The sequence below is a fragment of the Nitrosospira sp. Nsp18 genome (assembly GCF_900103145.1).
Lineage (GTDB): Bacteria > Pseudomonadota > Gammaproteobacteria > Burkholderiales > Nitrosomonadaceae > Nitrosospira.
Genome location: NZ_FMWY01000008.1, coordinates 1 through 56121 on the forward strand (window position 1 = coordinate 1; position 56121 = coordinate 56121).

The following is a 56121-nucleotide window of genomic DNA, read 5'->3' on the forward strand; positions in this document are numbered from 1 at the left end:
CGGGCTGGTCAAACACTGAAATGCTGATGCAGCAGGTCGCGCAGCTTAATCGGGAAAAGGAGATATTGCCGCCGCCAGGGGATCATGTGCATTGAGTTGAGTAATGGCTCACAAAAGGGAGGGAGCAGACCGAGAAACATAGAGCCCTGTATGAGGCTTTCCACCAAAGTTTTTTTAATAATCGTTCAAGGAGATAAAATATGATTAAATCGATGGCCACGGTCTTGATGAGTGCTGCGCTGGTCGTGTCAGTGCCCGCGTCGGCGCATACCGAAGAGCATTTCGACGCCATTGATACGCCGCACGGGGGACAGATGCGTATGGCAGGTCCCTATCATCTGGAGCTTGTTACACAAGAGAAAGACATCGTCCTCTACGTAACGGACCATGGGGATAATAAAGTCAGCACCGATGGTGGAACGGGTAAAGCAAGTTTTCAGGTAGGCAAGGCCAAGCCCAAAGACTCGATAAAACTCGAACCAGCTGGGGATAACATCCTCAAAGGCACCGGGGATTTCAAGCTCACGCCCGAAACCACAATCGTCGTGTTCGTCAAATTACCGGATCAGGAGCCACAATCTACCCGTTTTACTCCGCTCAAGCCTAAGGCGTCCCAAAAACCCCAGGAAAAAAAGCCTGCGGGATCCGCTAGTGGACATGAGCATCATCACATGCACCATTGAGCGCCACGAGAAAAATAGCCCGTAAACGATAGAAAGCGGGATATCATAAAATCGCGGGGCGGCAGCAACTGGATAGCGCCAACCGAAACACCACGACGTCTTGCCATTTTTTAAGCAATTCACAGCGGTTTTTACGTTTGCAGCGCAGTTTGCCGCCCCCTCTTGATATCAATGTTTAGCAGTATCAGTAATCCAATAACAAAATAAACGCCGGTAATCAGCATGGCAAGCCGATGATCTCCTCGAGAAATCCAGCTTACCAATCCATAGGTCACCGGACCCAGTATGGACGACAGCTTGACTGCTAGTCCCCACAGCCCGAAAAATTCGGCACGCCTGGCGTCAGGGCTGAAATATCCTACCAACGCCCGACCTGCTGACTGAGAAGCCCCTAGGCACAGGCCGGCGACATTGGCAGCCAGCCAGAACATCGCCCGGCTTTCGGCCATCCAGGCCAGCAATATCATAACAATCCAGCCAACAAGCGTCAGAGCGATCGTGGGAATATGCCCGATCCTATCCTGTATGCTGCCGAAAGCAAATGCCCCCACTGATGCGGTGATGTTGACAACCAGGACCAGAAACATGGTGTCGCTCGTGTTAAAGCTCATTACCTGCTGCGCGTATATTGCAGCCAATGTAATTACAGTCTGGATACCTGCCTGGTAAAATACGATGCAGACAAGAAAACGCACCAGGTCGCGGTAATCCCGCACGCGATGAAACGTATCGCCCAGCCGCAAAAATGCCTCACTTACCACGGTACGTCCAGCAAGATGCGATTGAGGTACGGCGCGTTCCTTCAGGAAAAGAAAGGTGGGAATACTCGAAAGCGCAAAGAAACCAGCGGTTATCAGCATCGTAACGGGAACAAAATGCTCAGCCGGCTCGCCATGTCCCTGCGCCCAGGTGACATACGCCAGTGATAAGCCCAGACTGACCAAGCCGCCGATATAACCCAGGCTCCAACCCCAGCCCGAGACTTTTCCCAACGCCTTGCTCTGCGCCAGCTCCGGTAAAAACGCGGCAATCAAATTTTCACCGCAACCAAAGAAGAAATTGGTGAGGATTATCAGCACAACCGCCAGCCACAGATCACCGGGCCCAACAAAGTAGAGCACTCCCGTAAACAGGACACAGCCCACCGCACTCAGAAACAGCAGACGCTTCTTCGCTGCATACGCGTCGGCATATGCTCCTAGCGCAGGTGCGGTCAGGATAATAAGGGCATAGGAAACCGCAAGCGCTGCGGTCCATGCAAACGTCGCCCATTCCGCATTTCCCGCTACCACAGCAACGAAATAAGCATTAAAAATGGCGGTGATTACAACTGTGGTATAGCCTGAATTGGCGAAATCAAACATCGCCCAAGACCACGCTTCCCGCCGGCTCACCCCTGCCGCCAGATATTGAGGGTTATCCTGTATTTGCATGGAAGGCGGCGATATCCCTGATTAATTAGCTAACAATACATGATTATTAACTTAGGGCTGTCCTAAGCCATGGAGGCCGTTACAGATCGCTGAGGTCATTTTTTACGGCAAAAGGACTCCACCGTCCTGACCTAGGCAGTAAGCACTCACTCCCTACGCTAGCGTTTGTACAATCTGCCTAATTCCAATAGGCCTGTACCGCCCCGACTGTTCTCCAGTCAATCAAAGGGCTTGTCCGAAATTTCCCACCGCAGTCTCTGATTACAACCGAAAAATACACGTGGTTACAGCGTGATTATGGACTAGCACCGCTTTATCTCAGGAAAAACCGCAATCCTGATATTAATGCCTAACCTGTCTTACGTCGCCGCAGACATTCACGAGCACCCCTATCAGGTTTAACATGCCTTCCATCAGTAAATTCAAATGTTCCTCGCTCCACTCAAACGATCGTAACGATGCCAAGGTTTGGTCAACCGGGATCTCTTCATGATTTATCTGCTGATGCGCAAGACTCAAGGCGAGCAGGCGCGCGCATTCGGCCAGTTGATCCTTTGTTGCCTTCTTGATCAGCATATTCGCCAAGTCATATGTCTGATCAAAGGTTAATAGTTGGGTCACGATATTTGCCTATCATAATTTTGTCAGCCTTTATTCTTCTGCAATAGCACACCGGATAAACCCCACAAGCATTCAGCTCTCTGAGTATTCCGGCGTTGGTTTTATTATTCCTTAGGGTTGGCAAAACTCAACGCTATTCCCAACAGGAAAGCTGATTGTTCGCATAATAACCGTATTGTCGGGCATTGCAATTGGACTTAAGTACACGTGCTAATCTTTAGCTCATGATTTAGCTAATCTACATTCCGTGTTGCGCCATAGAAAAAGGTTACCGAAATAGTTTTTAGAAGTTAACGCAAACGCCATAAGGATGGGCACTTCATTTTAGTGCGTTGAAAATGATTTTAAGTTTTGCCTGTATGGTTTTCTTCAGGATAAAGGGATCGGTATTGAGGAAAGTATCTGTCAATCGGTTTTTTGTTTCTGGGCAGACATGATCGGACGCTAGCAGCCGCTGGCAAGGTGTTTGGGGAGAGTGGTATTTCTTGTTAATCTAGAATGACGCGCTACTTTTCCTTGAGTTTCAGCAGATTAAGCTTCAGGGCACAAATACACCCGACAGGTGCGCTTGTGATTCCATGCATGACCTGCTAGCCGCAGCCGGTCGTGACATTTCCAGAACCCCCAGCGGCTATGCTTGGTGCCCACGGCATAAGCGCTTCAACTACGGGCATCACGCGCTGCAAGCTTGTTCTCTTCCCGGTAATACGCCGCCCCTGACAGGTTCACCAACTGGCAGGATCGTCTTACGGATAACCTCTGATCCTGCGCCAAGCGGAAAACCATGTCCCCGCGTTCAGGCGGCGCTACAGCTTTTTTAATACCGCCTTGATCGCTTCATTCTCCAGCGCCAGGTTCGCATACATCCGCTTGGGCTGGCTGTTCTCTGTTTCCAGCTCTTTTACACGCACCAGCTCGGAAACCTCAAGCCCGCCATACTAGGCTTTCCACTTATAGTAGGTCGCCGAACTAATCCCATGCTTGCGCCAGATCTCGTCGACTGCAACCCCGCTATAGGCTTCCTTCAGAATCCCTACAATCCGACTTTCCGTAAACCGCGAATTCTTCATTTGAACCTCCAGGAAAAATGCTGCCAGAAAGTTCTACTTCTTGCTTGTCTCTTAAATGGGGATGCTTACGTTACCACTTCATTTTTCAGACAGTGTGAAGCTCGCGCTCGTCAGGACGTACTGCGGGAAAAAAGCCCAGGTCTGATGTCACGCCATATGTTTCACCTGTATTTGCTGATCTCGCCCAACTGACATGAACGACATTCTGACCTATAGTGAAGAAAGCGTAGTCTTTCAAATATTATCGCGGAAATTTGTGATTCATAATTTTTGGTAGCAGCTATTGGATGAATTTCTAATACAGCAAGTTATTACAGGATGTCATGACAATTTCTTGTACGCCATTAAGGAAATATCATTTTTCTCTAAAAATCGTTTAATGAACTACTGGAAACCAAACTAAGGAGAGTCATCATGATACAAAAACGAAAAATGGAATCTATTATTGCAATCGTTCCTTTTTTAATGGCCACGGTTAGTTTCGCAACTAGTGCCAATGCAAGTGAACATGAAGGAGGAAGCGACGCTTCTGTGATGAAAAGAGAAGCAGACGGTAGTGTCAACAAAAAAGAATTCATGAAACACCACGAGTGGATGTTTGACCAAAACGACAAAAACCATAACGCTAAGCTGGAGCCCGATGAAATGAGAAACCTACACAAAATGGTGAGTAAAATGCATGGGCGCTTTGAACAAGAATATGGACAAAAAAAATAGCTAGTGTATTGGGATTTATTTGAGCTAACGGAACCCTGCTCCCACAGGTGACCTGACCAGACTAGGGGGGTAGGGAATGGGGTGCGTCCAGTCTCGGCAAGACCCCGCCCCCTTAAGTCTAGGTGCCATCCCCCTCTCACCTTACTCAAATTTCAAAAACCATTTTTCTGTAGACGGACATTCTCTTGCTCATGGGAATGCCTCTTCCTGTCGGCTATATTGTCGTTTTACGCATTTTTCTGACAAGTAACACCCTAACTAGTCTGTAAAGCCAAGGATAGGTAAGTGCTGTACTCAAAATCCTCGACATGGGGTTCCCAAAATAGCACCCCTACCTGTCGGAAACAGCTCCCCTTCATCTGTTTCACATGAGAATAGGCTAAAACCCTAAATTTGTTGTTCAAAGTTACCCCATTATTACCCCAAAGGGTTTTCCGGTGTTTGGGACATAATTAAGTTATTGAAATAATGGTGCTGTTGAGAGGAGTCGAACCTCCGACCTACTGATTACGAATTCTAAAGCAGATAGTTAGACGGAGTTTGAACATCTCCGAATAACCATTAATGCCTCTGTTTATATTTGCTTTTTTCCTTTACTTTGTTTTAAACTTCCGCCTACAGTTTGACACATCCTGTCTACACTGTGTCTACATAGGAAGTTAGAACATGTCTACACCAGCCTCAGTGCTCCCGATCAGGATAACAAAATCCGTCGTGGATAGGCTGAATGCCCCGGCAGCAGGGCAAGCCTTTACCCGCGACACCGAACTTAAAGGCTTTGCCGTGCGTATTACCACGTCCGGCGCGAAGTCATTCATTCTGGAAAAACGCATCGATGGTAAGGTAAAACGGCTTACGCTAGGCCGCTATCCCGAACTGACGGTCGAGCAAGCCCGAAAAGAAGCGCATAAGCTCTTGGGACATATCGCTACCGGGCGCAATCCTACCGCCGAGAAAAAGCAAAAAGCGCTGCAAGGCACAACCCTACAACAAGCCTTCGATGATTTCCTAACTGCCAGAAAGAACCTCAAGCCTCGAACGCTTTATGACTACCAGCGATTAATGAAAGTCGCGTTTCCCGATTGGCAAAATAAAGCGTTGGTCGATATCAACAAAGAAATGGTTGCTAAGCGCCACACCAGAGTGGGTGCGGAACATGGCGAAGCCTATGCTAATTTATCCATGCGCTTTTTACGTGCATTATTCAATTTCTCTATTGCACAGTATGAAGACGGCAGCGGCAATGCCATTTTGCGGGAAAATCCTGTCGTACGGCTTACGCAGACCCGCGCATGGTATCGGGTGGAACGGCGCCAGACGGTCATTAAATCTCACCAGCTCGCGCCGTGGTATCGGGGGGTAATGTTACTCAAGAATGACGAAACTTCTCCACAGTCCGCGCTAGTCGCTGATTATCTGCTGTTCCTTGTATTTACCGGACTACGCCGCCAAGAAGCTGCGACCTTAAAATGGTCCGATATCGATTTACGTGGCCGGTCGTTTACCATCAGGGATACCAAGAACCGGGAACCGCTAACATTGCCGCTTACGGATTTTATTTTTAGTTTGTTGGAAAACAGAAAGGCAACGTCAGATTCCGAGTATATTTTTGCCGGGAGTGGAAAGGCCGGGCATTTGATCGAGCCGCGTCATCAAGTTCAGCAAGTGAGAGCTGCGTCCGGCGTGTCCTTTACGCTGCATGATCTGCGCCGCAGCTATATCACCATTGCCGAAAGTATCGATATTTCAGCTTATGCCCTCAAGCGTCTGGTGAACCACAAGATGAGCAATGACGTGACGGCGGGCTATATCGTCAATGATGTGGAACGATTGCGAGAGCCGATGCAACGCATCAGCAATTTCCTTATTAAATCGATGACCGCAACCCCTAACTAGGCAGATTATGTTGAACACCGTAAGCCGCTATAGCATATGGGAATTGGGGCACCGTTGGCATAACCTTGACCCCGAATCCACTGATTCCAAAAAGCTACCCCTAGTCGTTCAAGATACCTTACGTTCGCTGGCGGGTGCCTATCATTACGATGACCTGATGATAGTCAATAGTAAGGGCGTAGAAAACAAAGGGGCTTACCATGAGCCAACCCAACACCGTTATAAACATGAGGAAATCGAAGAAGGACTCGCAGATTGCAATCAAAGAAAGATTTTCGATAAACCGCTATTGGAGTCGGTATACATCGAGCAACAACCTCTAGGTAAATGGTGCCTCGAAAAAGGAATCGCCTTGCCTGATTTCTGGTTTTCTGCTGGATGGAAGCCAGATAGTAGTTACAGTGGATGGCAGTCAGACAGCTCACAACCTGAAACTAAACTTCGTTCACTTCAAATAGACAAGCTGGTCTGTCAGGCCATCGCTCGCACGCTTTGGGATAGCTCTCCCCAAATGACCATTGCAGATATGTGCAAACATGAAGCAGTTCAACGCTACGGGAACGGCAGGCTTTACAAGGGAGAACATACATTACGCGACTGGCTAAGTGAAGTAGCGCCCCCTGAAGTGAAAGGAAAAAGAGGCCGTCCCAAAAAGTCTGAAACCTAGCAACGGCGCGGCAAAAAAATATACGTCTGCCCAAGAAATACCATTTCTCTGCTTGGCGGCAATTTTTTCATAACGCCAAACCCATCAAGCTGTGTCCTCGTTTTTCAACTCTACGAGGATACAGACCATGTACGGCAAACTTCTTACTACACCACAAGCCGCAAATGTTTTAGGCGTTAGCATCGCCTTTCTGGAACGGGATCGCTGGGCGGGTGCCCGCGTACCGTTCATCAAGATCGGCTCCCGTGCCGTTCGCTACCGGCTGCAAGACTTGGAAAAATACATCGAGTCCTGTATCCGTAAATCCACCAGCGATACGGGCCGGAAATGATAGCCCACTCATGGCCGTTAACCGTGCCGGAAGGGGCCTATGTTATCGACGGCATTATTTATTTCCCGGAACAGGAGGAATTTAGTTCTGACCTTCTCAGCCGTCATCCCGATTGTTTGGCGCTACCGATGCACGAAGAATATGTGCGTCTGTATGATGCCCATGGGGAAGAAAAAGCCGAAGCTTATCTTTATAAGCTTTCTAATGAGCTTACCAGCGACACATTAAGCCTTGACGCAAGCGATGATGAACTCAGGCCCTATGCCCGCAAGGTGGCGGATCAATTTTCGCGTCTGCCACGCCTATTCAAGAATCCGGCGAATGCGGCACGCGTGCTCCGCGCTATCGCTCACGACAAATATGGCGTCACGCCGCCAGGAGGTAATAAAAAGCAAAAGAAACAGAACTCCCTCCCTGTAACGGTAACAGGAAAACACCACCCTCTCATTCCTGTTACAGGAATGGCCGGTCTCATTGATCCTCCTGTAACGGTAACGGGAAAACATAACGCTCTCATTCCTGTAACGGGAAGGGACGACCTCAATGAGCCTCTAACCGTTACAGGAGTTCTGGCCCGTCTGGCTGATGAGTACTGGTGGCGTAAGGCGCTACGCACAGTCTATGGCAGGAAATTTGAACATGGCGCAATCCGTTTGGGTTTGGTCCATAGCCGTAAGGGCAAGTACGTCAGTGACGAGACTTTAACAAGACGCCAGAAACGGGATCGCCGTAACCGAGCCATTCTGGAACAGTGCATTGCAAGGAATGAGGACGGACAGGAATATACCCTCCAGCAATTGGCCGATCTTTCCGTATCGAATCCGAAGAATCGCCGTGCGGAATTGATGACCCGCATTGCGGGATTTGATGCGGTTGCGCTGTCTCTGGGGCATGTAGGTGTATTTTATACCATTACCTGCCCTTCCAAAATGCATGCAAGGTCGTCAAAGACAGGACAAAAAAACCCTAAATATGAAGAGGAGATTACACCACGGCAAGCGCAAACCTATCTTAACGGCATATGGAAGTGCGTACGTGCAAAGCTGCACCGTAGGGGCTTACACGTTTATGGTGTCCGCGTTGCCGAGCCTCAACATGATGGCACACCGCACTGGCATCTGTTGTTTTTCATGCCGCAAGAGAACGTTAAAGAAGTCGGGAGCATTATTCGAGACTACGCCATGCGTGAGGATGGCGATGAGCCCGGTGCGGCCAAACACCGCTATAAGGAAGAACGCATAGATCGATCAAAAGGCACAGCCGTAAGCTACATCGCCAAGTACATCTCAAAAAATATCGATGGTTTTGGTCTGGACTGTGATATCGATGGGGGTGAACCCACAAGCGCGGCGGAACGGGTAAACGTCTGGGCCAGAACTTGGGGCATACGTCAATTTCAGCAGATTGGAGGGCCGCCTGTAACGCTATGGCGAGAGTTACGCCGTATGGATGGGGCAGGAGTCGCCGGAGAATTACAGGAGCTACAGGAGGCGGCAGATAAAGGTGAATGGGACCGTTTTGTCACCTTGATGGGCGGACCGCATGCGAAACGTAAAGATTTCCCGATATCGCTGGCGAAGCACGGAAACAATGAGCTTAACCGTTACAGGGAACCAAAAGGGGAAAAAATCCTTGGCATAACATGGGCAAGTGTTGTTTTCCCTACCCGAATTCATCAGTGGATCGTTCAGTACAAATGTGAACCGAATAAGATGAAAAGGCCGGTTGAACTTAAGGAGCCAGCTAGCGAGAGCGCGGCAATAATTACCTTCCCTCAGATTGGTCCTTCACCCTTGGAGTTCTGTCAATAACTATACGGATAAAAATCAAAAGTCTCTAATGTGCCCAGAAACAGTCATCCGATCCATTTCTGACCGAATAAACGGAAGATTCATCACCCACTTCCATCTCCATATTAATATAGAGATACTTACGTATTTATAACAGCTACCGTTAAAGTGCAAAGACGGAAAACCCACTGCCATGACTTTCGAAAACGAACTTGCAACACTGAACGAATGGTACTTTTTCCGCGAGTTTACATATTCCAAAACGACCTTCAGCCCGGAACCTTCGCAAGAGGTTGAACTTGCCGACTCTATTCTCTGGATCGGTGATCTCTTGGTCGTTTATCAACTGAAAGAGCGCGAAGTTCAGAGCGCTACTACCGTTGAAGCCGAGAAGCGCTGGTTTGAAAGGAAGATTTTAAGGCAGGCAACACGCCAGATACGCGACACGCTCACGTATCTCAATTATCCGGGTACTATAGAAATTCAGAACCAGCGGGGCCATGCATTCGGTATTGATATCCGGACAATCCACGAGTTGCACAAGCTGATCTTATATCTTCCACATGCCCTATTGCCGGAGAGTTGCCGGGAGATCAAACACCATAGAAGTGGTACGGCGGGAGTAATTCATATTATTCCGGCCAACGACTATTTAGGCATAGTCAAAACACTTCTTACACCCGCTGAAGTCGCCGACTACTTGGGTTTTCGCGAAGCTCTGATCAACAGATGGGAGGTGGAGATTGCGGCGGTACCTGAACCGGCCTTGGTAGGCCAATACCTCAACGGTGATATTGATGTACCGCCTTCAGTTGATTTCATTGAGTATCTCTACCGCCTCGATCATCGACCAGATGAGTGGGATATGTCGGGAATCATCTCCAAATTTCCGAACAGAATCACCACCGACAATGAGCCCACTGACTACTATCCGATTGTTCGTGAGCTTGCCCTACTCAAGCGCAGTGAGCTAGAGAAGTTCAAGGAGCGGTTTCAGTTGTCTATCGAAAAAGCCCGCTCCAACGAGCTTGTTCTACCATATCGAATGGCATGTCCGCGCACCAACTGCGGGTTTGTTTTCATTTCAGTGACAAGGGACGCGCTACCGCATCGAAGAAAAGGGTTGCAAAATTACACTCTCGCTAATAAGTACGATTTGAAGCTCCCAAAGTGTATTGGTGTCTCAATCGCGGATGACGTCGATGGTTGGTATGCGGTTGAATGGCTCTATGTGGAGTTTCCATGGGAGCAGGATGCAGAGATGGAAGAATTGCTCCGAACTAACTATCCGTTTCGAGAAGTTAAGTACGGTGAGTTGCCTAGATATACTTATAGGGATGCAAAATAACAGTAGCGCCGCAAGCAGCGCGTTGAGCGGCCGTTACTGGAAAAACCAACTGCCCGAAATGTGTCGGGAAAAGACCATCGCAACCGGCAATTCCGTGCCAAGAGGAGACATTCAAGGTTCGGTTCTGGCGCTTGTGCTGGCAGGTTCTCGAACTGCGATCCCCGGAGGATATTATTTATCGTCGAATGCACAGAAAACACGGGTTAGATTTCTTCCTGATGACACGGCAACCGGAATATATGCACCCGGATGTGTTGAAAAGAGGAAACCGGGGCCAAAGCCCCGGTTTCCTCTACTTACCTTTCGGTTTTGGTGGTGAAATCCTAACGCGCTCTTTTTCGGTCGTTTTAGGGTGACTATCTGCATATTTCTTAGTCACAAACTCTCCGTTTTCAGAGCTGCGATGGACGGTTTTCTTAGGGCTGGTATTATTAGCCATGAGAATCTCCTTGTAGTGAATTGCAGAGGAAGGCGATCATAATTGAGGCTGTCCATATATTGACCTTTGCCAAAGAGGCGGGTTAATATCGGGTTGCGATCAGCGGGCAATTATGTCCGTTTTACCACTCTGGGCAGACCATCTGTCCAGAGCACCCCATCCACACAACGCATACCACATCTTGTGTTTTTAAAGCGTTGACATACATATTCTAGTAGTTCGTATCTGAAACCGCAACAATTGGTTTGTCAATTTATTCGCAGCATAAGAGCTTCATTGTTTTGATATCCTTCCATTTCTGGCGCTATGAGCGCATTGTGCATTTTCATTATCGAACAACCGGTAATAAGGCATTTTCAATAGCAAGCCTACATTTATCTATGCTTAATATTTTCTGTTTTCTCCTCCTTTTCAACCGCTCGGAAGGGCGCCACATTGAAGGTATTACTCATGGCAAGTAAAAAAATCTGTAGGGAAAATGGTACTGGAGAATTTAAATCAGAGAAAGAAACGCACAAGAAAGAAGCACACAAAGCGGCCAAATCTTCCGCTGGTTTGAAACGGTCTTCTGCAGGTTCAGTTAATACTCGTACAATTCATTCTGCACCAAAGAAAGGTTCGCTGAGTTTATCCGTGATACGAGACTCTGTGACTGGGGTTTTTGAATCCCGAAAAAAGTAAAAAATATGACTCATGCTCTTTACACAAGCAATATTTTCATCAATTTCCCGTTCGATAAAGATTACCTTGAGTTACGCAATGCAATGTTGTTTGCGATCTTTGATTGTGGTTTTGTTCCGAGGTGTGCTCTCGAAGAAGACAACGGTGGAAATGTAAGAGTTGAAAAAATTCACCGTTTAATAAAGGATTCAAAGTATGGCATTCACGACATTTCCCGGACGGAGTTGGACCCGAAAAATGATCTCCCAAGATTCAATATGCCTCTCGAATTAGGTGTGTTCCTTGGAGCAAAAAAATTTGGTAATGGCAGCCATAAAGACAAGAGTTGCCTCATCGTCGATAAAGAGCAATATAGGTATCAAAAATACTTATCAGACATCGCCGGACACGATGTAAGAAGCCACAAGAATAGTCCTGATAACTTGATACAGGTAATTCGCGACTGGCTCAAAACGGAATCCGGTAGAAAATCGATTCCGGGCGGTAAGGCAATCACTAATAAATTTTATCTGTTTAAAAGTGATCTTCCATCACTTTGTAAGAATGCAAAAATTGAAATGGATGAGCTCAACTATAACGATTATTCTAATTTTGTTTCCGAGTGGCTTATTAAGCTAACCAGTAAGAACTAAAATTCACGCCAAGATTTGCTTCAGCAAGCAGTCTTCACTTTCGGTTTTTTGCGAACAAGAGTTGTCGGCGTCGGTTTTGTGCTAGTTTGTAATCCATCCCTGTAGACGCTTCTTTTTTTGAATCTCGGTTAGTTCTCATTCGTAGAGCCTATGCCTCGGCGCGGGTCTCGCCAAGCAACTCATGCGTTGGAAGTCTCAGTTGTGCCAATAGGGGACGGCGGGGCTTAAGCTCCGAAACCGCCATTCGCGCATCCGTAACAGGTCGAGTCCTAGCTGTCAAAATCTCCTCCATCCGTATGCTATAGTAGTAACGGATGCGTTCGCGTAGTTGGTTGAGTACCTTCGTGGACTTCAGAGGAGGCAACGGCGCTGCGTCCCAATATAGTTGTCGAAAAACCAGCGCAGGTTGTTTGTTTGCGCGATCCACTACACCGAGTTAGGGAGCAGGTGTCGGAGTTAGGGCGAAAAACTGTCTCCCGATAACAAAGTTAGCCCTCTGATCGCTTACGCCGCCGCTAAACTTTCGTATCCCAAGGAGTGCACATGATCAAAGACGAACACACCAAGGACTTCCTTATTGCTGAGTACGAGTCGTCTTGGCAACAGGTACTTAACATTGATACGCGCCGCGGCACGTTTTCAAACTACTACAACCTCGGCTTTCTAGGAGTGCTGGCCTTCATCGTAAACTTTTGGAGCAGGCCAAATCCGATTACTTGGACGACGATGGTTCTAATTACAGCCGTCTTGGTCTTCTCATACCTGATTGCCAACGCGGTAATCAGAATACTTGAGTCCGAGCGGAAGGCCAATGTCCGGTACCGGAAGAAGATCAATCTGATCCGAGAGAACTTTCTCTCAGACATGACTGACCCGAATATCCTGCACTACATGCAACGGAAGGAACTTGGCATCAAAGACTTCTCCAACGATGAGAAGACTATCGATGCTGTAGGCGGGACGCTCAAGTATATATATAAGATGATCAACCTACAGAAGTGGGCATTAGTCCTCATCGGCGTCCTCTTGTGGGCCTCATTTTTATCCCCTTTCGTCGTGGGTTGCGTGGATTGCATTCAAAAGGGAGCCTAACCCAAACGTTGGGCGTCTGCTTTCAGAAAGTCTATCTGGCTGCTTTGTGTCGGTTGCAGCCATTTCGTGAGCGGTAACACAAGTAAGCGCTACTTATCAACAAGCCTACTTAGGGCTACTAGATTAAAACAACAAGGACCCGCATTTCTGTAAGTCCTTGTTTTATTTGGTGGGTCGTGAGCGGCTCGAACGCTCGACCTACGGATTAAGAGTTTAATCTTCCTTACGGCCCAACTATCCTTCATACCCGCTACGCGCTGGTACACAAACGGTCAAACTCATGAGGGACCTGATAACTTCGGTCATTAGGAAACTCCGGCCAGAGTATGTCATTAAGCAGCCGTTTATAGCTCTGCTTCGTCTACACCCCGTCTACATTAACAGCTCATTATTACCGTACACATAACTAAGTGCATGATTTATTTGGTGCTGTTGAGAGGAGTCGAACCTCCGACCTACTGATTACGAATCAGTTGCTCTACCAACTGAGCTACAACAGCGCGAAGGGAAATACAACGTTGTGGATTATAGAGGTTTGGTAAACGGCGAGCAATGTGAGGGACGAGCGTAAAGGGCGGCTTTTTCCACGGGGACTGACAAAAATGTTTTGAATATACTTTCGCAGCCTGAAAACTTGTAGTTGAAGCTGCTAAAATCGCCAATGGTGTTTGCTCTACCGCATCCCGTTAAAACTATCCCTATTTTCCCTTATTTTCGTCGATGTCCTGCAATAACTAGACTTTTTTACAGGTTTACGGCACACTTGCATCCATGGAAAATGACGCGTCCAAAACAAAAAAAATCCTCGTTCTTCATGGGCCTAACCTAAATCTTCTGGGAAAACGCGAGCCGGAGCTCTACGGAACGCTCACGTTAGGCGAAATTGACAGAAAATTAACGATATTAGCTGATAACGCAGGCGCGGAATTAATTCACTTTCAAAGTAACGCCGAGGGTGAGCTAATAGATCGGGTTCAGCTAGCGATGAGCGAGGGGATCGCTTTTATAATCATCAATCCCGCAGCCTACACACATACCAGCATTGCTTTACGTGATGCCTTTGCCGCAACCAGAATACCGTTCATCGAAGTGCATCTTTCCAATGTTTTTGCTCGTGAATCTTTCCGCAGGAGGTCGTATTTCTCCGATTTGGCGGTAGGTGTAATCAGCGGTTTGGGCCCTAAAGGATACGAACTCGCCTTGGAATATGCTTTAGAGGTAACAGCAGGCGTGAAGTTCGATAATCCCGCATAGCCTTATTGATATATATAAGATTGGGATGGCAGGGAAGCGGGTCATGAAAGAGGAGCTTCGCGGAATAGAAAGCAGACATGCGCCAGCGCGCTGAAAGATGGTGCAGCAATGGCAGGCATGTTGTTAAAGACGTAAAAGGGGACCGCCCCGGAGGCCTATTATGGATTTGAGAAAACTGAAGAAACTGATTGATCTGGTCGAGGAGTCGGGCATTGCCGAACTGGAAATTACCGAAGGTGAGGAGAAGGTGCGCATCAGCAGATCAACTTCATCCGTGCAAACCCAGGTAGCCCACGGCGGAACATCACCTCCACAGGGGACGCCGCCGAGTGCTGTTACCGCATCCACGGCGCTTACTACCGCTAACGCGGTAGCCGAGATCTTGCCAGAGGGTCATGTGGTGAAATCCCCCATGGTAGGAACGTTCTACCGTAGCTCCTCTCCCGGTTCCAATGCATTTGTAGAAGTAGGACAGACGGTCAAGGAGGGGGAAACGCTTTGCATCATTGAGGCGATGAAGCTGCTCAACGAAATAGAATCAGACAAGAGTGGCGTGATAAAGGCAGTCCTGGTGGAAAATGGCCAACCAGTAGAGTATGGCGAACCGCTATTCGTGATCGAGTGATCCTGCGCCAATGCGCATATAACGCGCGGAAAGACAGTGGGCAACTCCCATCTTCAGGAAATAATTTCCGGTAAATATGTTCGAAAAAATTCTTATAGCCAATCGGGGCGAAATCGCCCTGCGAATACAGCGTGCATGCCGGGAGATGGGCATCAAAACAGTCGCGGTGCATTCCCAGGCGGACGCTGACGCCAAGTATGTGAAGCTGTCCGATGAGTCGGTGTGTATCGGCCCAGCCCCATCAGCCCAAAGTTACCTTAATATTCCTGCCATTATCAGCGCGGCGGAGGTGACGGACTCGGAGGCTATTCATCCAGGCTATGGGTTTCTTTCCGAAAATGCCGACTTCGCCGAACGCGTTGAAAGCAGTGGTTTTGTCTTTATTGGCCCTCGCCCTGAAACGATTCGCCAGATGGGCGATAAGATCAGTGCCAAGAATGCGATGAAAAAAGCAGGTGTGCCTTGTGTTCCAGGGTCTAACGGCGGGCTCCCCGAGTCCCCTGAAGAGATCCGGGCCATTGTCCGCTCCATTGGTTATCCAATAATTATCAAGGCCGCAGCGGGTGGCGGCGGCCGCGGAATGCGGGTAGTCCATACCGAAGCCGCTTTGTCGAACGCGGTGATAATAACCCGGAACGAGGCACAGGCAGCTTTCGGTAATCCGACGGTCTATGCGGAAAAATATCTTGAAAACCCGCGCCACATCGAGTTCCAGGTTTTGGCGGACGCGCACGGGAATGCGATTTATCTCGGCGAACGAGAATGTTCGATGCAGCGCCGTCATCAGAAAATTCTCGAGGAAGCGCCTGCCTTGGGCATCCCCCCCAGGCTGCGCGACAAGATGGGCTCACGCTGCGCGGACGCATGCCGCCGCATCGGTTATCGCGGTGTAGGTACGTTCGAGTTCCTATTTGAGAAAAATGAATTTTATTTCATCGAAATGAATACGCGCCTGCAAGTAGAACATCCGGTTACGGAAGCAGTTACCGGAATTGATCTGGTACAAGCGCAAATTCGTGTTGCCGCAGGCGAAAAACTCAACATTCGCCAGCGGGATGTCGTATTGAAAGGACATGCCATCGAGTGCCGCATTAATGCCGAGGATCCTTATAAACTTACGCCGTCCGCTGGGCGTATTACGCAATACCACGCGCCAGGCGGACCCGGCATTCGCGTAGATTCCCATGTATACCATAACTATTTGGTGCCGCCTTATTACGATTCCATGATCGGTAAAGTGATTGCCTACGGAGACAACCGCGACCAGGCAATTGCAAGGATGCGCATCGCGTTGTCCGAAATGGTGATAGAAGGCATTAAAACGAACATGCCGTTACACCTCGACCTGTTATCCGACGCCGCTTTTCTAAATGGCGGCACCAGCATCCATTACCTGGAGCAAAAGCTTGCCAATTATAATAAGTCAGGCTAAAACGCAATCCATTTCGCGCCGCCTGAGCTATTTCAAGGCGGGTGAGCCAGCGTTCCACCGGACAGCCAGCTTGCGGTCACCTGTTTCTTGATATGGCCTGGATTTCGCTGGCTATAGAAACCGATAGCGCGCACGCCGAAGCCTTGGGTGACGCGCTGCTCGAACTGGGCGCGCTGTCAACAGACATACATGACGCCGCCAGCGGCACGGATCGAGAGCAACTCTTGTTCGATGAGCCGGGTGAGCCTTCCGAGAAAATCTGGCTCGCATCCGAACTTACCGCTCTATTCAACGAGGATGTTGATATCGCTTCCACTGTACAGGCTGCGGCGAACGCGGCCCAGCTTCCCTGTCAGCCCAGCTATCGCATTACACATGTGGAGGAGCAGGACTGGGTTCGGATGACACAATCGCAATTCACCCCGATCCAGATATCGTTCCGCCTGTGGATCGTTCCCAGTTGGCATGAAATACCCGATACCGCGGCGGTCAACCTGATACTCGATCCCGGATTGGCTTTCGGTACGGGTAGTCACCCCTCTACGCAACTGTGCCTTGGCTGGCTTGACGAAACGCTGCGGGGGGGTGAAGATGTTTTAGATTATGGCTGCGGTTCAGGCATACTTGCCATTGCCGCGTTGAAACTGGGGGCGGGTCACGTGGTGGGAATAGATATTGACCCGCAAGCCGTTGCCGCAAGCCGAGCAAATGCAATACTTAACCAGTGCGATGAAACAAAAGCGGAATTTTTTGCGACTCCCGTTACGGATCGGGCAGGGTCTAAAAATGGAGCATGGGCGGATGTGGTTGTGGCCAATATCCTTGCCAACCCGTTAATCGTACTGGCGCCGTTATTGATGCACGCCACGCGCAAGGGTGGACACATAGCGCTTTCCGGCATCCTCATGGAACAGGCGGAAGATGTGATACAGATTTATCGGCAATGGTTTGATATTCATATTACACGCGAGCAGGCAGGATGGGCTCTGCTCACCGGGACGAGAAAGTGAATTTGTTATAAAACCTACGGCTATGGCGCTCGTAACCCGTTGTCCTAACTGCGCGGCTGCTTTCCGCGTAACCCCTTTGCATCTGCAGGCGCATGGTGGTGACGTGCGCTGTGGACAATGCTCACAGGTATTTAACGGCTTTGCCACCTTGGCGACGGTGCAGGAACCGGAAGACCATGTGGCCATGCCAGAAACCGAGGAAATGCCAGAAACCGAGGCAGCACAAGAGGGTGAATCCGGAACCTCGCTTCAAAATAATCCGGATACGCTGGCTGTATCGGATGAAGAGAGTTTACCTTCAGCGCCAGCTCAAGAAGCAGCTCAGGATCAATCCGGTCCGGGCATGACAGCGCAGGCCGCGCCTGCTTCGGACTTGCCACCCATTGCGGAAGAATCAGCACCGCAAAGAGAAGGCGAGACCAGCAGCAGTGCTGCCGCTAGCGAAGGCGGGGAAAAACGATCTCCGCACAGGCCGGACGCGACCATTCCGCCGTCGGAAAATTACGCATGGGATAACTATGCTTTCGACGAGGTTCAGTTGCCCAAGGCCTCCCTGGCGTGGGGGATCGGCAGCCTTTTGTTGATTGTCATGCTGGCGGCCCAGGCTATCTATCTTTATCGTGTCGAGCTATCCGTCAACGCGCCAGCCACAAAGCCTTATCTTCAACGATATTGTGAACTGTTGGGCTGCACTATTCCCTCGTCGCAATATGCGAAGTTGCTGAATATCGAATCCTCCGACATGCAATCAGATACGCAGCAACCCGGCGTCATCACCCTGAGCGCCACAATACGCAATCATGCCCCCAATCCCCAGGCATTTCCATCTTTTCAATTAACGCTCATCGACCATCAGGACCAACCCCTCGCCAGCCGTAACTTTCCTCCCGAAGCCTATCTTGAAGACGCTGCCAGCCGTGGGAAAGTCATTGCGCCCAATGCCGAATTCAATGTAAAGCTTCACCTCGATAGCGGCACTTTGAACGCGGCCGGATACCGACTACTGTTACTTAATCCTCGTTCTTAGCCCGGATGTTTCATAAATTGACGCGCGCCCTTGCTGGTTTTTTGTTTCGTATGAAAATTTCGTTCAGTCGGGCGTATGAATAACTACGCCACTCTTTCACAAAATCTCCCTACAAAACAAAATCCTGCGCAATCATCACGTGAATTTATGAAACATCCGGGTTAGGAACATTGCACGGAGAGGTTTCGCCGAAAGGACCGGGGGCATAGGCGACGTGACGACGAATTGGTTTGTTCCGTTTGCGTCCGTGATCGAGCCCAACTCTCGTCGGTACTGCCTTACGTTGCGCCATCCAGCATATCGTGTCACTGCTTTTCACCGTGCTCCAAACGTACACTCCATCCCGCCCAGTTGCCGGATTTAGGTTAAAATCAGCATCCCGTCAAATCATCTTCGTCCTCTGGCAGAATGACACCTGAAGCTTTGATCGAAACCAAGGATCTCGGTTTTTCCTATGGGGATCGTTCCATTCTCAAAGGGATCGACATCACCATGTCGCGCGGCAAAGTCATCGCTATCATGGGGGGCAGCGGTAGCGGCAAGACTACCCTGTTGCGCCTTATCGGCGGTGCGATCCGTCCGTCCTCCGGTTATGTCAAGTTTGCCGGTAAGGTAGTGCATGAGCAAAAAAGGGATGAGCTTTTTCAGATGCGCCGGAAGATGAGTATGTTATTTCAGTTCGGCGCGCTGTTTACCGATTTGTCGGTATTCGATAATGTAGCTTTCCAGATGCGGGAGCATACCGACTTACCGGAATCCATGATCCGCGACCTGGTGCTGATGAAACTTCAGGCTGTCGGCCTGCGCGGTGCACATGACCTGATGCCGGCGGAACTCTCGGGAGGAATGGCGCGTCGGGTGGCATTGGCTCGCTCGATTGCGCTTGACCCGGTACTCATCATGTATGACGAGCCTTTTACCGGTCTTGACCCCATTTCGCTAACGGTCATCGGTAATCTGATCCGTCGTTTGACCGACGCGTTAGGCATGACTTCAATCGTCGTGACGCACGACGTGCAGGAATCGCTGAAAATCGTGGATTACGTGTACTTTATTGCAGACGGGGTGATCGCAGCACATGGCACCCCGGATGAAGTGCGCGGATCGGTGGCCCCCTTCGTACATCAGTTCGTGCATGGCGAAGAAGATGGTCCCGTCTCGTTTCACTATCCGGCTCAAGCCTATGCACGCGATCTGAAACTGGAGGGCAGTTTTGCCTAGGCGCATCGTTATCGGCATCCGGGGCGTTGGTCACCGTGTAATAGATAGCGTCTGGCGGCTGGGCTACGCCAGCCGCTTTTTCTTGCTGACTCTGCTGAAGTCGGGTACCAGCTTTCGGCGCTTCGGCCTGATTATCCGTGAGCTTTATTTTACGGGCGTTTTGTCGCTCATCATTATCGTTGTATCGGGGTTGTTCGTCGGCATGGTGCTGGGTTTGCAGGGTTATGAGACATTACAGCGATTCGGCGCCGAATCTGCTGTGGGTACAATGGTTGCATTGTCGCTTGTTCGGGAACTGGGACCCGTGGTGGCGGCGTTATTATTTGCCAGCCGTGCCGGCTCCGCCATTACTGCTGAAATCGGCTTGATGAAAGCCACCGATCAACTGGCAGCGATGGAAATGATGGCGGTGGATCCGATTGCACGGGTGGTTGCCCCCCGGTTCTGGGCGGGCGTAATTTCGATGCCATTACTTGCGGCAATGTTTTCCATCGTCGGGGTTTTTGGCGGTTATCTGGTGGCCGTAGTGCTTATCGGTGTGGATGAAGGGTCGTTCTGGTCACAAATGCAGGATGCGGTGGACTTCAGATACGACATCGTCAACGGTATCATCAAGACCTGTGTTTTTGGTGTGGCGGTGACGGCAATCGCAGTGTTCGAGGGTTACGATGCGGCGCCGACGGCTGAGGGAGTGTCCGGCGCGACAACCCGCACCGTGGTGACTTCCGCGCTGGCGATTCTGGGACTGGATTTTGTTTTGACCTCGGTCATGTTCAGGGGAATGAGCTGATGCAGCGGACAACAATGGATCTGTGGGTAGGCGTATTTGTCATGGCTGGTATAGGCGCGTTGCTGTTGCTGGCGCTGAAGGTGGGAAATCTTGGCACTTACAGCTCGGCAGCGAGCTATACGTTGACTGGAAGTTTTGAGAATATCGGCGGTTTGAAAGTCAAGGCGCCGGTAAAGGGTGCGGGCGTGGTAGTGGGGCGTGTAACGGATATCCAGTTCAACACCAAGACTTACGACGCAGTGGTAACACTGAGCATAGACAACCGTTATCAATTTCCGAAGGACACTTTCGCCAGCATTCTTACATCGGGCCTTTTAGGGGAGCAGTACATAGGCTTGGCGGCAGGCGGTGACGAGACAGCGCTGAAGAATGGAGATAAAATCATGAAAACCAATTCCGCGATGGTCCTGGAAGAAATGATCGGCCGGTTCCTGTTCGACAAGGCATCAGAGAATAAGAAAACGGACGACGACAAGAGCGGAAATGGTGATTAACAAAAATATCGTAATTTCGCATAATGTAGTGTGGTTAAAAAATTCTAGCGAGGGAATCATGAAGAAATATTTTAATACGTCTTTATTATTGGCGACTTGGCTCGTTACGCTCCCCGTATGGGCCATGGCGACCAGCCCGGATACCCTGGTGGATAATACGGCCCAGGAGGTGCTCGCGATCGTCCGGCAAGATAAGGACTTGCGCGCGGGCAATACCACCAAGATTCTCGATCTGGTGGAAGCTAAGATATTGCCCCATTTCGACTTTACCCGGATGACCCGGTTGGCGATGGGTAAGAATTGGTCCAAGGCTACGCCTGAGCAACAGCAGGTATTGGTGAAGGAATTTCGCACGTTGCTGGTACGCACCTATTCCAACGCACTGAGCAGCTATAGCGAGCATACCATTACGGTTGAGCCGCTGAAAGAGAAGGCGGGTGAGACCGATACCACAGTCAAGACAAAAGTGATAAACCAAGGTCAACAGCCGATTCCCATCGACTATAGTATGGAAAAGACAGGTGACGATTGGAAAGTCTATGATGTGACAGTGGCTGGGGTAAGCCTGGTAACCAATTATCGCAGCACCTTCAATAACCAGGTGCGTGACGGTGGCGTAGAAAAATTGATTCAAACGCTCGTGGAAAAAAACCGCGCCTTGGTTGCTGCCGATAATAAGGCTGCATCAGCGAAATAATCCATGATTGAAGATGCGGCTAGATTGGTTTTGCGCGAGGGCGGCGAACTGAGCGTTGAAGGCTCGATAACCATCAATAACGTTGTTGCGATGGTTGGGCAAGGCATTGCTCTGTTTGACCGCGATAATATGGTAATCGATCTGGCGCGTGTGACTGAGGTGGATTCTTCCGCCATAAGCATGTTGCTGGAGTGGCAGCGCGAGGCGGGTCGCCGCAATTGTCCTGTGCGCTTTGCCAATATACCGCTTAATCTGCGAAGCCTCGTGCAGCTATATGGTCTCTCCGAATTAATGCACGTCGCCTGATCGGTAACCGATCAATATCGGGCTCAAGTATCTTTTACATAGAGGCTTGTCCCTCGCGGATCTGCAATCCGTCCTGGCTATCTGGCCCATGTGTCAGGCCACTATCTTATCCAATTTCTCGATGATCCCGGCAATCGAAGTCAAACAGATGCACAAGCGCTTCGGTAAACTGCAGGCGTTGGCGGGTATCGACCTTGAAATAAAAACCGGGGAATTTTTTGCCTTGCTTGGCCCCAACGGCGCAGGCAAGACAACGCTTATCAACATTATTGCCGGACTAACCCGCGCCACGAGCGGCAGCGCCAGGGTAATGGGTTACGATGTCGTTGCGGACTACCGTGAAGCGCGACGCATGCTGGGCGTGGTGCCTCAAGAACTGGTGTTCGATCCCTTTTTTACCGTTCGAGAAACGCTTGCAATTCAATCCGGATATTACGGCTTAAAAAACAATAAATCCTGGATAGACGAAATAATTCACCATCTGGATCTGGCAGACAAGGCGGACGCCAACATGCGTACGCTTTCCGGCGGCATGAAGCGACGCGTGTTGGTGGCTCAGGCATTGGTGCACAAGCCCCCGGTCATCGTACTGGATGAGCCTACCGCAGGGGTTGACGTCGAGTTGCGCCAAGGCCTTTGGCGTTTTATCAGAGAGTTGAATCGTGATGGACATACCATCGTACTCACCACCCATTACCTTGACGAAGCAGAAGCCTTATGCAGCCGCGTCGCAATGCTGAAGCAAGGTAATATCGTAGCGCTCGATAGCATCAGAAATCTCATTAGCGGAATTTCCGGATGCTCGGTGCGGCTGCGGCTATCGCCCGATACGCTGCCTCCAGCCCTGCAACCTTTGATGAGCCGTTGTGAAGCAGAGTATTACATACTGGCGCTTGACGAATATTCCCAGCTTGAGCAAGTTATGGCGGCGTTGCGTATAGCAGGATCGCAAGTGCTGGAGATGCAGGTATTTCAGCCCGATCTCGAAGAGGTTTTCGTAAAAATCATGGAGGACGTTGAAATCAGGGAAGCGGTAGCCGTTCCCATCGCATGACCGGATTTCTTACGCTGCTCTATAAGGAATTGTTGCGATTCTGGAAGGTCGGGTTTCAGACCGTATTCGCGCCTATGGTGTCCACCCTGCTTTATCTCATGATTTTTTCTCATGTCCTGGACGCCCATGTGCAAGCCTATCCAGGTGTTGCCTACACTGTTTTCATGATTCCGGGCCTGATAATGATGGCGGTGCTTCAGAACGCTTTTGCCAACTCGTCGTCCAGCCTGATCCAGTCCAAGATCACCGGAAACCTGGTTTTTGTGCTGTTATCACCGCTATCCTACCAGGAAATATTTTTTGCCTATGTGCTGGCATCGGTAGTGCGTGGGCTGGCGGTGGGACTGGGCGTTTACCTGATAACATACGGATTTTTCGATGTTTCCTTATCCTCGTTTCCATGGATATTCATATTTGCCCTGATGGGCAGCGCGCTACTGGGCGCGTTGGGTCTTATTGCCGGCATTTGGGCTGAAAAATTTGATCACCTTGCCACATTTCAAAACTTCATCATTCTGCCGCTGACTTTTCTATCGGGAGTGTTCTATTCAATCCACTCCCTACCGCCTTTCTGGCGAGGCCTCTCCCACTTGAATCCGTTTTTCTACATAATCGATGGTTTTCGCTATGGCTTCTTCAGCACGTCGGATATTTCGCCCTATATCAGCCTTGGGATTGTGGCGATGTGCTTCCTGGCAGTATCATGGTTGACATTGCAGATGTTGAGCACGGGTTACAAGATCCGGCAGTAACGCTGGCTAGGGCTTTTCGGACTTAAAGAATTGCAGCGAAAAATGAACCAGCCGGATGCCTTTGCAGCCGATTTCCTTTGAGTCCCACACCCTGCGAAGGCCCAGCGGTAAGGATTTGCATAGTTCAATAAATATAACGGACAACGCAAAGGTAAATCCAGGCAGTTGTCTTTAAGAATTCCAAGAGAATCATTTATATAAGGAAGAGAAGGATGGTTACGCCAGAAAGCATTAAAAATCACATCGAAAGTTCCTTGCCATGCGAACTGGTGCATGTAGAAGGGGATGATGGTCATCATTTCAGCGCCATCATTGTAAGTGCTGAATTCCGTGGGAAAAATATGGTGCAGCAGCATCAGCTTGTTTACCGCGCGCTCGGCGACAGGATGAAGCAAGAGATCCATGCGCTATCCATGAAAACCCACACGCCCGAACAATGGGCGGAAATAAACCCGAGCTAGGAGTCCGTCGGACCTGAAGAATCGCAGCGAAATATGAAGCCGATTTCCTTTAGTCCGACAGGCCGCCAAGCCCCGCCAATATCTTGGATGTGGATAGCTGGCGCGAGGGTGCATCAAGAAGAAGCTAGAAGCGCACCTGCGCCGTATAAGGAATTCTTAGACAGAAGAGCCGGGCTTGAAGGCAAGGTCTTCCGCAGGAGCTGAGGCTCAGCTCCTGCAATTACACACTGGGAGCCAAGGCGGCCCGCATTTTCTGCATGGCTTTGGCTTCAATCTGGCGGATTCGCTCCGCAGACACGCCCAGTTCGCCAGCGAGATCATGCAGCGTGGCGGGGTCTTTTTCCCGCAACCAGCGGGCTTCAATGATGCGGCGGCTGCGTGTGTCCAGGCCGGATAGCGCCTGTTCCAGACCTTCCCCGCGCAAACGCGTGTTCTCTTCAGCTTCCAGCAACTGCCGAGGCTCTGAACCATCAGTAAGATAAGCGATGGGGCTGAATGCCTCATCGTCATCCTCATCAGATAAAGGTTCGAGGGAAATGTCCCTTCCGCTGAAGCGGGTCTCCATTTCCACCACTTCTTCGACCTTGACGCCCAGCTGCTTGGCCATCGCGCTGACCTCTTCCGGATTCATGGTGTCCAGCACCGGCTTCATGCTGCGCAGGTTAAAGAACAGCTTACGTTGCGCTTTTGTGGTGGCAATTCTTACCAGCCGCCAATTACGCAGTATGAATTCGTGGATTTCCGCCTTGATCCAGTGCACTGCAAACGATACCAGTCTCACGCCGCGTTCGGGATCATAGCGTTTGACCGCTTTCATAAGGCCAATATTGCCTTCCTGAATCAAGTCGGCCTGGGGTAGGCCATACCCTTTATAACCGCGAGCAATGGCGATCACTACGCGCAAATGCGACAGCACCAGTTGGCGGGCTGCGTCGATGTTATCTTCATCCCTCAGGGACCGCGCCAGACGAATCTCTTCTTCCTGAGAAAGAATTCCGAAGCGGTTGGCAGACTGGATGTAGCTTTCGATGCTGCCGGCTGAAGGTATGGCTAAAGCGAAGTTCATGTATCCCCCTGGTTTCTCATGAAGTTAACCTATTCCAATAAGAGCGTCAACAGTTTTGAAAGTTCCTCTCGCATAGTTTAAGTTGATGAATTATCTCGGTTCTACTTGCGAGAGATGATTCGCGACCGATAACCAGGCTCCCGCCCAGCCAAGCCCTGCCGAGAGAAGCAACAGGCTCAGGCTATCCTCGAGAGAGAGGTGATAGAGACGAAAATTCACCTCGTACAGTTGCAACAAATCCTTCAGTTGGTCATCCGTGAGATAAATTCCCGCAGAAATGATAAGCCATGCTGCAGCACCGCCAACCATCCCTTGCAAGGCCCCAAAATACAGAAAAGGGCGCCGAACGAAGCCTGTGGTTGCACCGATCAGCTTCGCAACCTCTATTTCATCTTGCATCGTCAGGATTTGCAGACGTATCGTATTAAAGGCTACGGCTATCAGCGAAAAGCTCAGCAGCGCGCCAAGCAATAACACCGCCAGATGGCCCAGCTTGAGCAAGGCATCCAGCCGCTTGGCCCAAGCCGAGTCAACCTGCGCGTATTCGACCTGCGGCAATTGCCCCAGTTCCATACGCAATGCTTCCAGCCCTTCGGGCGTAAGCGCTCTCGTACTGACAACGAAAGCGTCCGGAAGCGGATTTCGCTCGAGGTCATTCATTACATCAGCCAGCCCGCTTTCCTGCTTGAGTTGATCAAGGGCACTATCCTTGGAAACGAACTTGAAGCTTGCCACAGGAGGGTGTTGTTCCAGGTACGATTCGATTTTCGCCACGTCATCCTTATCTGCGTCCAGCCTGAGGAACAGGCTCAATTGCGGCGCTCCCGAAACTTGACCGGAGAGGGCCTGGAGGTTTTCAAGCAGCACGTAAATTCCGGCGGGAAGACTGAAAGCGATTCCGATCACGGCAATGCTGAGCAGGCTACCAAGTGGCGCACGCCCCAGCCGTTTGAATGCAAGAGCGAGAGCGTGCAAGTGATGGAAAAGCCAAACGTTCATGTCGCCAGCTCACCATGATTGAGTGTCAAAATGCGCTGCTGCATGCTGCCCAGCAGCTCGACGTCATGGGTAGCTATCAATATCGCCACGCCCACCTGATTGAACGACACGAACATGTCCATGATATCTCTCGCGTAATCGGCGTCAAGGTTGCTGGTTGGCTCATCCGCGATGAGGATGGAGGGCCTGTTGACTATGGCGCGTGCAATGCACAGGCGTTGTTGCTCACCCCCTGAAAGCGTGATGGGCCAGGCTTTTTCCCTGTTCAGCAAGCCTACCTTGTCGAGCGCAGCGCGTACCCGTCGGGTCGCTGCCTTGGAACCAAACCCGCTTATTTGCAGGGGCAGCAGTACATTCTGGAAGACATTGCGGTCGAACAGGATTTTTTGATCCTGGAACACCAGCCCGAGATTGCGCCGCAGAAAAGGAATTGCACCGCCCTTAAGCGTGCTGACCTTCTGGCCGTTGACGATAATGCTGCCCGAGGTAGGGCGCTCGATGGCCGCAATAAGCCTCAGCAGCGTAGTCTTGCCCGCGCCCGAATGGCCGGTAATCAGGGCCATTTCACCTGCCTCAAGGCTAAAACTGATATTCTTGAGTGCTTCGTAGCCGTTCGGATAACGTTTATAGACTTGGCTGAAGCTAATCATTGATTGCTGGAGTTATACCGTTGACCCGAATTTCCACTCGCTTGGTTCTCTCAATCAAAAAGTGCCTCGACAAATTCACTTGCGACAAACGGCCTCAAATCATCAAGGCCCTCACCCACGCCAATAAAACGGATGGGTAGTGGCGTTTTTTTCTGGCGTTGCCTGGCGATAGCGGCGATTACCCCCCCTTTTGCGGTACCATCGAGCTTGGTGACGATGAGTCCGGTAAGACCCAGTGCGTCGTCAAAGGCTTGCACCTGAGCAACCGCGTTCTGGCCGGTGTTGGCGTCAAGCACCAGCAGCGTTTCATGAGGGGCGCCCGGCTCGGCCTTGGCGATGACGCGCTTGACTTTCTTGATTTCCTCCATGAGATGCAGTTGCGTGGCTAGCCGCCCGGCGGTATCCGCGAGCACGATATCGATGCCGCGTGCTTTCGCGGCATTAACCGCATCGAATATCACCGCAGCCGGATCGCCCTTTTGCTGGCCGCTATTCTCCTGGGCGATAACGGCGACATTGTTGCGCTCGCCCCAGGCTATCAGTTGTTCACGTGCGGCGGCACGAAACGTATCGCCGGCAGCAAGCAGAACGGTCTTTCCCTGTAACTGAAAATAATGGGCAAGTTTTCCGATGGAGGTAGTTTTCCCCGCGCCGTTCACGCCAGCCAGCATAATGATAAAGGGCTTGCTCGTATTCGGGTCGAGAGGCTGCACCAGTGGCTCAAGTAAGGCAGCGAGGGCTTCCTGCAATGCCCCCTTGAGTTGCGCCGCGTCGGTAAGGCCTTTCCGTTTGACTTCGCTGCGCAGTTCGCCAAGCAGCCACGTGGTTGCATTTACGCCAGCATCCGCGGTGAGCAGTATCGTTTCCAATTCCTCATAGAGCGCGTCATCTATTTTACCACCGCCGAGCAGGCCGGACAGGCGTCTACCCAGGTTATCCCGGGTACGGGAGAGCCCCTGCCTGACTCGCGCCGACCAATTCGTTGACGCGGGTTCCGCAGGGGCAGCGCTATTTTTGGATTTAAAGAAACCTGGCATTCTGGTAGGCTGTCAATATGAGTCAAAATTCATGCTTGGAAATTGCAAGACGATCTGTTCCCAATTTTATTCCGTTTACCCGGACTTAGGTTATTAAAAAAATGATGATTTGTCGTCGTGTTACTGTTCTTTCATCTGCCTTCCGGGCTATTGCCATGGTATTCGGGATGGTATTCGTTTCGCTGGTTTCGGCAAGCCCCATCGCTGTCACGCAGGAGGCTACTACGCATGAGTACAAGCTCGGCAACGGGCTTAAGCTGATCGTCAAGGAAGATCATCGCTCACCGGTGGTAATCTCGCAAATCTGGTACAAGGCGGGAAGCATTGATGAAGTAAATGGCGTTACCGGCGTGGCCCATGTGTTGGAACATATGATGTTCAAGGGTACGAAGAAATTTCCCGGCAGCGAATTTTCGACGCTGATCGCGGCGGCAGGCGGACGCGAGAATGCTTTCACCAGCCGCGATTACACCGCCTATTTCCAACAGTTGCATAAGTCCAGGCTGCCGCTGGCGATGCAATTGGAATCTGACCGGATGCGCAACCTGGTGCTGACAAAAGAGGAGTTCGCCAAGGAAATCGAAGTGGTGATGGAGGAACGACGACTCCGCACCGATGATCAACCGCGCGCGCTGGTGTATGAGAAAATGACCGCGACTGCTATCCAGTCGCATCCTTATCGGCGCCCCGTAATAGGCTGGATGAACGATCTGGAGAACATGAGTGTCGGCGATGCGCAGGAATGGTACGACCGCTGGTACGCACCCAACAACGCCATCCTGGTCGTGGTAGGCGACGTAAATCCGGGAGAAGTCTTTGCTTTGGCACAAAAATATTATGGACAGATCAAGTCGCGCACGCTATTGCCACTGGATAAACGCAAGCCCCAAGTCGAGCCGAAGCAGCTGGGCATCAAGCGGCTTACGGTAAAAGCCCCGGCACGGCTGCCATACCTCGCGATGAGTTATCACGCCCCGGTATTACGCAATCCCGCGACCGATTGGGAGCCTTATGCGCTGGAGATGCTGGCTGGCGTGCTTGATGGCAACGAATCGGCGCGGCTCAACAAGGAGCTGGTGCGCGAGCGGCACATTGCGAGTTCGGCAGGTGCAGGCTACGACTCAACCGGGCGTGGTCCCGGCATGTTTTATATCGATGGCACCCCGAGTGAAGGTAAAACCGTGGCCGACCTGGAAGCTGCCTTGCGTGGAGAAATAGAAAAACTTGTGCGTGACGGCGTAACCGACGAGGAACTTGCGCGGGTCAAGGCCCAGGTCGTTGCCAGCCACGTCTTTCAGCTCGATTCGATGTTTGCTCAGGCGATGCAGATCGGCCAGATGGAAAGCATTGGATTGTCATATCGTGACGTGGATACGATGTTAAAAAAGCTGCAGGCTGTTACTGCCGAGCAAGTGCGTGACGTAGCAAGAAAATATTTGATGGATGACAGTCTGACAGTTGCCATACTGGACCCCCAACCGCTGGAACAGAAGCCTCCCTCTGCTGCACCCGCCGGGTTGAGGCATTGATGCTGCAACCTTGATCTGTTCGTTTCCTGTCCTGAATTCGAAAAGCGCTTTTTTAGAGAGGCTGCGATGCATGTGATGCGCTTGATATTTTTCCTGTTTTTGGGTGTATTTTCCCAATGGGCTTTTGCCACCCTGCCGATCCAGCATTGGCAAACTTCTTCCGGTGCCCGGGTATATTTCATCGAAAGCCGTGATTTGCCGATACTCGACATCAGCATTGATTTCAGCGCGGGCAGCAGTACTGATACCCGCGACAAATCCGGCCGCGCTGCCATGACCCTGCATTTGCTGGATCTTGGCGCAGGCGGGTTAAGCGAAGATCAGATTGCAAAAGGGTTGGCCGATATCGGCGCTCGACTCAATAGTCATTTTGACCAGGATCGCGCGGGCATTGCTTTACGTACTTTGAGCAGTGCGCGTGAGCGCGAGCAGGCGCTGGATATATTCCGTCGGGTCATACAGCACCCCGAATTCGACGCGAAAGTGATGGAGAGGGAAAAAGTCCGTGCGATTGCGGGATTGCGCGAAGCGGATACCAAACCGGGCACCATAGCTGACCGTACGTTGATGAAAATGCTATACGGCGACCATCCATACGGTCTACGCGGTTCGGGTGAAATCGATAGTGTGAGCGCGCTGCAGCGCGAAGATCTCGTGAATCTATATCGGTCTCTCTATTCCGCTCCAGACGCAGTGGTGTCCATCATGGGAGACATGAGCCGTGCGGAAGCGGAAGCCCTTGCGGAATCGCTAACGAAAGAGCTTACGCAAGAAAAGTCCCCCTATAGTCTGCCGGACGTGGCAGCGCCGGTTGCGGATATCAAGAGAATTGCTCATCCGGCCACTCAAAGCCATATCCTTATCGCTTATCCCGGACTCCGCCGCGATGATCCCGATTATTTTCCGCTGCTCGTGGGTAACCACATCCTCGGCGGCGGCGCATTTACCTCGCGCCTGATGGAAGAAATTCGCCAAAAACGTGGATTGGCTTACAGTGTTCATAGCCAATTTTCACCGCTGAGAAAAAAAGGACCATTCGAAATCGGCTTGCAAACCAGGAAAGATCAGTCGGAGGAAGCGCTCGCGCTGACGCAGAAAGTGCTGGCGGATTTTGTCACTGGCGGGCCTACGGAAAAAGAGCTTACCGCAGCCAAGCAGAACATTATCGGCAGCTTTCCGTTGCGCATAGACAGCAACAAGAAAATTATCGGGTACCTGGCAATGATCGGTTTCTACAACCTGCCTCTAACCTATCTGGATGATTACGTTAAATCAGTGGAAAAAGTAACCGTTCCCCAGATCAAGGAAACGTTTCAGCGCCGCATCAATCCAGCGGGAATGGTCACTGTTGTGGTGGGGGCCGAGGAAAAAAAATAGATTTCATAGTGAACCGTACTTTCACCTAACAGCCTGTCCAACTTAAAGAATCGCAGCGAAAAAGCGGCGAAATATGAATCGGCCAGACGGCTTTTGCAGCGATTGCTTTAAGCCCGACAGGCTGCTAGCAGCGGTTTTCCGTTTTTCAGCACTGCATGATGAGAAATAAAATACGCGTCATAGGTGGCGTATGGCGCAGCCGCATAATTACTTTTGATAGTTTCGCAGACCTCAGGCCGACCCCCGACCGTGTACGCGAGACCGTTTTTAACTGGTTAGGGCAGGATATGAGCGGGAAACACTGCCTTGATCTGTTTGCAGGCAGCGGGGCGATGAGTTTCGAGGCTGCGTCACGTGGGGCGACGCGTGTGGTAATGGTGGAGTCCGACCCCGGCGTAATGAAGACGCTGAAAATCAATATGCAGAAGTTGGGAGCAGAACGAATCGAACTGATATCGATGGATGCGTTAAAATTCCTCGATTCCGATAGGCGCCAGTTTGACCTGATTTTTCTTGATCCTCCTTATCGGCTGGGCCTGCTACCCAGACTATTATCGAGCCTGCATTCCCATCTTTCGGTCAGCGGGCTGGTTTATATAGAGAATGACAGCCTCCCGGAGGCGGACGCGGATGATTGGCTGGTGTGGCGCCAAGGGCAGGCCGGCAAGGTTCGTTACCAACTACTAAAATCAAAAAAGAATGGATAAAGCGGTATACCCTGGTACGTTTGACCCCATTACACGCGGTCACGAGGATTTGGTTCGGCGGGCGTCGGGCCTGTTTGATCGAGTGGTGGTCGCGGTAGCGGTGAGCAGTGGAAAAAAACCCTTCTTTACGCAGCATGAGCGCGTGGAAATGGTGCGTGAGGTACTGGCGGACTGCCACAACGTCGAGGTGACCGCATTCTCTGGCTTGTTGATGGAATTTGCGCAACAGCAGAATGCGAGGGTTATCTTGCGGGGTCTGCGCGCCGTATCCGATTTCGAATATGAATTTCAGATGGCAGGGATGAACCGCAGCATATATCCCGGTGTCGAGACCATGTTTTTAACGCCATCGGAGCAATACATGTTTATCTCCGCCACCATTGTGCGGGAGATCGCGCAGCTGGGCGGAAGCGTGGACAAGTTTGTGCACCCGTTGATTGCCGAGCAGTTGCGCATCAGAATCAAAACCTAATCCTTGAGGTCGGCATGGCTTTAATGATCACTGACGAATGTATCAATTGCGACGTTTGCGAGCCGGAATGTCCCAATGATGCCATTTCCCAGGGGGAGGAAATCTATGTGATAGATCCCGCCCTCTGCACCGAGTGCGTCGGACACCACGAAGTCTCGCAGTGTGTGGAGGTATGCCCGGTGGACTGCATCATCCTCGACCTGGACATTACTGAGACGAAGGAACAGCTGTACGGAAAGTACCTTGCTCTTATCGGGCGCGCGCAGCAAGTTCCTCAGGAATAGGGTAGCGTCTCGGCCCAAAGATTGCAGTGCCTACGCGCACCATGGTCGCGCCTTCCTCAATGGCGATATCAAGATCCTCGGACATACCCATTGAGATCGTATCGACGTCATAGCCAGCCTGCTTCAGCTGATCGTAGGCTTCCCTCACCATGCGAAACTGGCTGCGTTGCAGTGCGGTTGCTCTGGTAAGCTCGGGAATAGCCATTACGCCCCGTAGTTTCAGGTTGGGCAACTCCACAACATGCGCCGCCAGGTCGAGAATCTCCTCGGGCGCTATGCCACTCTTGCTATCTTCTCCGCTCACATTTACTTGCAGGCATATCTGAAGGGGAGGCAACGACTCTGGCCGGTCTTTCGACAAGCGGTCGGCTATCTTTTTCCGGTCTACGCTATGCACCCAGGCAAAATTTTCTGCTATGCGTTTTGTTTTATTGCTCTGTATCGGACCGATGAAATGCCACTCGATCGGAAGATCGGCGAGCGCTTCGATTTTTACCAGCGCTTCCTGGAGGTAGTTTTCTCCGAAAATAGTCTGTCCGGCGGCAAAGGCTTCACGCAGAGATTCGGGAGGATTGGTTTTGCTTGCGGCTAACAGCGTAATAGCTTCAGGTTGCCGTCCTGCCGTGCTCGCAATATCCGCGATATGAGCTCTTATTTTATGCAAGCCCAAGGCGATGGTTGTGGTATTTGGTTCCATTCTGACTTTTTATTTACCGGTTACTCTGGGCGATTGACCCATGAGAATTTAAAAAATGGTTTGAGAGAGCAGGAGCATAGTAGAACTACTCATCTTTACGGTCAAGCCGCCACGCGCGGGAGAACCCAAAATCGGCTCGCTATTCATCTTCGGCTTTCCACGTCCACGGGTTGAGCAATCGAACCTCGCTCGACTCAAAATCGGCCAGGTTTCGTGTGACGACAGCCATTCCATGCACCAGCGCAGTTGCTGCTATCAGTCCATCTCGGACCGGCCGAGGATCGGGAATATGAAGTCTTGCGCTACGCTGCGCAACGGCAAAATCGATGGGCAGGATGCGGCCGGCAAATGCCGGTATAACGTGGCTATCCAGCCATATCCTGAACACAGCACCTTGCGCGGGGTCGCACCGCTCAGCCAGTAATACACCAATTTCCAGTTCCTGAACGGTGATTGCCGACAAGTACAAATCAGCAGCATCAACACTTTCCGCCCAGCTTGCAACTTTCGCATCAGCTTTGCCGAGTCGAACCTTTCTTAACTCGGAAACAACGTTGGTATCAAGAACAAACATCAGGAAAAGTGCGCAGCTTGAGCAAGGTCCTGGAGTTGCGGAATCTCGAATGTAGCGTCTTCAATACCGGGCATTGCCAGAAGGTCGGCAATTTTCTTACGCCCCCCGATAATCTTGCGATAATCCTCGATGCTAAGCAGCACATGCGCGGGCCGGCCGCGATCCGTAATGAAAACCGGGCCACTCAAACTGGCTCTCTTCGCTTTGCTGGCGTCCTGGTTGAACTCCCGGCTGGATAACGTCGTGATAGTCATTCCGCACCTCATTAATCTCTTAATGTATGTACGTTACTACAATGTTCAAGCCAGTACAATAATTCGCGAAAAGAACCCTTCTTTTGCTAACGCTCAAACGGACATAAAGTAATAATCGCGCCGAATAGCTGCTTCATATCGGGTTGGATATAGCATAGCGGAGGGGGGGAATGCTTGACGAAAAAGAATAACCCACGAGACGCCGTCCTCGACGGTAACCGTATAGGAAAAAAGCGTGGCCGAGGCAAAGTGTTAATAGGTTTTCCGGTCCACTTCTCCCCGCTATGAGCCCTGGGGGAACGCTTCCGCCATATCAGTAAATGACTTTGACATTCTCCGCATCGAAATGCGCTGATAGCGACTGCAGGAGATTATCCTGAAGACGTACACGCCAGGCATCGCCCAGTTCAAGCTCGCACATAGCATCCCGGTTGTGATAAACGACCCGCACAGGGCAGGACAATTTATCGTCGTCTTTCGTATTACCGGAATTGCCGTTATTTGTGCTGTGACGATGAGGCGCAAGCAATTCCTTCAGTTTTATGGCGTTCGATGGACCATTGCCATTGCAATGAAGCTCCATACGCTTGGCGAAGCGAGTGCGAGCGCTGTTCAAGTCATACAGCTGGTCGGCGGTAATGCGCAGCGTGCTGCCATACTCATCATCGCCGCCTCTGCCGTTCACTTTGGCCTCAACTATCAGCAGCTGATCTTCTTTCAGCCATGTCCGCACAGACTCGAATAATTCGTTGTACACGACCAGTTCCACCCGTGTGCTGCCGTCGTCCAACACAATCACTCCCATTCTGCCCCGACGGGTCACCTGCGTGCGTATAGCGTAGACGATTCCCGCCAGTAACTGTATTTCCCGCTGGGAGTTCAATCGATCCAGGCGGGTGCGTACAAATGGTTTCAGTTCTTCCGCATACGCGTGGAATGGATGCCCGCTCAAGTAGAGGCCTAATGCCACCTTTTCATTTTTCAACTTCTCCTTTTCCGGCCAAGGCGGCACGTTGATCAGGCTCGGCCCGGTGTCGCTATCAGCTTCGCCAAACAGGCTTACCTGATTGACTGCGCGATCCGCCTGTTCCGCGGATTCAAGCGCGATACCGACCGAGGCCAGCAGGCGGGCCCTGTGAGCGTTGACCGAATCAAAGGCGCCGGCACGGATGAGCGATTCCATCACGCGGCGATTGACAATGCGCTTGTCGACCCGTTGGCAGAAATCGAACAAATCGCTAAAGGGCCCGCTTTTGTCGCGCACCTTGATAATCGCTGCAATAGCGGAGCTCCCCGTTCCTTTTATCGCGCCAAGACCATATCGGATGGTTTTTTTGTCTACGGGAACAAAGCGATAGTCGGACAGGTTAATATCGGGCGGCAACATGATAAGCCCGTTGGCCACGCTGTCCTCGAAGAACGAATTCACCTTGTCGGTATCATCCATATCCGCGGACAAGGTGGCAGCCATGAACTCCGCTGGATAATGTGCCTTGAGGTAGGCGGTCTGGAAGGCGATCAAAGCATAAGCTGCGGCATGCGACTTATTGAATCCGTAACCCGCGAATTTCTCCATCAAATCGAAGAGTTCGGCGGCGATACGCTCGGTCAAGCCGTTCTTGGTCGCTCCCGCAACAAAGATGTCGCGATGCAAAGCCATTTCCTCAACCTGTTTCTTGCCCATTGCCCGTCGCAGCAGGTCGGCGGCGCCGAGGCTATATCCTCCTATCACCTGGGCGATTTGCATCACCTGTTCCTGATAAACCATCACCCCATAGGTAGGCTCAAGTATGGGCTTCAGCCGTGGATCAAGGTATTCCACGCGCTTGCCATGCTTGCGTTCCGTAAACTCGGGGATCAGCGCCATCGGTCCCGGACGGTACAATGCCACTAATGCGATAATGTCCTCGAAACGGTCAGGCCTTGCCTTCTGCAGCAAATCCTTCATGCCGCGCGACTCGAACTGGAACACGCCCACGGCATTGCCCTGCCGTAGCAGGGCGTAGGTGGCCGCATCGTCCAAGGGCAGATTTTCCAGGGAAAAGGAGTCGGAATGCCGAATACCGGACTCGGCAGCAGGCTTGCTTGCATCGGTTGCGATTGGTGCGGATTCTTCTTCCGCAGCGTCGCGATTACGCTGCCTGATGTATCTGACAGTCCAGTCGAGTATGGTCAAGGTCCGCAGCCCCAGGAAGTCGAACTTCACCAGCCCGATTTTCTCCACATCGTCTTTGTCGAGCTGGCTTATTACCGACTCGCCCGAATCTGTACAGTAGATGGGGCAGAAATCGGTGATCTTTCCCGATGCAATCAATACACCGCCGGCGTGCATCCCGACATTACGTGTGAGCCCTTCAAGCCGTTCAGCCAGTTCCAGCAGATTACGCACCTCTTCTTCGGCCTGCGCCCGCTCATTCAGCTGCGGTTCCTCTTCACGTGCTTTTTTGAGGGTCATGCCGATTTCAAACGGCACCAGCTTCGCCAATTGGTCGACAAAGCTGTACGGTAGATCCAGCACGCGTCCAACGTCACGCACCACCGCCTTTGCCGCCATCGTCCCGAAAGTGGCAATCTGGGAAACACTCTCAGCGCCGTATTTCTGTTTTACATAGTCGATGACATTTTCGCGTCCGTCCTGGCAGAAATCGATATCGAAGTCAGGCATGGAAACACGTTCCGGATTGAGAAAACGCTCAAATAGCAGGTCATAGCGAAGCGGGTCGAGATCGGTAATACCCAGCGAATAGGCCACCAGCGAACCCGCGCCGGAGCCCCGGCCCGGCCCTACCGGCACGCCATTGTGCTTGGCCCAATTGATGAAGTCGGCGACGATCAGAAAATACCCGGCGAAACCCATCTGTATGATGACATCAGCTTCGAAATCCAGCCGGGCGTAATACTTGGGCATTTCCGCGTCACGCTGGACGGCATCCGGAAAAAGCGCATTCAGGCGCACTTCCAGACCTTCTGCTGCCTGGGTACGCAGATACAGCTCCAGGCTTTCACTATTGGGTGTGGGAAACAGTGGCAGGCGATTGACCCCCAATTCGAGCGCGAGATTGCAGCGCTTGGCAAGTGCCACAGTGTTGGCCAGTGCGGATGGGATGTCGGCGAACAATTCGGCCATTTCAGCCTGAGTTTTAAAGTATTGCTCTTCGGTGCAATTCTTTGGACGTCGGCGATCGCCCAACACATAGCCTTCTGCGATACAGACCCGCGCCTCGTGCGCCCGATAGTCTTCAGGATTCAAGAACTGAACCGGGTGTGTCGCCACTACCGGCAAACGCAGGGCAGACGCCAACATCAGTGAGCGTTGCACCAGAGCCTCTGCATTGGGATGTCCTGCCCGCTGCACTTCGATATAGAAACGGCCGGGAAAAAGGTCAGCCCATTCTCGTGCCAGCTGCTCCGCCTGATCGGGATCGTTCTGCAGCAGCATCAGGCCGATTTCGCCAGAGCCTGCTCCCGACAATGCGATCAGCCCCTCTGCTCCACTTCCCCCATCAATTCGCTCAAGCCAGGATTTCCTGACTTCTGCGCGTCCACGGTGCTGGTTTTCACGGTAGGCACGCGACAGAAGGCGGCACAACAGCAGATAACCCTGGTATGACTGGCACAGGAGCAAGATACGCCCGGGTTTGTCCCGATCGGATTCATTACTGATCCAGACGTCGCAGCCGATAATCGGCTTTATTCCCTTCTTGCGGGCTTCCTGGTAAAACTTGACCAGGCCGAACAGATTGGAAAGATCGGTCAGCGCCAGTGCCGGCATATCATCCGCTACTGCTTTTGCCACAGCCTCGTCGATTCGCACTATACCGTCTACCACGGAAAACTCGCTGTGCAGGCGCAAATGAACGAAAAATGTAGATGTAGGCATGTTGCTCAAGGGTGCTCGATATTCGGAATTAATAGCGGATTGCGGAAGCGCAGTTCCTGAATCAAGTGATCAATCAAAATAGCGTAAAAACTGAAATTCAATTTTACACCGGTGGAAGCCTTCCATTGCCCACCTCACCTTAACTCTGGCTAACTATGAACTTCTGGAACCTGAAGATGCACGAGTCACGGCAAGCAAGAAACCGAAATGCCACATGCGGATACGGATTGAGGCTGGAAAGTACAATCATCGCCAGTTATCCGTCGATAGAAGAAATCCCATTATGGGAAACAGCTGTAGCCGGTAACGGCAAGGAAAGTGTTGATTACAATGGGTGGCGTTGCGTTGTTTTACCGAGCTGCTAAGAAGCCCGGAGTTCGGATAGACTCGTTTGCGAACCGTAGTGCAGCCCAACCTCCTGCTCCCTGAAAAAACTTATAATCCTTTCCGGCAGCCACGTCAGCCTGCCGGGAAATGGCGAGTCCAGGAATCCTGCATGCCCGCCTTCTTCGGGAAACTCCAGAATGACCGCGGGTGAAGTATCTTCCGGCCGGGGCAATGCAGAAGCCGGCATAAACGGGTCGTTACGCGCATTAATCACAAGTGTTGGCACGAAGATATGCTTGAGCCACGGCTTGCTGCTGGATAGGTTCCAGTAATCTTCGGCGTCGCGGAAGCCGTGCAGTGGCGCAGTCACGATATTGTCGAACTCATATAGTGTAGTGCACGCTGCTAACGCGGCCGAATCGAACAGGCCGGGATAACGATCCAGCTTATCCAGCGCCTTGCGCTTCAGGGTATCGAGAAAATGACGGGTATAAAACAAATTGAAACCTGAAGCCAGCGTCCTGCCCGCGGCTGCCAAATCCAGCGGTACGGAAACCGTTACAACACCATCGAGTAACGCGCGGGCTTGCTTACCCTGTTCACCCAGCCATTTCAGCAAGGCATTGCCACCCAGCGATACCCCGACCGCAAAAACAGGCACAGCGGAGTTCGGATATTTGTTTTGCTCGCGTATTCGGCGGAGGACCCAACCAATTTCCGCCGAATCGCCGGCGTGATACGCGCGCGGCAATCGATTGGGTGTTCCCGAACAACCGCGAAAGTGCACCACTGCCCCACGCCAGCCCAGCCCTTGCAGCGTCCTTATGATACTCAGGACATAATGACTGCACGAGCCCCCCTCGAGCCCGTGAAATATAACGACCAGCGGCGCATCGTGTTGATTGTCCAGCCAGTCGATATCGATGAAATCTCCGTCGTCCAGTTCGCAACGCTCACGCCGGTAAGCGATCGAAGGGCGGGAAAGCAGATAGGGATAAATCGTTTGCGCATTTCCCCCTCGGAGCCATGCGGGGGCAACGTAGGGTCGGGCGCGCAATAAAGGTAAAGGGGCTTTCACATCCAGGTCCTGGCAGGCAATATCATATTCAGATGGGTGGCCACTGGATAAGCCGGTGCTACCGTATAGCGACAATTCATGCGATCAATCAATATAAGGTACTGCAAATCAATGCCGACCGTTTTATGGTCTAATTCGTGCGCAAGCGTAACCTGTTAGGCTATTATAAGGCACTTGACCTCGTATAGTTACCCCGCCCTCGCTCGCAAGGATAGCCCTGTTGACATAAGCGGCGGCTTTCAGAATTTCTCAGACTAGTGCAAAATTAGCGGGGCCGACCGCGCAATAAAACAACCAGAATCAGAAGGTTGACGAGAAAAAGAACGGCCTCTGCCCAATTAGCCCGCTTGGCCAACTCAAAAATCTCGATTGGAATATATAACCCCGCACTTATCATGCCAAATATCCAGGCCCATCGCTTGCTATGCCACAGCCCATAGGCTTCAACCAACCTCACCACAGCATACGCTATCCCGCCGAAGCCCAATGCAAGCAGTCGGGTATCGTTGAGGTTGGAAGCGATCTCCAGAAAAATTCGAGGATAACGGCTCGCGGGGTTCAGGTGGAAACGGCTGACCAACTGCTCTGCAGCCTCTTGTACATCGATATGGATGAATTTGAAAATTGCACAGGCCGTAGTGAATACCAGGATACCCTTAGCGGCTTCGAATACCGCCACCAATCGAAGGTCAGCGCTTTTGGATTTCATCAATCGCTTCAAACAGCCTTGTCTTTTCGTTAGGATTACGGATGCCCCCGCTTTTCATCTCAATGTGCCCAAAAAGATGAGCAGGGCCGATAGAAGACAAAGCAGGCCGATCAAATCTTGATATAAGTCATACTTTCGATATCAGATCTCATATTATGGTTACGCTGTCATATATGTAAATATGGCCCATTCGCGGGCGTTTGCAGCCGCGGCTGAGCTAAATGCTTATTCTAAGGGGCTATCATGAGACTAAAGTGGTTTTCAATTGTGCTTTTTTTTATCTTTTCAAGCCCGAGTTTTGCGGTTGAGAAGGACTACAAGATATGTAACGTAGGCGGCTTCTTTTCAGGGACTAACGACAAGTTCCTGAGCGGGTTGGCCGCTCACATCGCACAGAAGAAGCATATTCTCGACGACCCCATATGCAGTGCGCTATGGAAAAATGCATCCCGAATAGGCGAAAAATTATCGGAAACCAGAAGAGTCAAAGAACAGGCGGAGGAGGAGATCACGCACCAGGCTGCCGCATTCAGTGAAAAGGTATATGAGGCGGTCAGTGCGGGGATTAAATTCTAGACGGAGGGAAATCTCCCCGTATAAAGGCTACTACCAGCGAATCGTGGCCCGGGTTAAATGTGCTGGCGTTGAGGCCAACGTAGGCTTGGAAATGATTCCCCTTGTGTGAATGGCAGATAGAAGATCACGAGGAGTATGATTTTCAATACTTTGTTAAAGTATTTGTCTACAAAATAGTTATTTTTATCTAAAAAAGAAGAAAGGAGCGATAAATTACGCCCGTAGTATTGGATATGGGGTGGATCGCACGAAAGTTGTCTTCTACACATTTATTTAGTCCATAACCAGATCCTGTATTGTTCCAGCTCAAGCTGTCTTTGTCGCCGTTCGTTTTCTAGTTGGAAGATTTTCTGCTGGCCATCAAGCTGCTGCATCCGAGTATTATGTTCACTCTCCCGCTGCCTGGCGGCTTCTTCCATTCTTTGCATATCTGCTGTTCCCCGTTGTTGCTGCCACTCTTCCCCCATACTCCGGTTGCGGTCGTACGCGATAACTTCGCTCGTCAGTGCACATGCTGTTAAAGCCACAAATATAGCTTTCATAGTCTTACCTGTTTAAATTCAAAGACCGATCCTTTTTAGATACGTTAATCGCCCCTGTCGTTCTGCTGATCGTTTACGTCCAAACTGAAGCCGATTCGCAATAATTCAGGAAATGGGGATTTATAAATCGGTGCATATAAATCGAGGCATAAATACCGGGAACGGCAAATTGAGACGTTAACAGGTCAAGATCTGATGGCCAGGACTAGCCAGAAGTCAGTGGCGTTAGCTTCTGTTGGGCCTGTTTAAAAGCGTTGCTATAGTAGGTGCCGAGCAGGCATGCCACGAGCAACTCGTTATTGTCCTGAAGCCTCCAATATACTCATTTATTGGGGAGAGGCGTTCAAAAGTTGGTTTCGAGAGGGAGCACTGGTGGCGAAGGCTCTTTCCCTTCGGGACTTGTCTTCGTTAATCGAGGCACGTAATGGATTTCATCAACATCGGACTGATTGCGTTTCCCATCAATTTTTTGCTGTTGCTGGGAGCGATGCTGATCGGCTCGTTCGTCGCCAAGCGGATAGGACGGCGACAAAACGTTGATGTCGAACCGCTTCTTTGGAGAGTTTTCATTGCCTCCCTGATAGCAGCGAGACTTGTCTTCGTGATTGCTTATTTTGATATGTACCAGAACGCGCCATTGAGTATTCTGAATATTCTTGACGGCGGGTTTTCACCGGCAGCGGGTATTCTGGCTGCTGTGGCCGGCGTCATCTGGTATGCATGGCGCGTGCGAGAAAAGCGACGCCCTCTGCTGCTAGCGGCATTGACCGGAGGAGCCGCCTGGGCAGTCGGCGCGGTGGCCGCAACGGCGGTCTTTGCCGTCCCAGTGCAGATGCCACAAGCTGAGCTGGTTCGCCTTGATGGCAGTCCTGTCCAGTTTAGTTCACTGGTCGGCAAGCCGATGGTGGTCAACCTGTGGGCGACATGGTGCCCGCCTTGTATACGGGAAATGCCGGTACTGCGGGATGCACAAAAGAACAATCCGGAAGTGATCTTCGTCTTTGCCAACCAGGGTGAATCGGCCGATGCGATTCAGAAGTTTCTGGATCGGGAAGGGCTCAACCTTGATAACGTGTTGCTCGATCCCCGTATCGAACTCAGTAGCCAGACCCAGTCTCAAGGACTGCCAACAACCTTGTTCTTTGATGCAAAGGGTGCGCTGGTTGATCGTCGTACTGGGGAGTTATCAGCCGCCACGCTGGCACAAAGAATTGAGGGAATCGCGCCGCGCGACATCGACCCGCAACTCCAGTATGAACGGCCGGAAAAGAAGGATGAGGATTCAGCTGTAACCCACCAATAAATTCTATGTGGGGGAACGTACAGTGGAACGCAGCACCAAAGGCTAACATTTGCCTGGTTAATATCCATTCAGTCGCAAAGCTGGCATACCGACGATGTAACAGGGCATACATTGAGCGTGCCTGAGGAAGGCGAGCCGGTGAACCCGGATCCTGTTGTGCCTCAGCCCACTGAATCACTGCCCGATGGGCTGGTTCGCATCGTCTCCGCGCTGGTTAATTCCAAGGAATCCCCTGAGAAGGAGTGGGTTCTTTTGCTAAATACCAGCGATCGCCTCATTTCGATGGAGGGATGGCATTTGGCCGACAAGCAAAAAGCCAGGATGCCGCTAAGCAGCACACTTGACCCCGGCGTAACGCTTCGTGTCGATATTAAACCGCGAGTGGCCTTACCCAATAAGGGATACATCATCACGTTGCTGAACCAGAATGGTTTGAAGGTGCATGGCGTGTCCTACACAAAGCAACACGCGAAGCAACACGAATCAGCCTGGCTGGACAATTGTTTTTTAGGTAAGTTGTTATGCGGATTATCCAACAACTTGGTAATTTAACCACGCAGGCGATCGCAGGTACGCATGTGGTTCTGCTTGGCTGGAGCATGACCAAAGCTAACTCTCACGACGTACTGGGCTTTGCGATCCACCGTACGGATCACACCGAAAATGAAGCATATTGGCTGGAAGGGACGAAAGTGTTTGTGGAAACCGATCCTGGCACCAGCAAGGCATCATTACGCTCCCATCCGGTACAGGGGTTCACCTGGTCCGATTTTAGCGCGAAACCCGGGCACGACTATACCTATCGCATAATTGCCCTGAAGGGTTCGCCTAAGAGCCTAATGGAAGAGGATGAGATCTCCGTTCGTGTACAGACCGAAAAAGAAGACAGCGGCCAACACGAGGTATGGTTCAACCGTGGGGCCGCAGCCAGCCAGGAGTATGCTTATCGCTTTAGAAACCGAAACCCTGAAGCAGTGGGAAAACCCGCTTTTGACTGGCTTTCGCGTGGTCTTATGGAAGCGCTACTCGAGTTTCTGTCGCGCGCAGAGGATAGCGAATGGCAGTTACGTGTCGCCGCCTATCAGTTTACCGATGAAGTTGTCTTGGAAGCACTAAAAAAAGCAAGTGTCCGAGGCGTTGACGTAAGAATCATTTACGATGGTCGTGACCCAGACGTTTCCAGGACCAATGATGCAGCCGTACAAAGAATTGGACTCGAGGGTTTGTGCAAGAAAAGAATCGCGAATCCAAGCGCCATCGCGCACAACAAATTTATCGTGCTATTGAAAGAGCATAAACCGCAGGCAGTTTTTACGGGCTCGACGAATATCAGCATCGGAGGTATCTTCGGACATTCCAACGTAGGGCATGTAGTAAACGACGGCGCGATTGCAAGCGCTTATCTGGACTATTGGAATTTGCTCGTAGCTGATCCGGATTCTGTCTCGCTGCGATCCGATGTAGAGAGGCTGACGCCAACACCCGACTCAAGCGATTCTTCGGAAAAAGGAATCGTACTCTTTAGTCCCCGCTCGGGCTTAAAACTGCTTTCCTGGTATGCGCAACAAGCCGCCGCGGCGCAGTCGATGCTGTGCATGGCCTTTGCCTTTGGCATCAATAAAGCATTTATCCCTGTATTCGAAACACCTTTTAGCGGCTTGCGTTACGGCTTGCTTGATAATGATGGCAATCGACCTGAACAGGAAGCAGAAGTGTTGCGGCTGCGGAAGTTGCCTTTTAATCGTTTCGCTATTGGCAGCACGATTCGCGTCAACAGTTTTGATAAGTGGCTAAAGGAGAAGTTGAGCGGCTTGAATACGCATGTACCATACATACACACGAAATTCATGCTGGTCGACCCACTGGGCCCAGCACCAATAGTAGTTACGGGATCAGCAAATTTCTCCAATGCATCGACCAATGCTAACGATGAGAACATGCTGGTGATAAAAGGCAACACGACGGTGGCTGACATTTACTTAACGGAATTTTTCCGGCTCTGGAATCACTACGCGTTTCGCGAGTGGGCTTCAAAGAATCAGGACAACCCCAACGTGAAACCTCAGTTCCTCAAGACGGACGATTCTTGGCGAAATATTTATTTCGGTGACACTGAACAATCACGACAAAGGGTTTTGTTCTCTGGCATGGGATTTCTTACTCCTACGTAAATAGGTTTACCCTGATTCCGGACATATCTGGTACTCAGTCGGCAAGATCACATTGCGCGTGATCTGGGTATTGGTCCCAACATGCTGAGCCGCTTGTGTCCAGAAATGAATCGAATATCAATTAGGCGGGCAAGGCGTCGTACCCATGCCTTTGGAAGAAATCCATACCGCGACGCCAGTTACGGGCTCGATGATTATGTCGGCCTAGAGAGGGTGCATGAGCTCTTCCTATCTTCCATTTCACTACCTCCCGCTGGTGGCCTGGCTGCCTTTTCTGAGCATCGTAGTGAGGCCATACGGCGTTACATAGATTTTGTGGCAGACGGGAGAAATCAACCGGGCCGTGGGAGAAATTGAAGAACCAGATTTTTCTGGGCTCTGATGAATTTGCTTCAATACCGCTACGATCTGTTCTATTGAAAACCGCTTCTTCTTCATGGCAAACAGCCCTCCTTTCAAGGTCAAGTTTGCCGAAAAACTCACTTTCTGTCTGGTCCTGAATTTCTAAATCAGATCACAACCACGAAAACCCTTCGTTAACATACTTGGGACTGAAATTTCTGAAGAGCTGGAAAGTGGCAATATTGCCAGTGCTTGAAAAAAGTCATTAAATCGATTAGCGAAAGGCAAACAAATGAGACTTGGCAATATTGCCACTTGTATTATGTGAGCGCTGTAGCAAATAATTGAATGCGCGGCAAAACCGAAAGTAGTCCACTAAATAATAAGCCTGAGCCGGGAAGTTCGGCAGCGGGGCTGAAGAATAAGGGATCACGCTGGTGTTTAAACCGCTCGGCAGGCCTGCCAAAATACTTAACTGGAATGCTCCAATCGCACGGTCGGGGCACAAATGGTTAGATCTGACGATCTTTGAATCCAGAGGCATGCACAAGAAACTGCTACGCGATGTCGTGGCGTTACAATACGGAAAGGCCGCATACTGCTATTAGCGGAATGACGTATTACCGGAAACTGGCAATCGTCGCCTGGATACCGCTTCTGGATGCAGCCAAAAAATGGGAGGAGGACTAGGGCGTCTATGGAAAATGTATTAAAAAATTATCCCAAAGCGATCGTTCATTTAAGACAGCAATTTCAAAATTGTCGACTCAGTTTGGTTTTTGGAGCCGGTATCTCAAGAGAATTACACTTCCCCAACTGGGATGAATTGGTTGAGGGCATAGCGTCACATACTGAAATCGACGGGAAGGAAATATATGAAAATGCTAAAAAATGGAGTAACACAACTTCAATTACTCAACTGCTCTTCCAGCACTTTAAGGGGCGCAGGCTCGAGGAACTTGAGAAAACCCATAATTCAATAGCGTACCGCGAAAAGCGGGTTCTAGCGGAGTGGAGGGAAGTGGTACATGAAGTTCTATACAAAAATGCAGAGGCCGAGAGAAAAAATAATATTGGCACTCATGCATATTTGAAGGAATTCATACCCCTCATTAATCATACTAAATTCGCTGTTAACTATAATTTCGATGACACGTTGGAGTACATGCTCTCGCAAAATGAGTGGAATAGAGCTCCTCGAAAAGGGAGGGCATACCAAGCTGTATGGAATTCACACGTGCAGTATCAAGAAACCACGCCCGTCATTTACCACCCTAATGGTTTTCTTCCAGGTGATAAAAATTTACAACAAAGTGAAAATTTGGTTTTTTCTGAAGATACGTTTTCTGATCAGCTCATAGAGAGCATGTCCGGCAGATTAGCTTCATTGCTTCATCTTTTTACAAAGAAAACGTGTCTGTTTGTAGGACTTTCCTTAGACGACCATACGTTGAAGCATTTGCTAAGACAGGCCTTGACGATCAGCCCAGGAAACTACCACTATTATATTAGATACACCAACGAGAAAAAGACGCTTACGGCAAGCGAGAAGAGGGCGATTTTTAATTCGAACTTTGAAGTATTTAACTTAATCACTCTATTTCTTAATAGCGCAGAAGTTTCAGCTTTAGCACAACTTATAGAGCTGGAAAAAGAAAACTTCAAAAGACGCGCCGCAATTGCTGGAGTTAATACGAAATACAACTATTATTTGGTAGGCGCTGTTGGAGTCGGCAAATCAACCGTCCTAAATCATTTTGGTAGCTTACGACTTTACGAAGAATGGATGGAAGAGCGCCCCTCTGCGCTTGCTAAACCATCTAGTCAACTAACAATGCCTGAAAAGGAAATGGTAGACAAGTGGGTAAACAGTCAGTTTTATCAGAAGAATGTCGCTCTATTAGAAACCACAGAGGGGATTCAGTTAATAGATAGATCTCCTCTTGATCCGATTACCTTTACTCAACAAAACGAGACGGGAGCAAGAGCCCAGAGCATGATCTCTGCTATAAGCCCAGGAAGAAGCGAGTACAAAATAGAATCAGGACAGATAGTACTATTGATGGCGAGCATTGTCGAAGTGAAAAGTCGGCTGCTGTCCAAGCGGAAGATGAACTGGGACGACAATACTCTTGAAGGTCTGCAAAAAAGAACGTTGGACATTTATGGCGAGTGTCCTACGAGTGCAATTGACAATACGGGAAGGCCTATAGAGCACGTAGTCAGAGCGATAGCTAAGAAGATATTTGTAGAGGAATATCTACCTGTAGACCTACATCAAAGACTTCTGAATATAGCGGAATTATGACTGCCACAAAACGAAGGATGCGGCTCTATCTCGCCTCTCCCTTATTTAACGACAGAGAGCGAACGTTCAATGACTCCCTTAGGGATCAGTTAACGCCAGATTTTGACGTATTCGTGCCACAAATAGATGGGTTTCTTCTCGCAAAGCTTGTCGCTCAAGGTACCGATAAAGATACAGCCGAAAGAATTGTCTACGAAGCGGACATTTCAGCAATAACAACAACAGATATTGTTGTCGCGGTATTAGATGGCGCCAATGTTGACGAGGGTGTCGCGTTTGAGCTTGGGTATTCCAAAGCGTTGGGAAAGACATGCGTAGGACTGCAAACAGATATCCGCCGCCAGCTTCCAACAGGAAATAATCCCATGATTAATAGAAGTTGCATAGAGATATTCAATGACGTTGGGAGGTTATGCAGCTGGTTACGGAGGTTGTGATCTTGTGGGTGGTTCTCCCAGGTTCAGATGCACTTCTTCACGTAGACGCCGTTCTGAACGGTTAGCATACAAATCATCAGCTCGAGATCAATAGAGGGCCACCTTGTATGACTACCGCTCGGCTTTAACTGCCGCAGTGAAATTACTCGCAAGTTACCCCCCTGTTACCCTAAAAAGGATACTATTGAGCTTAACTCATTGATATGTTGGTAGGCCGTGCCAGATTCGAACTGGCGACCAACGGATTAAAAGTCCGCTGCTCTACCGGCTGAGCTAACGACCCAATTACCAAGGTCGTGCATTATAACGGCTCACCCCTCCGATATAAAGTTTTTTGGATCAAGTTCGTCCGAATGCGATTGCCTGCCCATCCCATTTCAGCGCAGAATCGGGTTTAACGCGCCCATCTGTGAAGAGTTGATCCTTGAGTAGTGACATTATTGTTATCGGCGGTGGAATAGCCGGGCTGACTGTAGCGCACGAATTGCTGCGGCTTGGTGCGACGGTGACCATACTGGAGCGTCAGCACTGCGCCCGGGAGGCATCCTGGGCGGGGGGTGGCATACTTTCGCCACTGTTGCCGTGGAATTACTCCTGCCCGGTAACGCGGTTGACGCAATTGAGCAATGCGCTATTTCCGAAGTTTATCGAAGCGCTGCGGCGCGATACAGGTATTGATCCGGAGTACCAGGCCAGCGGTATGCTGGTTTTAACCCACACCACCGGCGAACCGGGCAGCGAAGGCCACGGCGGAGCGTTGCGGGGCGCCCGCGAGCATAACGCCGAGGCCTGGTGCGCTCTCCACGATTTTCGGCTGAGCAAGGTTCGCTCTCATGAAATTGCACCGCTGCTCGCCAACGACGAAGCAGCGCTTTGGCTGCCGGACGTTTGCCAAGTGCGTAACCCCCGTTTATTGCAGGCCTTGATAAAGGCGGTAGGGCAGCGTGGGGGGGCCATTAAAGAGCATGTGGAGATTACCGATTGGCAGGTTGAGCATGGGCGGGTCCAATCGGTCAGTACGAGCAGGGGTGAGAAATTCACTGCATCGAATTACATCGTCACCGCCGGAGCGTGGAGCGGCGGGCTTTTACGTGAGCATGCATTAAAGCTCGATATCTGGCCAGTACGAGGGCAGATTCTGCTGTTCCAGGCACAATCGGGTCTGCTTCCCGCAATCGTGCTACAGGAACAGGACAATTTTTATTTGATACCGCGCCGCGATGGACACATTCTTGCCGGTAGCACCCTGGAGGAAACTGGCTTCGACAGACGCACGACTGCTCAGGCGGGAAAATTATTGCTCGAAAAAGCGCATGCGCTCGTGCCGGCATTGACCGAAGCAACGCTTTCAGGCCATTGGGCAGGATTGCGCCCAGGGTCGCCTGAAAATATCCCGGTCGTCGGTAGCCATCCCCACATCCCGAACCTTTATCTCAATAGCGGCCATTACCGCTACGGTATCACCATGGCGCCGGGCAGCGCTCAGCTTATATCCAATATGATCCTGAACAAACCACAACCGCTGGATATCGCGCCTTATAAGTGGCCATCCTAGCCCGTGCGGAGAACATATTTTCGCCGGTGGCGTTGTTTCCGCGCAGTTTCCAATAAAGCCTTGCCCGCGCTGCGCTTTATCGGCACGAGGCGGAGTGATAACATTGCACCACTTCAATAACAGGAATAGGGCATACGCATGGCCGGTCACAGCAAGTGGGCTAATATCAAGCACAAGAAAGCCGCGCAGGACGCAAGGCGCGGCAAGATTTTTACCCGGCTCATTAAAGAAATTACCGTTGCGGCGCGGCTTGGCGGTGGGGATCCCAACAGCAACCCACGGTTGCGTCTGGCTGTCGACAAGGCTTACGAGCAGAACATGCCCAAGGACAACGTCGAGCGTGCAATCAAGCGCGGCAGTGGCGACCTGGAGGGCGTGAACTATGAAGAAGTACGTTATGAAGGCTACGGTATCGCTGGCGCAGCCGTATTGGTGGATTGCATGACGGACAACCGCGTGCGTACCGTCGCGGATGTGCGCCATGCTTTTACCAAGTATGGCGGCAATCTCGGTACGGACGGCTCAGTCGCATTCCTGTTCAAGCATTGCGGGCAAATGCTTTTTGCTCCCGGCACCGATGAAGAAAAGCTGATGGAAGCCGCTCTCGATGCCGGCGCGGAGGACGTAGTCACCAACGATGACGGAAGCATGGAAGTCATTACGGCGCCGTATGAATTCGTGACAGTCAGGGCGGGGCTGGAGAAAGCGGGGTTCAAGGCAGAGCTTGCGGAAGTGACGATGAAGCCCGTCAGTGAAACCGTGCTGAGCGGTGATGATTCAGTCAAAATGCAAAAATTGCTGGATGCGCTGGAAAATATAGACGATGTGCAAGAGGCTTACACAACCGCCGTGCTGGATGAATAGCATTTTTACCCTGAATATATTGGAAAATCGATGCAGCCAGGAGCCGGTTTGTGCTTGCTCCCGTTTGCGCCGCTATGTGTCAACTTGACCGAAAGTAAGTTTATTCCGGCATTTGAATTTATAGTCGCGCTTATTCGGAAGGAAAAAAAATCCGTATTCTTGGCATAGACCCCGGCTTGCGCATTACTGGCTTTGGTGTTATCGATAAATTCGGCAGCAAGCTGGCCTATGTCAGTAGCGGTTGTATTAAAACCGTAGAGGGCGAGCTACCGTCGCGCCTCAAGACGATCATGGATCATCTTAATGAGGTGATCGCGCAGCACCAGCCTGATCAAGTCGCGGTGGAACAGGTATTCGTCAACGTCAATCCAAAATCCACACTAATGCTCGGGCAGGCCCGGGGGGCGGCGATTTGCACGGCCGTACTGAATAATCTGGCCGTCGCCGAGTACACCGCGCTACAGATCAAGCAGGCAGTGGTCGGCAAAGGGCATGCCAAAAAAGAGCAAGTGCAGGAAATGGTGAAGCGCCTGTTGCAACTTGGCGGTAGCCCCAGCGCCGATGCGGCGGATGCGCTTGCTTGCGCGATCTGCCATGCTCATGGGGGGCAGGGGCTGGGCGGAATTTCGACTGCGGGCTACCGCATGAAACGGGGGCGTCTGGTATGATCGGCCGGATAACCGGTGTCCTGCTGGAAAAATCCCCCCCCCTGGTGCTGGTTGATATACAAGGCCTCGGGTACGAGATCGATGTGCCCATGAGCACGTTCTATAACCTGCCCACGATCGGCGCGCGAATCACGCTTCACACCCACCTCGTCGTGCGCGAAGACGTGCATCTGCTTTTCGGTTTTGCCACCGAAGGAGAGCGGCAAGCTTTTCGCCAGCTCGTGAAGATTTCCGGCGTCGGGGCAAGAACAGCCCTTGCGTTGCTGTCTGGCCTGAGCGTGGCTGATTTGCATCAGGCGGTAGCGGCCCAGGATAGCGGGCGGTTGATCAAGATCCCCGGTATTGGCAAAAAAACCGCCGAGCGTTTGCTGCTGGAATTACGCGACAAGCTCGACCTTGGCATGGCTGGCGCAACAGATGCCTCAGGCGTCGGGCTCACGGCAACGAGCGCAAATGACGTGCTCAATGCCCTGTTGTCTCTGGGGTATAATGACCGGGAAGCCAATTGGGCAGTCAAGCAGTTACCCGCCAACGTTAACGTATCCGATGGCATACGTCAGGCGTTGAAGTTCCTATCGAAAGACAAATAAAAGAAACACGACGGCCACGCTCGAATCGCGCGCGTTTACTGCCACCACTCACTTCCAGCCCAACACGGATAAGAGGTGCAGCTTTAGTGTTTGATTATGATTGAAACCGATCGATTGATTACCTCCGCGCCCGTCTCTCTCAAGGAAGAGGAGCTGGAGCGGGCGCTGCGCCCCAAGCACCTGACCGAGTACGTCGGCCAGGAAAAAATTCGTGGGCAGTTGCAAATATTCATCGAGGCGGCACGGCGCCGCGGGGAGGCGCTCGACCACGTGCTGCTGTACGGGCCGCCCGGTCTGGGCAAGACAACACTTGCGCACATCATTGCCAGGGAGATGGGCGTGAGCCTGCGCCAGACGTCCGGCCCGGTGCTGGAACGCCCCGGCGACCTGGCGGCCCTGCTGACCAATCTCGAACCCAACGATGTATTGTTCATCGATGAAATTCATCGGCTTTCGCCTATCGTGGAGGAGATTCTCTATCCCGCGCTGGAAGACTATCAGCTCGATATCATGATAGGCGAAGGTCCCGCGGCACGGTCTGTCAAACTCGATTTGCCACCGTTCACTCTGGTGGGCGCCACTACTCGCGCCGGTATGCTGACGAACCCGTTGCGCGATCGTTTTGGCATTATTTCACGCCTTGAATTTTATTCGGTGGAAGAGCTGACTAAAATCGTGACGCGATCCGCGGGATTGCTGAACGTGGAAATTTCTTCCGATGGAGCGGTGGAAATTGCGCGCCGCTCACGCGGCACGCCACGCATCGTAAACCGTCTGCTGCGGCGGGTGCGAGATTTCGCTGAAGTCAAAGCCGATGGTTACATTACCCGCCCGGTGGCGGATGCTGCATTGATCATGCTCGATGTGGACCTCATCGGTCTCGACGTGATGGACAGAAAACTGCTGCTTGCCGTCATGGAAAAATTCGGCGGTGGCCCGGTGGGTGTGGATAATCTCGCCGCCGCCATCAGCGAAGAGCGTGGCACCATTGAAGATGTGCTGGAACCGTACCTGATACAGCAGGGCTACATGAAGCGCACACCACGCGGCCGCATGGCCACCGCTATTGCCTACCAACATTTCGGCATGGCCTTGCCGAAGAATGGATTGGTTGGGTTGAGCGGAGAGTTGTGGCTGGATGACCAGCCATGAACACGCGGCATGAATCGTTATCGATCCCCGGCAATCCGCTTGAGGCGCTGGATAACCTGAGTCCACAGCAATCACGACGCCTGATAGCTGAATGATGGAAGCCGCGCTGAGGGAGGCTCGGTTTCTATTGGAAAGACGACGCTCTCGAATACCGAAATTTTTTTGTTTAAAAATATGAAAGCAACAGAAGTTGATAAATTTACCGTTAATCCGGACGAGACCGCTTTTTCGTTGCCCATTCGCGTCTACTATCAGGACACCGATGCGGGCGGAGTAGTTTATCATTCGACTTATCTCGATTTCATGGAGCGCGCCCGCTATGAATGGCTGCGGCAGCTCGGATTCGAGATTCACTCATTGATTCAGGTTCACAAGGTAATTTTCATGGTGCGTTCACTTAGTATTGAATACCTCAAGCCGGCGCTACTGGATGATTTGCTGCATGTCACTGCGGAAGCGGCTGAAATAGGCAGCAGCCGCATCGTGATCTCGCAACAGGTGCTGCGTGGTCCTGCTACGCTGGTCAATGCAACCGTCCAGGCGGTGTGCGTGGGAGCCGACAGCCTCAAGCCCGTACGCGTACCCGTGCCTTTGCGCCACCAGCTTGGAAAACACTCATGAGCCCGGCAGTTACCCAGGATATGTCTCTTTTCCACCTCATCGGCAGCGCCAGCTTGCTGGTGCAACTGGTAATGTTGCTGTTGCTGCTGGCTTCGTTCCTGTCGTGGTGGTACATCTTTCGCAAGCTGTTCGTCATCCGCGAGGCGATAAGGCAAAGCGATGAGTTCGAGAATGTTTTCTGGAAGGGAACCGATCTCAATGCACTTTTTCAAAGCGCCGCCGGTTCGCGCCATACGGCAGGCAGCATGGAACGAATTTTCGAAGCTGGTTTTCGGGAATTCATGAAACACAAACGCCAGCCGGGAACAGACATCACCACGGTGATGGACAGTACGCGCCGCGCGATGCGGGCCACCTATCAGCGCGAAATGGATAATCTTGAATCGCACCTTTCGTTTCTTGCGACGGTGGGTTCGGTAAGCCCCTACGTCGGCCTGTTTGGTACCGTTTGGGGAATCATGAATTCCTTCAGAGGCTTATCCAACGTCACCCAGGCCACTATCGCTCACGTTGCGCCAGGCATTGCGGAGGCGCTGATCGCGACGGCAATGGGGTTGTTTGCAGCGATTCCGGCGGTTATCGCCTATAACCGTTATTCGAGTCGCATCGATCGGCTGGCAACCCGTTTTGAGAGCTTCATGGAAGAATTATCCAACGTACTGCAGCGTCAAGCGAGCGGATGAGATCATTTTCATGGGGTAAGCGCCATGAATGAGCGCCGCGCCAAACGTCGGTTGATGAATGAAATAAACGTGGTGCCATACATTGACGTAATGTTGGTGCTACTGGTGATTTTTATGATTACGGCGCCGCTCATCACGCCCGGTCAGATTGAGTTGCCCCAGATAGGCAAATCGCTGGCGCCGCCGGTAGCGCCGCTGGAGGTGATTGTCAAGGCTGACGGCAGCCTGGGATTGCATGACCGTTCCATGCCGGGAGGCGAACAAAAGATCAATCGTGAAGAATTGGTCAGCGCGATTAAACAGAAGCAGGCGGCAAATATTGAGCAGCCGGTGGTCATTGCCGGCGATAAGAATGTACGTTACGAAGAAGTAATGAATGTGATGGACATTCTTCAACAGCAGCAGGTGAAAAAGGTGGGGCTGCTGGCCAGACCGAAGTGAGCAGCGGGCGGCCATCTCATATGAACAGACGGTGAGCGGAATGGCGTTGAGGAAGCCCTCGGAAATTGAACCGGGCGCGATGCGGGCGGGCCTGCTGGCGGTACTGGTCCACGTCATTTTTTTCGCTTTCATGGTTTTCGGACTCAATTGGAAAACATATCCGACAGAACCGGTGATGGTGGATTTGTGGAGCAGCCTGCCTCCAGCGGTTCAGCCGGCTATCAAGGCAGCGCCGCCTCTGCCCGAGCCCAAGCCGGTCCAGCCGCCGCCCGAAGCAGCGCCGTTGCCACCCAGGATCGAGACGCCACCGCCGCCCCCAAAGCCGGATATTGCCCTCAAGGAAAAAATCGAGAAGCCTAAACCAGTTGAAAAAAAGCCGGTGGAAAAAAAAGAACTGGTAAAAAAAGAACAGGAACAGAAAGAGCGGAAAGAGAAAGAGCGAAAAGAAAAGGAGCAGAAAGAGCAGGAGCTGAAAGAGCAGAAAGCGCGAGTGGCGGCTGAAGTAGCGCAACTTCAACGGGAACAGCAGGAAGCGAATGCCAAGGCACAGGCTAAGGCGGCACAGGCGATGGCGCAATCCCGCCTGGCAAACGAAATGGCCGAATATAAGGCAAAAATACTTGCAAAAATCAGGAGAAATATTGTCATGCCACCCGATCTGCCTGGCAATCCGGTGGTGGAATTCGACGTTACGCTGCTTCCGGGTGGAGATATTCTTGATGTGAGGCTACGCGCTAGTAGTGGATTCGCTGCTTTCGACAGCGCCGTGGAACGCGGTATTTTTCTATCCAAACCGCTTCCGCTGCCGCCTGATCCCGCGCTTTTTCCAAAATTCCGCAATCTGAGCGTCAAGGTGCACTATCACGAATGACTGGTATAATTCCCATTATTCTTTAAAGGGTTGTTTTTATGCAAATTTGCTTGCGCAGATTTCCCGGTTATATTTTTGTCCTGTTACTGTCGCTGATCAGTGCGCCGCTGCATGCTGCCCTCGACATCGAGATTTTCGGTGGCGGCGCGGCGCAGATTCCGATTGCCATCGTGCCCTTTGCTGCGGAGGAAAGGCTCAGTCAGAGTATCACGCCGGTAGTATCCGCCGATCTGCAACGCAGCGGACTGTTCAGGCTGGTTGATCCGGGCGGGTTGAGGCCGCATGAGCCCATCGAAGTGAGTTTTCCTGACTGGATGAACCGCGGCGCCAGTGCGCTGGTCATTGGCAGCACCACGGCCTTGCCCGGGGGTCAGGTTGCAGTCCGCGTCCGGTTAATGGATGTTGCGAAACAAGCGGAGTTGGCGGTTTATGCCGAGACCGTGCCCGCGGAACAATTGCGTGCCGCCGCGCATCGGATAGCGGACCTGATTTATGAAAAGCTGACAGGGGATGTGGGGGTGTTCAGCACCCGCATTGCCTACGTGGTGAAGCAGGGAAAAAAATATTCCTTGCAGGTGGCGGATGCGGACGGCTTCAATGCGCAGCCGGTGATCGAGTACACGGAACCTATCATATCGCCCACATGGTCGCCGGATGGTTCTCGCTTGGCATATGTATCCTTCGAGAACAAAAAGCCGGTCGTTTACGTGCAGACGCTGGCCACGCGCGCGCGGAAGGCGGTAGCCAATTTCAGAGGCAGCAACAGCGCGCCGGCATGGTCGCCGGACGGAAAGAAGCTTGCAGTAGTGCTATCTCTGATGGGTGGCTCGCAGA

At 51.3% G+C, this 56121-nt stretch carries 59 protein-coding genes and 2 tRNA genes (1 of these 61 only partly in view); 44 read left to right on the forward strand and 17 right to left on the reverse strand.

What is annotated here, in order from left to right; genetic code table 11:
- Positions 1–200: 200 nt before the first annotated feature.
- Positions 201–683, forward strand: coding sequence for a hypothetical protein (locus tag BLS94_RS05080; protein WP_090958217.1), 483 nt, complete (start codon positions 201–203; stop codon positions 681–683).
- Between the two features lie 131 nt (positions 684–814).
- Here the strand turns inward: BLS94_RS05080 and BLS94_RS05085 are convergent, their stop codons facing one another.
- The 3 genes from BLS94_RS05085 to BLS94_RS05095 form a co-directional block, all read right to left on the reverse strand.
- The gene (locus BLS94_RS05085) at positions 815–2116 is read right to left on the reverse strand and encodes an MFS transporter (RefSeq protein ID WP_218124746.1); all 1302 of its coding nucleotides are present in this window, start codon (positions 2114–2116) and stop codon (positions 815–817) included.
- A gap of 342 nt (positions 2117–2458) precedes the next feature.
- Entirely contained in the window at positions 2459–2737 is a 279-nt protein-coding gene (locus BLS94_RS05090; RefSeq protein WP_072768160.1) for a hypothetical protein, read from the reverse strand.
- Positions 2738–3675: 938 nt separating this feature from the next.
- Positions 3676–3807: a transposase gene (locus BLS94_RS05095; RefSeq protein WP_090958220.1), complete on the reverse strand. Its 132-nt coding sequence runs from the start codon at positions 3805–3807 to the stop codon at positions 3676–3678.
- Positions 3808–4221: 414 nt separating this feature from the next.
- Between BLS94_RS05095 and BLS94_RS05100 the strand changes: the two genes are divergently transcribed.
- The 6 genes from BLS94_RS05100 (at position 4222) to BLS94_RS05125 (ending at position 10556) form a co-directional block, all read left to right on the forward strand.
- Positions 4222–4524 (forward strand): hypothetical protein, encoded by a 303-nt coding sequence (locus BLS94_RS05100; RefSeq protein WP_090958222.1) that lies wholly within the window; start codon positions 4222–4224, stop codon positions 4522–4524.
- Positions 4525–5190: 666 nt separating this feature from the next.
- Positions 5191–6420, forward strand: coding sequence for a tyrosine-type recombinase/integrase (locus tag BLS94_RS05105; RefSeq protein ID WP_090958224.1), 1230 nt, complete (start codon positions 5191–5193; stop codon positions 6418–6420).
- Positions 6421–6427: 7 nt separating this feature from the next.
- Positions 6428–7087: a hypothetical protein gene (locus tag BLS94_RS05110; protein ID WP_090958225.1), complete on the forward strand. Its 660-nt coding sequence runs from the start codon at positions 6428–6430 to the stop codon at positions 7085–7087.
- Between the two features lie 127 nt (positions 7088–7214).
- Complete coding sequence (locus BLS94_RS05115; protein ID WP_090958227.1) at positions 7215–7418, forward strand: helix-turn-helix transcriptional regulator; 204 nt, start codon at positions 7215–7217, stop codon at positions 7416–7418.
- The gene (locus tag BLS94_RS05120) at positions 7415–9229 is read left to right on the forward strand and encodes a replication endonuclease (protein ID WP_090958229.1); all 1815 of its coding nucleotides are present in this window, start codon (positions 7415–7417) and stop codon (positions 9227–9229) included. The genes BLS94_RS05115 and BLS94_RS05120 overlap by 4 nt, the downstream gene beginning before the upstream one ends.
- Positions 9230–9401: 172 nt before the next feature.
- Positions 9402–10556: a hypothetical protein gene (locus tag BLS94_RS05125; protein ID WP_090958231.1), complete on the forward strand. Its 1155-nt coding sequence runs from the start codon at positions 9402–9404 to the stop codon at positions 10554–10556.
- A 292-nt stretch (positions 10557–10848) separates the two neighbouring features.
- Here BLS94_RS05125 and BLS94_RS14825 read toward each other — a convergent pair whose 3' ends face one another.
- Complete coding sequence (locus BLS94_RS14825; RefSeq protein WP_176767801.1) at positions 10849–10995, reverse strand: hypothetical protein; 147 nt, start codon at positions 10993–10995, stop codon at positions 10849–10851.
- A gap of 450 nt (positions 10996–11445) precedes the next feature.
- On the opposite strand from BLS94_RS14825, the gene BLS94_RS14515 reads away from it, so the two are divergent.
- From BLS94_RS14515 to BLS94_RS05135, 3 genes are all read left to right on the forward strand, one after another.
- Positions 11446–11676, forward strand: coding sequence for a hypothetical protein (locus BLS94_RS14515; RefSeq protein ID WP_143021651.1), 231 nt, complete (start codon positions 11446–11448; stop codon positions 11674–11676).
- Between the two features lie 5 nt (positions 11677–11681).
- Positions 11682–12308 (forward strand): hypothetical protein, encoded by a 627-nt coding sequence (locus BLS94_RS05130; protein WP_090958233.1) that lies wholly within the window; start codon positions 11682–11684, stop codon positions 12306–12308.
- Between the two features lie 543 nt (positions 12309–12851).
- A complete protein-coding gene (locus BLS94_RS05135; protein WP_090958235.1) occupies positions 12852–13400 on the forward strand; it encodes a hypothetical protein in 549 nt (182 codons plus the stop codon).
- Positions 13401–13824: 424 nt separating this feature from the next.
- Here the strand turns inward: BLS94_RS05135 and BLS94_RS05140 are convergent.
- Positions 13825–13900: transfer RNA gene (locus tag BLS94_RS05140), tRNA-Thr, on the reverse strand.
- Between the two features lie 271 nt (positions 13901–14171).
- On the opposite strand from BLS94_RS05140, the gene aroQ reads away from it, so the two are divergent.
- From aroQ to BLS94_RS05205, 13 genes are all read left to right on the forward strand, one after another.
- The gene (gene aroQ / locus BLS94_RS05145; RefSeq protein WP_090958237.1) at positions 14172–14654 is read left to right on the forward strand and encodes a type II 3-dehydroquinate dehydratase; all 483 of its coding nucleotides are present in this window, start codon (positions 14172–14174) and stop codon (positions 14652–14654) included.
- 160 nt (positions 14655–14814) lie between these two features.
- Entirely contained in the window at positions 14815–15279 is a 465-nt protein-coding gene (gene accB / locus BLS94_RS05150) for an acetyl-CoA carboxylase biotin carboxyl carrier protein (RefSeq protein ID WP_090958239.1), read from the forward strand.
- Between the two features lie 76 nt (positions 15280–15355).
- Positions 15356–16711: an acetyl-CoA carboxylase biotin carboxylase subunit gene (gene accC / locus BLS94_RS05155; protein ID WP_090958241.1), complete on the forward strand. Its 1356-nt coding sequence runs from the start codon at positions 15356–15358 to the stop codon at positions 16709–16711.
- A gap of 92 nt (positions 16712–16803) precedes the next feature.
- On the forward strand, positions 16804–17721 hold the full coding sequence (gene prmA, locus BLS94_RS05160; protein WP_090958399.1) for a 50S ribosomal protein L11 methyltransferase: 918 nt from the start codon (positions 16804–16806) through the stop codon (positions 17719–17721).
- A 22-nt stretch (positions 17722–17743) separates the two neighbouring features.
- On the forward strand, positions 17744–18748 hold the full coding sequence (locus tag BLS94_RS05165; RefSeq protein ID WP_090958243.1) for a zinc-ribbon and DUF3426 domain-containing protein: 1005 nt from the start codon (positions 17744–17746) through the stop codon (positions 18746–18748).
- A 408-nt stretch (positions 18749–19156) separates the two neighbouring features.
- Entirely contained in the window at positions 19157–19969 is an 813-nt protein-coding gene (locus BLS94_RS05170; protein ID WP_090958245.1) for an ABC transporter ATP-binding protein, read from the forward strand.
- The gene (mlaE, locus tag BLS94_RS05175) at positions 19962–20759 is read left to right on the forward strand and encodes a lipid asymmetry maintenance ABC transporter permease subunit MlaE (RefSeq protein WP_090958247.1); all 798 of its coding nucleotides are present in this window, start codon (positions 19962–19964) and stop codon (positions 20757–20759) included. Before BLS94_RS05170 ends, mlaE begins: the two co-directional genes overlap by 8 nt.
- On the forward strand, positions 20759–21253 hold the full coding sequence (mlaD, locus tag BLS94_RS05180) for an outer membrane lipid asymmetry maintenance protein MlaD (RefSeq protein ID WP_072768151.1): 495 nt from the start codon (positions 20759–20761) through the stop codon (positions 21251–21253). Before mlaE ends, mlaD begins: the two co-directional genes overlap by 1 nt.
- Positions 21254–21311: 58 nt before the next feature.
- On the forward strand, positions 21312–21950 hold the full coding sequence (locus BLS94_RS05185) for an MlaC/ttg2D family ABC transporter substrate-binding protein (RefSeq protein ID WP_072768173.1): 639 nt from the start codon (positions 21312–21314) through the stop codon (positions 21948–21950).
- Positions 21951–21953: 3 nt separating this feature from the next.
- Positions 21954–22256 (forward strand): STAS domain-containing protein, encoded by a 303-nt coding sequence (locus BLS94_RS05190; protein ID WP_090958249.1) that lies wholly within the window; start codon positions 21954–21956, stop codon positions 22254–22256.
- 121 nt (positions 22257–22377) lie between these two features.
- The gene (locus tag BLS94_RS05195) at positions 22378–23310 is read left to right on the forward strand and encodes an ABC transporter ATP-binding protein (RefSeq protein ID WP_176767803.1); all 933 of its coding nucleotides are present in this window, start codon (positions 22378–22380) and stop codon (positions 23308–23310) included.
- Complete coding sequence (locus tag BLS94_RS05200) at positions 23307–24062, forward strand: ABC transporter permease (protein WP_072768149.1); 756 nt, start codon at positions 23307–23309, stop codon at positions 24060–24062. The genes BLS94_RS05195 and BLS94_RS05200 overlap by 4 nt, the downstream gene beginning before the upstream one ends.
- A 212-nt stretch (positions 24063–24274) precedes the next feature.
- Entirely contained in the window at positions 24275–24523 is a 249-nt protein-coding gene (locus BLS94_RS05205; RefSeq protein ID WP_072768148.1) for a BolA family protein, read from the forward strand.
- 220 nt (positions 24524–24743) lie between these two features.
- Here BLS94_RS05205 and rpoH read toward each other — a convergent pair whose 3' ends face one another.
- The 4 genes from rpoH to ftsY all read right to left on the reverse strand — a co-directional run bounded on the left by rpoH (position 24744) and on the right by ftsY (position 28275).
- Positions 24744–25589, reverse strand: a complete 846-nt coding sequence (gene rpoH, locus BLS94_RS05210; RefSeq protein ID WP_090958251.1) for an RNA polymerase sigma factor RpoH — start codon at positions 25587–25589, stop codon at positions 24744–24746.
- A gap of 90 nt (positions 25590–25679) precedes the next feature.
- On the reverse strand, positions 25680–26588 hold the full coding sequence (ftsX, locus tag BLS94_RS05215; RefSeq protein ID WP_090958253.1) for a permease-like cell division protein FtsX: 909 nt from the start codon (positions 26586–26588) through the stop codon (positions 25680–25682).
- Positions 26585–27238, reverse strand: coding sequence for a cell division ATP-binding protein FtsE (ftsE, locus tag BLS94_RS05220; protein WP_090958255.1), 654 nt, complete (start codon positions 27236–27238; stop codon positions 26585–26587). Before ftsE ends, ftsX begins: the two co-directional genes overlap by 4 nt.
- 50 nt (positions 27239–27288) lie before the next feature.
- The gene (ftsY, locus tag BLS94_RS05225; protein WP_090958257.1) at positions 27289–28275 is read right to left on the reverse strand and encodes a signal recognition particle-docking protein FtsY; all 987 of its coding nucleotides are present in this window, start codon (positions 28273–28275) and stop codon (positions 27289–27291) included.
- Positions 28276–28442: 167 nt separating this feature from the next.
- Between ftsY and BLS94_RS05230 the strand changes: the two genes are divergently transcribed.
- The 5 genes from BLS94_RS05230 to BLS94_RS05250 all read left to right on the forward strand — a co-directional run bounded on the left by BLS94_RS05230 (position 28443) and on the right by BLS94_RS05250 (position 32644).
- The gene (locus BLS94_RS05230) at positions 28443–29804 is read left to right on the forward strand and encodes a M16 family metallopeptidase (protein ID WP_090958403.1); all 1362 of its coding nucleotides are present in this window, start codon (positions 28443–28445) and stop codon (positions 29802–29804) included.
- Positions 29805–29870: 66 nt separating this feature from the next.
- Entirely contained in the window at positions 29871–31181 is a 1311-nt protein-coding gene (locus BLS94_RS05235; RefSeq protein WP_090958259.1) for a M16 family metallopeptidase, read from the forward strand.
- A gap of 155 nt (positions 31182–31336) precedes the next feature.
- Positions 31337–31888: a 16S rRNA (guanine(966)-N(2))-methyltransferase RsmD gene (gene rsmD, locus BLS94_RS05240; RefSeq protein ID WP_371130225.1), complete on the forward strand. Its 552-nt coding sequence runs from the start codon at positions 31337–31339 to the stop codon at positions 31886–31888.
- Positions 31881–32360, forward strand: coding sequence for a pantetheine-phosphate adenylyltransferase (gene coaD / locus BLS94_RS05245; protein WP_072768141.1), 480 nt, complete (start codon positions 31881–31883; stop codon positions 32358–32360). Before rsmD ends, coaD begins: the two co-directional genes overlap by 8 nt.
- 14 nt (positions 32361–32374) lie before the next feature.
- Entirely contained in the window at positions 32375–32644 is a 270-nt protein-coding gene (locus BLS94_RS05250; protein WP_090958261.1) for a YfhL family 4Fe-4S dicluster ferredoxin, read from the forward strand.
- Here BLS94_RS05250 and BLS94_RS05255 read toward each other — a convergent pair.
- The 6 genes from BLS94_RS05255 to BLS94_RS05280 form a co-directional block, all read right to left on the reverse strand.
- Positions 32610–33341 (reverse strand): YggS family pyridoxal phosphate-dependent enzyme, encoded by a 732-nt coding sequence (locus BLS94_RS05255; RefSeq protein WP_090958263.1) that lies wholly within the window; start codon positions 33339–33341, stop codon positions 32610–32612. The two genes, BLS94_RS05250 and BLS94_RS05255, sit on opposite strands and share 35 nt — an antisense overlap.
- A gap of 139 nt (positions 33342–33480) precedes the next feature.
- Positions 33481–33915: a type II toxin-antitoxin system VapC family toxin gene (locus BLS94_RS05260; protein WP_090958266.1), complete on the reverse strand. Its 435-nt coding sequence runs from the start codon at positions 33913–33915 to the stop codon at positions 33481–33483.
- Positions 33915–34169 (reverse strand): type II toxin-antitoxin system Phd/YefM family antitoxin, encoded by a 255-nt coding sequence (locus tag BLS94_RS05265; RefSeq protein ID WP_090958268.1) that lies wholly within the window; start codon positions 34167–34169, stop codon positions 33915–33917. Before BLS94_RS05265 ends, BLS94_RS05260 begins: the two co-directional genes overlap by 1 nt.
- 313 nt (positions 34170–34482) lie before the next feature.
- Entirely contained in the window at positions 34483–38049 is a 3567-nt protein-coding gene (dnaE, locus tag BLS94_RS05270) for a DNA polymerase III subunit alpha (RefSeq protein WP_090958270.1), read from the reverse strand.
- A 361-nt stretch (positions 38050–38410) separates the two neighbouring features.
- Positions 38411–39454, reverse strand: coding sequence for a YheT family hydrolase (locus BLS94_RS05275; RefSeq protein WP_090958407.1), 1044 nt, complete (start codon positions 39452–39454; stop codon positions 38411–38413).
- A 265-nt stretch (positions 39455–39719) separates the two neighbouring features.
- A complete protein-coding gene (locus tag BLS94_RS05280; RefSeq protein WP_090958272.1) occupies positions 39720–40163 on the reverse strand; it encodes a DUF2127 domain-containing protein in 444 nt (147 codons plus the stop codon).
- A gap of 243 nt (positions 40164–40406) precedes the next feature.
- Here BLS94_RS05280 and BLS94_RS05285 point away from each other — a divergent pair, with 243 nt between their 5' ends.
- A complete protein-coding gene (locus BLS94_RS05285; protein WP_090958274.1) occupies positions 40407–40739 on the forward strand; it encodes a hypothetical protein in 333 nt (110 codons plus the stop codon).
- A gap of 269 nt (positions 40740–41008) precedes the next feature.
- Here BLS94_RS05285 and BLS94_RS05290 read toward each other — a convergent pair whose 3' ends face one another.
- Complete coding sequence (locus BLS94_RS05290; RefSeq protein WP_090958276.1) at positions 41009–41281, reverse strand: hypothetical protein; 273 nt, start codon at positions 41279–41281, stop codon at positions 41009–41011.
- A 424-nt stretch (positions 41282–41705) separates the two neighbouring features.
- On the opposite strand from BLS94_RS05290, the gene BLS94_RS05295 reads away from it, so the two are divergent.
- The 5 genes from BLS94_RS05295 to BLS94_RS05315 all read left to right on the forward strand — a co-directional run bounded on the left by BLS94_RS05295 (position 41706) and on the right by BLS94_RS05315 (position 47842).
- Positions 41706–42584, forward strand: a complete 879-nt coding sequence (locus BLS94_RS05295; protein WP_090958278.1) for a TlpA disulfide reductase family protein — start codon at positions 41706–41708, stop codon at positions 42582–42584.
- 138 nt (positions 42585–42722) lie between these two features.
- Positions 42723–43136, forward strand: coding sequence for a lamin tail domain-containing protein (locus tag BLS94_RS05300; RefSeq protein ID WP_143021653.1), 414 nt, complete (start codon positions 42723–42725; stop codon positions 43134–43136).
- Positions 43106–44755: a phospholipase D-like domain-containing protein gene (locus BLS94_RS05305; protein WP_090958282.1), complete on the forward strand. Its 1650-nt coding sequence runs from the start codon at positions 43106–43108 to the stop codon at positions 44753–44755. Before BLS94_RS05300 ends, BLS94_RS05305 begins: the two co-directional genes overlap by 31 nt.
- 1039 nt (positions 44756–45794) lie before the next feature.
- On the forward strand, positions 45795–47405 hold the full coding sequence (locus tag BLS94_RS05310) for an SIR2 family protein (protein ID WP_176767802.1): 1611 nt from the start codon (positions 45795–45797) through the stop codon (positions 47403–47405).
- Positions 47402–47842, forward strand: coding sequence for a nucleoside 2-deoxyribosyltransferase (locus tag BLS94_RS05315; protein WP_090958286.1), 441 nt, complete (start codon positions 47402–47404; stop codon positions 47840–47842). Before BLS94_RS05310 ends, BLS94_RS05315 begins: the two co-directional genes overlap by 4 nt.
- Positions 47843–48049: 207 nt before the next feature.
- Here BLS94_RS05315 and BLS94_RS05320 read toward each other — a convergent pair.
- A tRNA-Lys gene (locus BLS94_RS05320) sits at positions 48050–48125 on the reverse strand.
- 141 nt (positions 48126–48266) lie between these two features.
- Between BLS94_RS05320 and thiO the strand changes: the two genes are divergently transcribed.
- From thiO to tolB, 10 genes are all read left to right on the forward strand, one after another.
- Positions 48267–49397 (forward strand): glycine oxidase ThiO, encoded by a 1131-nt coding sequence (gene thiO, locus BLS94_RS05325; RefSeq protein WP_090958288.1) that lies wholly within the window; start codon positions 48267–48269, stop codon positions 49395–49397.
- Between the two features lie 138 nt (positions 49398–49535).
- Complete coding sequence (locus BLS94_RS05330) at positions 49536–50261, forward strand: YebC/PmpR family DNA-binding transcriptional regulator (RefSeq protein WP_072768127.1); 726 nt, start codon at positions 49536–49538, stop codon at positions 50259–50261.
- Between the two features lie 149 nt (positions 50262–50410).
- On the forward strand, positions 50411–50929 hold the full coding sequence (gene ruvC, locus BLS94_RS05335; protein WP_090958290.1) for a crossover junction endodeoxyribonuclease RuvC: 519 nt from the start codon (positions 50411–50413) through the stop codon (positions 50927–50929).
- A complete protein-coding gene (gene ruvA / locus BLS94_RS05340; RefSeq protein ID WP_090958292.1) occupies positions 50926–51519 on the forward strand; it encodes a Holliday junction branch migration protein RuvA in 594 nt (197 codons plus the stop codon). Before ruvC ends, ruvA begins: the two co-directional genes overlap by 4 nt.
- 96 nt (positions 51520–51615) lie before the next feature.
- Complete coding sequence (gene ruvB / locus BLS94_RS05345; protein WP_090958294.1) at positions 51616–52671, forward strand: Holliday junction branch migration DNA helicase RuvB; 1056 nt, start codon at positions 51616–51618, stop codon at positions 52669–52671.
- A 174-nt stretch (positions 52672–52845) separates the two neighbouring features.
- Complete coding sequence (gene ybgC / locus BLS94_RS05350; protein WP_090958409.1) at positions 52846–53292, forward strand: tol-pal system-associated acyl-CoA thioesterase; 447 nt, start codon at positions 52846–52848, stop codon at positions 53290–53292.
- Positions 53289–53975, forward strand: a complete 687-nt coding sequence (gene tolQ, locus BLS94_RS05355; RefSeq protein ID WP_072768124.1) for a protein TolQ — start codon at positions 53289–53291, stop codon at positions 53973–53975. Before ybgC ends, tolQ begins: the two co-directional genes overlap by 4 nt.
- 24 nt (positions 53976–53999) lie before the next feature.
- Positions 54000–54416, forward strand: coding sequence for a protein TolR (gene tolR, locus BLS94_RS05360; protein WP_072768123.1), 417 nt, complete (start codon positions 54000–54002; stop codon positions 54414–54416).
- A gap of 40 nt (positions 54417–54456) precedes the next feature.
- Positions 54457–55287 (forward strand): energy transducer TonB, encoded by an 831-nt coding sequence (locus BLS94_RS05365; RefSeq protein WP_090958298.1) that lies wholly within the window; start codon positions 54457–54459, stop codon positions 55285–55287.
- Positions 55288–55337: 50 nt separating this feature from the next.
- Positions 55338–56121, forward strand: the 5' portion of a protein-coding gene (gene tolB / locus BLS94_RS05370) for a Tol-Pal system beta propeller repeat protein TolB (RefSeq protein WP_256325296.1). Its footprint extends 503 nt past the window's final position; the window shows 784 of its 1287 coding nt (coding positions 1–784); it begins with the start codon at positions 55338–55340; its stop codon lies off the right edge, out of view.

What these genes read in the sequence shown, in the direction of transcription:
- BLS94_RS05080 (WP_090958217.1), top strand. Translation starts at nt 201, where the DNA reads ATGATTAAATCGATGGCCACGGTCTTGATGAGTGCTGCGCTGGTCGTG.
- BLS94_RS05085 (WP_218124746.1), bottom strand. Translation starts at nt 2,116, where the DNA reads ATGCAAATACAGGATAACCCTCAATATCTGGCGGCAGGGGTGAGCCGG.
- BLS94_RS05095 (WP_090958220.1), bottom strand. Translation starts at nt 3,807, where the DNA reads ATGAAGAATTCGCGGTTTACGGAAAGTCGGATTGTAGGGATTCTGAAG.
- BLS94_RS05100 (WP_090958222.1), top strand. Translation starts at nt 4,222, where the DNA reads ATGATACAAAAACGAAAAATGGAATCTATTATTGCAATCGTTCCTTTT.
- BLS94_RS05105 (WP_090958224.1), top strand. Translation starts at nt 5,191, where the DNA reads ATGTCTACACCAGCCTCAGTGCTCCCGATCAGGATAACAAAATCCGTC.
- BLS94_RS05110 (WP_090958225.1), top strand. Translation starts at nt 6,428, where the DNA reads ATGTTGAACACCGTAAGCCGCTATAGCATATGGGAATTGGGGCACCGT.
- BLS94_RS05115 (WP_090958227.1), top strand. Translation starts at nt 7,215, where the DNA reads ATGTACGGCAAACTTCTTACTACACCACAAGCCGCAAATGTTTTAGGC.
- BLS94_RS05120 (WP_090958229.1), top strand. Translation starts at nt 7,415, where the DNA reads ATGATAGCCCACTCATGGCCGTTAACCGTGCCGGAAGGGGCCTATGTT.
- BLS94_RS05125 (WP_090958231.1), top strand. Translation starts at nt 9,402, where the DNA reads ATGACTTTCGAAAACGAACTTGCAACACTGAACGAATGGTACTTTTTC.
- BLS94_RS14825 (WP_176767801.1), bottom strand. Translation starts at nt 10,995, where the DNA reads ATGGCTAATAATACCAGCCCTAAGAAAACCGTCCATCGCAGCTCTGAA.
- BLS94_RS14515 (WP_143021651.1), top strand. Translation starts at nt 11,446, where the DNA reads ATGGCAAGTAAAAAAATCTGTAGGGAAAATGGTACTGGAGAATTTAAA.
- BLS94_RS05130 (WP_090958233.1), top strand. Translation starts at nt 11,682, where the DNA reads ATGACTCATGCTCTTTACACAAGCAATATTTTCATCAATTTCCCGTTC.
- BLS94_RS05135 (WP_090958235.1), top strand. Translation starts at nt 12,852, where the DNA reads ATGATCAAAGACGAACACACCAAGGACTTCCTTATTGCTGAGTACGAG.
- aroQ (WP_090958237.1), top strand. Translation starts at nt 14,172, where the DNA reads ATGGAAAATGACGCGTCCAAAACAAAAAAAATCCTCGTTCTTCATGGG.
- accB (WP_090958239.1), top strand. Translation starts at nt 14,815, where the DNA reads ATGGATTTGAGAAAACTGAAGAAACTGATTGATCTGGTCGAGGAGTCG.
- accC (WP_090958241.1), top strand. Translation starts at nt 15,356, where the DNA reads ATGTTCGAAAAAATTCTTATAGCCAATCGGGGCGAAATCGCCCTGCGA.
- prmA (WP_090958399.1), top strand. Translation starts at nt 16,804, where the DNA reads ATGGCCTGGATTTCGCTGGCTATAGAAACCGATAGCGCGCACGCCGAA.
- BLS94_RS05165 (WP_090958243.1), top strand. Translation starts at nt 17,744, where the DNA reads ATGGCGCTCGTAACCCGTTGTCCTAACTGCGCGGCTGCTTTCCGCGTA.
- BLS94_RS05170 (WP_090958245.1), top strand. Translation starts at nt 19,157, where the DNA reads ATGACACCTGAAGCTTTGATCGAAACCAAGGATCTCGGTTTTTCCTAT.
- mlaD (WP_072768151.1), top strand. Translation starts at nt 20,759, where the DNA reads ATGCAGCGGACAACAATGGATCTGTGGGTAGGCGTATTTGTCATGGCT.
- BLS94_RS05185 (WP_072768173.1), top strand. Translation starts at nt 21,312, where the DNA reads ATGAAGAAATATTTTAATACGTCTTTATTATTGGCGACTTGGCTCGTT.
- BLS94_RS05190 (WP_090958249.1), top strand. Translation starts at nt 21,954, where the DNA reads ATGATTGAAGATGCGGCTAGATTGGTTTTGCGCGAGGGCGGCGAACTG.
- BLS94_RS05195 (WP_176767803.1), top strand. Translation starts at nt 22,378, where the DNA reads ATGATCCCGGCAATCGAAGTCAAACAGATGCACAAGCGCTTCGGTAAA.
- BLS94_RS05200 (WP_072768149.1), top strand. Translation starts at nt 23,307, where the DNA reads ATGACCGGATTTCTTACGCTGCTCTATAAGGAATTGTTGCGATTCTGG.
- BLS94_RS05205 (WP_072768148.1), top strand. Translation starts at nt 24,275, where the DNA reads ATGGTTACGCCAGAAAGCATTAAAAATCACATCGAAAGTTCCTTGCCA.
- rpoH (WP_090958251.1), bottom strand. Translation starts at nt 25,589, where the DNA reads ATGAACTTCGCTTTAGCCATACCTTCAGCCGGCAGCATCGAAAGCTAC.
- ftsX (WP_090958253.1), bottom strand. Translation starts at nt 26,588, where the DNA reads ATGAACGTTTGGCTTTTCCATCACTTGCACGCTCTCGCTCTTGCATTC.
- ftsE (WP_090958255.1), bottom strand. Translation starts at nt 27,238, where the DNA reads ATGATTAGCTTCAGCCAAGTCTATAAACGTTATCCGAACGGCTACGAA.
- ftsY (WP_090958257.1), bottom strand. Translation starts at nt 28,275, where the DNA reads ATGCCAGGTTTCTTTAAATCCAAAAATAGCGCTGCCCCTGCGGAACCC.
- BLS94_RS05230 (WP_090958403.1), top strand. Translation starts at nt 28,443, where the DNA reads ATGGTATTCGTTTCGCTGGTTTCGGCAAGCCCCATCGCTGTCACGCAG.
- BLS94_RS05235 (WP_090958259.1), top strand. Translation starts at nt 29,871, where the DNA reads ATGCATGTGATGCGCTTGATATTTTTCCTGTTTTTGGGTGTATTTTCC.
- rsmD (WP_371130225.1), top strand. Translation starts at nt 31,337, where the DNA reads ATGATGAGAAATAAAATACGCGTCATAGGTGGCGTATGGCGCAGCCGC.
- coaD (WP_072768141.1), top strand. Translation starts at nt 31,881, where the DNA reads ATGGATAAAGCGGTATACCCTGGTACGTTTGACCCCATTACACGCGGT.
- BLS94_RS05250 (WP_090958261.1), top strand. Translation starts at nt 32,375, where the DNA reads ATGGCTTTAATGATCACTGACGAATGTATCAATTGCGACGTTTGCGAG.
- BLS94_RS05255 (WP_090958263.1), bottom strand. Translation starts at nt 33,341, where the DNA reads ATGGAACCAAATACCACAACCATCGCCTTGGGCTTGCATAAAATAAGA.
- BLS94_RS05260 (WP_090958266.1), bottom strand. Translation starts at nt 33,915, where the DNA reads ATGTTTGTTCTTGATACCAACGTTGTTTCCGAGTTAAGAAAGGTTCGA.
- BLS94_RS05265 (WP_090958268.1), bottom strand. Translation starts at nt 34,169, where the DNA reads ATGACTATCACGACGTTATCCAGCCGGGAGTTCAACCAGGACGCCAGC.
- dnaE (WP_090958270.1), bottom strand. Translation starts at nt 38,049, where the DNA reads ATGCCTACATCTACATTTTTCGTTCATTTGCGCCTGCACAGCGAGTTT.
- BLS94_RS05280 (WP_090958272.1), bottom strand. Translation starts at nt 40,163, where the DNA reads ATGAAATCCAAAAGCGCTGACCTTCGATTGGTGGCGGTATTCGAAGCC.
- BLS94_RS05285 (WP_090958274.1), top strand. Translation starts at nt 40,407, where the DNA reads ATGAGACTAAAGTGGTTTTCAATTGTGCTTTTTTTTATCTTTTCAAGC.
- BLS94_RS05290 (WP_090958276.1), bottom strand. Translation starts at nt 41,281, where the DNA reads ATGAAAGCTATATTTGTGGCTTTAACAGCATGTGCACTGACGAGCGAA.
- BLS94_RS05295 (WP_090958278.1), top strand. Translation starts at nt 41,706, where the DNA reads ATGGATTTCATCAACATCGGACTGATTGCGTTTCCCATCAATTTTTTG.
- BLS94_RS05305 (WP_090958282.1), top strand. Translation starts at nt 43,106, where the DNA reads ATGCGGATTATCCAACAACTTGGTAATTTAACCACGCAGGCGATCGCA.
- BLS94_RS05310 (WP_176767802.1), top strand. Translation starts at nt 45,795, where the DNA reads ATGGAAAATGTATTAAAAAATTATCCCAAAGCGATCGTTCATTTAAGA.
- BLS94_RS05315 (WP_090958286.1), top strand. Translation starts at nt 47,402, where the DNA reads ATGACTGCCACAAAACGAAGGATGCGGCTCTATCTCGCCTCTCCCTTA.
- BLS94_RS05330 (WP_072768127.1), top strand. Translation starts at nt 49,536, where the DNA reads ATGGCCGGTCACAGCAAGTGGGCTAATATCAAGCACAAGAAAGCCGCG.
- ruvA (WP_090958292.1), top strand. Translation starts at nt 50,926, where the DNA reads ATGATCGGCCGGATAACCGGTGTCCTGCTGGAAAAATCCCCCCCCCTG.
- ruvB (WP_090958294.1), top strand. Translation starts at nt 51,616, where the DNA reads ATGATTGAAACCGATCGATTGATTACCTCCGCGCCCGTCTCTCTCAAG.
- ybgC (WP_090958409.1), top strand. Translation starts at nt 52,846, where the DNA reads ATGAAAGCAACAGAAGTTGATAAATTTACCGTTAATCCGGACGAGACC.
- tolQ (WP_072768124.1), top strand. Translation starts at nt 53,289, where the DNA reads ATGAGCCCGGCAGTTACCCAGGATATGTCTCTTTTCCACCTCATCGGC.
- tolR (WP_072768123.1), top strand. Translation starts at nt 54,000, where the DNA reads ATGAATGAGCGCCGCGCCAAACGTCGGTTGATGAATGAAATAAACGTG.
- BLS94_RS05365 (WP_090958298.1), top strand. Translation starts at nt 54,457, where the DNA reads ATGGCGTTGAGGAAGCCCTCGGAAATTGAACCGGGCGCGATGCGGGCG.